The following is a 56419-nucleotide window of genomic DNA, read 5'->3' as shown; positions in this document are numbered from 1 at the left end:
GCACGGATCAGGCCGTATTCGCTGAAAATCGGGCGCAGGGCCTGGGTTTTGCCGGCGTAGCGGCCGTCAACAGGGGAAACCGCAGTGAGCGAAGAAAGCTGCATGGGGTGTTCTCGGACAGTCGGGCAACGAAATGGGGCGCGTATCATACATGAAAAAATCCGCTGGTCCGTTGCCAACTGACCAGCGTCTTACGCGTTACAAATTCACAAGGTGTTGCGGACGCGGTTCAGCTGCTGCGCATCAGCGGGTAAAGCTCTTTCAGCAACTTGCGGCGGCTGATCACCAGTTGCCAGCGATGGCCGCCCAGCTGCCGCCACAGGCGTGCCGAACGAATCCCGGCCAGCAGCAGGGCGCGGATTTTCGAAGCGTTGCTCGGTTGCTGCAGGTTGCGCATGTCGCCGTGGACCTGAATCCGCTGGCGCAGGGTGCTCAAGGTGTCCTGATACAGCGCGCCGCAGGCCGCGATCACGTTTTCGTGAGCCGCGCCGAAGTGTTCGACCTGGGACTGGATCTGCGGCAGGCGCTTGCCGATTTCGTCCAGCATGTCGCCGCGTTTGGCCAGCTGGCGCTCCAGGCCCAGCATGGCCAGCGCATACCGCAGCGGTTCGCGCTGAAGGGTGCTGGGGTCGCGCTCCAGGGCGCCAATCAGCGCGCGGTAGCCTTCGCGCAGATTGAGGTCGTCGCCGCCGTAGACTTCCAGGGTGTCCTTGGGGTCGCGAATCAGCAGGCTGCCGAGCATGCAGGTCAGGCCGGCTTCGGTGGTCTGGCCGGTCTTGGCGATCTTGTCGACCAGTACCGCGGCGAGAAACACCCCGCCAAGTGCCGTCAATTGCTCCTGGGTCGGGTTCATTGGGCGTGGCCCTTGCTGGTGTTCTTGCTGGTCCAGGGTTCGGCAATTTCGATCACGCCGCCGCCGAGGCAGATTTCACCGTCATAGAACACCACCGATTGGCCTGGGGTCACCGCGCGTTGCGGGTCGTCGAAGGTCGCGCGGTAGCCGCTGGCGGTTTTTTCCAGGGTGCAGGGCTGGTCGCTCTGGCGATAACGGACCTTGGCGGTCAGCTGGCGCGGCTCGCTCAGGTCGATCGGGTTGACCCAATAGATCTCCGAGGCGAGCAGGGCGCGGGAAAACAGGTACGGGTGGTCATTGCCCTGGCCAACGATCAGCTCGTTGTGCTCCAGGTCTTTGATCAGCACGTACCAGGGTTCGTCGCTGGCGTCTTTCAGTCCGCCGATGCCGAGACCCTGGCGTTGACCGATAGTGTGATACATCAAGCCGTGGTGACGGCCGATGACTTCACCTTCGGTGGTCTTGATCTCGCCTGGCTGGGCCGGAAGGTACTGCTTGAGGAAGTCGCTGAAGCGGCGCTCGCCGATAAAGCAGATCCCGGTGGAGTCCTTTTTCTTCGCGGTGGCCAGCTGATGTTTCTCGGCGATCGCGCGCACCTCGGGCTTTTCCAGTTCGCCGACCGGGAACAGGGTCTTGGCGATCTGTTCGCCGCCGACGGCATGCAGGAAGTAGCTCTGGTCCTTGTTCGGGTCCAGGCCCTTGAGCAGCTCGGTGCGACCATCGATATCGCGGCGACGCACGTAGTGGCCGGTGGCGATCAGGTCGGCACCCAGCATCATGGCGTAGTCGAGGAACGCCTTGAACTTGATCTCGCGGTTGCAGAGGATGTCCGGGTTCGGCGTGCGACCGGCCTTGTATTCGGCCAGGAAGTGCTCGAACACGTTGTCCCAGTACTCGGCGGCGAAGTTGGCGGTGTGCAGCTTGATGCCAATTCTGTCGCACACGGCCTGGGCGTCCGCCAGGTCATCCATGGCGGTGCAGTATTCCGTTCCATCGTCTTCTTCCCAGTTCTTCATGAACAGGCCTTCCACCTCATAACCCTGCTCGATCAGCAGGAGAGCGGAAACGGAAGAGTCCACGCCGCCGGACATGCCGACAATGACGCGCTTCTTTTGTGTGTCAGAAGGGGCTGGATCACGCATAGGGATTCAATGAGTGTCTTGAAAAAGGACGCGATTCTAGCAGGCCCAAGCCCGCAAGGCTAAAGAGAAGGACGGATCAGTTCGAGTCCGAAGTGTTTGCCGTCCAGATAATCATCGATACAACGGATGATCAGCTCACTGCGCCAGTTTGCGCGCTGTGCCAGCAATTCGTCACGCGTCAGCCACTTGGCGCCGACGATGCCGTCGTCCAGTTGGTAGTTTGGGCGATGTTTGAGCGGCTTGGCGCTGAAGCAGACCCGCTGGTAGGTCACGCCGTTGCTCGGGGCGGTGTAGAGGTAAATGCCCACCACGCCGGTCGGTTCGACGTCCCAGCCGGTTTCCTCGAGGGTTTCGCGTATGGCGGCGTCGATCAGGGTTTCGTCCGGGTCGAGATGGCCGGCGGGTTGGTTGAGTACCGTTCGTCCGTGCTGGGTTTCTTCAACCATCAGGAAACGGCCGTTGTCTTCGACGATGGTGGCGACGGTGATGTGGGGTTTCCAGTCCATAGAGCTTCCTCAAATTTTGAAGGGTGAAACACGGACCCCCTGTAGGAGCTGGCTTGCCAGCGAAAGCGGTGGGTCAGTCAATCAAAGTGTTGAATGATATACCGCCTTCGCTGGCAAGCCAGCTCCTACAGGGGATATGGTTCGGCAGATAGGTGTGTGTGATGCCCACAAACAGAAACCCCGGCACTGGGCCGGGGCTTCTTTGCATCCTTACAACCTTAAACCAACGCGGCGATCGCAGCGTTGAAAGTGTTGCTCGGGCGCATGGCCTTGCTGATCAGCTCGGCATTGGCGTGGTAGTAACCGCCGATGTCCACTGGCTTGCCCTGTACGGCGTTGAGCTCGGCAACGATGGTCGCCTCGTTCTCGGTCAGGGTCTTGGCCAACTCGCCAAACTGCGCTTGCAGTGCAGTGTCTTCGGTCTGGGCGGCCAGGGCTTGTGCCCAGTACAGCGCCAGGTAGAAGTGGCTGCCGCGGTTGTCGATGTTGCCGACTTTGCGCGATGGCGACTTGTTGTTGTCCAGGAACTGGCCGGTGGCCTGGTCCAGGGTCTTGGCCAATACCAGCGCCTTGGGGTTGTTGTAAGTCACACCCAGGTGCTCGAGGGACGCGGCCAGGGCCAGGAACTCGCCCAGGGAATCCCAGCGCAGGAAGTTTTCTTCCAGCAGCTGCTGCACGTGCTTCGGCGCCGAACCGCCGGCGCCGGTTTCGAACAGGCCGCCGCCGTTCATCAGCGGTACGATCGACAGCATCTTGGCGCTGGTGCCCAGTTCCATGATCGGGAACAGGTCAGTCAGGTAGTCGCGCAATACGTTGCCGGTCACCGAGATGGTGTCCTTGCCTTCGCGGGTGCGCTGCAGGGTGAACTTCATCGCGTCGACCGGCGCCTTGATCTGGATGTCCAGGCCGGCAGTGTCGTGATCCTTCAGGTAAGCCTGAACTTTCTCGATCACCACGCCGTCGTGGGCGCGCATCGGGTCCAGCCAGAAAATAGCCGGGGTGCTGCTTGCGCGAGCACGGTTGACGGCCAGTTTGACCCAATCCTGGATCGGCGCGTCTTTGGTCTGGCACATGCGGAAGATGTCGCCGGCTTCAACCGACTGTTCCAGCAGCAGGCCGCCTTTGCTGTCGGTCACGCGGACAACACCGTTGGTCTTGATCTGGAACGTCTTGTCGTGCGAACCGTACTCTTCGGCTTTTTTCGCCATCAGGCCAACGTTTGGCACGCTGCCCATGGTGGTCGGATCGAAAGCGCCATTGGCCTTGCAGTCTTCGATCACCGCCTGGTAGATGGTGGCGTAGCAGCGATCCGGGATCACCGCCTTGGTGTCGTGCAGCTGGCCGTCGGTGCCCCACATCTTGCCGGAGTCACGGATCATCGCCGGCATCGAGGCGTCGACGATGACGTCGCTCGGCACGTGCAGGTTGGTGATGCCTTTGTCGGAGTTGACCATGGCCAGCGACGGACGAACGGCGTAGACCGCCTGGATGTCCGCTTCGATCTGCGCTTGCTGATCGCTAGGCAGGGCCTTGATGCGAGCGTACAGGTCGCCGATGCCGTTGTTCAGGTTGAAGCCGATCTGTGCCAGCACGTCAGCGTGCTTGGCCAGTGCGTCTTTGTAGAACTCGGCAACGATCTGGCCGAACATGATCGGGTCGGAGACCTTCATCATGGTGGCTTTCAGGTGTACCGACAGCAGTACGCCCTTGGCTTTGGCGTCTTCGATCTCGGCTGCGATGAAGTTGCGCAGCGCTTTTTTGCTCATGACCGCGCAATCGAGGATCTCACCGGCTTGCACGGTGGTCTTTTCTTTCAGGACGGTGGTGGTGCCGTCTTGAGCGATCAGTTCGATTTTGACCGCATCGGCGGCATCGATCAGGGCGGCTTTTTCGCTGCCGTAGAAATCGCCGGTGCTCATGTGCGCCACGTGGGACTTGGAGTCCGCAGCCCAGGCGCCCATTTTGTGCGGGTGCTTGCGCGCATAGTTCTTGACCGACAACGGTGCACGACGATCGGAGTTGCCTTCGCGCAGGACCGGGTTCACGGCGCTGCCTTTGATCTTGTCGTAGCGCGACTTGGCGAGCTTGTCGGCGTCGCTGGTCACGGTTTCCGGGTAGTCTGGCAGTGCGAAGCCCTGGGCTTGCAGCTCTTTGATCGCGGCTTGCAGTTGCGGAACCGAGGCGCTGATGTTCGGCAGCTTGATGATGTTGGCTTCAGGCGTGACGGCCAGGTCGCCCAGTTCGGCGAGATGGTCGGCGACGGCTTTGTCACCCAGTTGCTCGGGGAAGCTGGCCAGGATGCGCCCTGCAAGAGAGATATCGCGGGTTTCCACGGCGATATCAGCGGAGGCGGTGAAAGCCTCTACGATAGGCAACAGTGAATAGGTGGCGAGGGCGGGAGCTTCGTCGGTGAAGGTATAGATGATCTTCGAGCGGGTGGGCATATTCGGATTAACTCTCTCTTCTTTGCTAAAGCATGCGCAGAAAAACTCGAGGGGCGCCGGGTAAGCGCGTTCGTTCAAAGTCATCCATGAGCCGAATGTCGAGATTTGTGCGCGGTGATGTTGGGTGCATCAGTCGAGCGTCAAGCGGGTGGACCGCGGTAACGGTCCTGCTTTTTCGGGTCCGAAGTCTCGGCTACATTCCAGTTGCAGAGAGGTCGGCCGTCGTGACTCTGTGGTCAGCGGGCGGCATTATACATAGGTAGCTGGCAATCTGCCGATGGTTCACACACATCGATTGACGTCCATTGGTCTAAAGGTCGCAGGGGAGTGCGGGGCGTAGAGTCTTGCACCGTGCTTGAGTTTGGCGTTTTTCCCTTTGCTTTCAGGCTTGTAGGCCCCGGACCGCACAGCTTTGCGGCAGATGGGTGGAACATAGGGTTTGCGCGCCGAATTAACTGGGTTACGCTCGAACCAAGCCAGATGTTCAATCCAATCAATGGAGTTCAGCATGGGTTACAAGAAGATTCAGGTTCCAGCCGTCGGCGACAAAATCACCGTCAATGCAGACCATTCTCTCAATGTTCCTAATAACCCGATCATCCCCTTCATCGAAGGCGACGGCATTGGGGTTGATATCAGCCCTGTCATGATCAAGGTTGTCGATGCTGCTGTTAAGAAGGCTTACGGCGGCGAGCGCAAAATTTCCTGGATGGAAGTCTACGCCGGGGAAAAAGCGACTCAGGTTTACGACCAGGACACCTGGCTGCCCCAGGAAACCCTGGACGCGGTCAAGGATTACGTGGTGTCCATAAAGGGCCCCCTGACCACCCCGGTCGGCGGCGGCATCCGTTCCCTGAACGTGGCCCTGCGCCAGCAACTCGACCTGTATGTCTGCCTGCGCCCGGTGCGCTGGTTCGAAGGCGTGCCTAGCCCGGTCAAGAAGCCAGGCGACGTCGACATGACCATCTTCCGCGAAAACTCGGAAGACATTTATGCCGGTATCGAATGGAAGGCCGGTTCGCCGGAAGCGACCAAGGTCATCAAGTTCCTGAAAGACGAAATGGGCGTGACCAAGATCCGTTTCGACGAAAATTGCGGTATCGGTATCAAGCCGGTTTCCCTGCAAGGCACCAAGCGTCTGGCGCGCAAGGCCCTGCAGTATGTGGTCGACAACGACCGCGACTCGCTGACCATCGTGCACAAAGGCAACATCATGAAGTTCACCGAAGGTGCCTTCAAGGAATGGGCCTACGAGGTGGCCGCTGAAGAATTCGGCGCGACCCTGCTCGACGGCGGGCCGTGGATGCAGTTCAAGAACCCGAAAACCGGCAAGAATGTCATCGTCAAGGACGCCATCGCCGACGCCATGCTCCAGCAGATCCTGCTGCGCCCGGCCGAATACGATGTCATCGCGACCCTGAACCTGAACGGCGACTACCTCTCCGACGCCCTGGCGGCGGAAGTGGGCGGTATCGGTATCGCGCCGGGTGCCAACCTGTCCGACACCATTGCAATGTTCGAAGCGACCCACGGTACTGCGCCGAAGTACGCTGGCAAGGACCAGGTCAACCCGGGTTCGCTGATCCTGTCCGCAGAGATGATGCTGCGTCACATGGGCTGGACCGAAGCGGCCGACCTGATCATCAAGGGCACCAACGGCGCGATTTCCGCCAAGACCGTGACCTATGACTTCCACCGTCTGATGGAAGGCGCGAAGCTGCTGTCTTCGTCTGCGTTTGGTGATGCGCTGATTTCGCACATGTAAGCGAATTAAGGTGTAACAAAAACCGCCCGGCTCAAGTGATTGAGTCGGGCGGTTTTTTTATGACTGGATGTTTGGTTGTGTCAGCCCGAGACCGTTTCTTTTTGCGTGGCGGGCAGCGCCTGTCCTGCCGAAGCCTCGGCGGCGGCGATATCGACGGCATGCAACCCCTTCGGACCCTGGATGATGTTGAAGGTCACGGGTTGCCCGGCTTTAAGGGTTTTGTAACCATCCATTTTGATCGCCGAGTAGTGGGCAAACAGATCATCATCCTTGCCGTCCTCGTTGATAAAACCGTAGCCCTTGGCGTTGTTGAACCATTTCACCTTGCCGACCGCCATACTCATATCCCTCTGCAACAGACTCCATCACTGGAGTATCATCCAGTACATCCGCAGTCATTTCTCAGAAATAAGGTTGACTCCGCGGACCTTTTTTACCCACTGTGGGCTCTATTGGTTGTAACACCGTTTTGCCGATAGTCAAGGTGACCAGGCAGTCGGAGTTGAAATCGGCGATGGTCGCCCCCACCACTGTATTCGCACAACTGACGAACCTTTCTTTCCATGCATGCAATCAGCCAGATTCGACTAACATTCAATCAGGATCGTCCGACTCTCCAAAAAGATCGCCCGGAGGAACACGACGACGATTCAGCGGGCATTGCTGTTCAGGAAGCAAAGCCTGCGTTACAGGCACCGCCGATGTACAAGGTGGTTTTGTTCAACGATGACTACACACCGATGGATTTCGTCGTCGAAGTGCTCGAGGTGTTTTTTAACCTGAATCGCGAGCTGGCGACCAAGGTCATGCTGGCCGTCCACACAGAAGGACGGGCAGTATGTGGAGTGTTTACCCGCGACATCGCCGAGACGAAGGCCATGCAGGTCAACCAGTACGCCAGGGAAAGCCAGCATCCGCTACTCTGTGAAATCGAGAAGGACGGTTAATCGCCGACCACTTGGGTATGAGGTGAAGCTATGTTAAACCGCGAGCTCGAAGTCACCCTCAATCTTGCCTTCAAGGAGGCCCGATCGAAGCGTCATGAGTTCATGACCGTCGAACACCTCCTGCTGGCCCTATTGGACAATGAGGCTGCCGCCACCGTTTTGCGTGCCTGCGGCGCAAACCTCGACAAACTCAAGCATGACCTGCAGGAGTTCATCGACTCGACCACGCCATTGATTCCCGTCCATGACGAGGATCGTGAAACCCAGCCAACCCTGGGCTTCCAGCGTGTTCTGCAGCGTGCTGTCTTTCATGTACAGAGCTCGGGCAAACGCGAAGTGACCGGCGCCAACGTGCTGGTTGCGATCTTCAGCGAACAAGAGAGTCAGGCGGTGTTCCTGCTGAAACAGCAGAGCGTCGCGCGGATCGATGTCGTCAACTACATCGCCCACGGCATTTCCAAAGTGCCCGGGCACGGCGATCACTCTGAAGGTGAGCAAGATATGCAGGACGACGAGGGCGGCGAGTCTTCTTCTTCAGGCAATCCCCTGGATGCTTATGCCAGCAACCTCAACGAACTCGCGCGCCAGGGTCGGATCGACCCGCTGGTAGGCCGTGAGCTGGAAGTCGAGCGTGTCGCGCAGATCCTGGCGCGGCGTCGCAAGAACAATCCGCTGCTGGTGGGCGAGGCGGGCGTGGGTAAAACCGCGATTGCCGAAGGCCTGGCCAAGCGCATTGTCGACAACCAGGTGCCGGACCTGCTGGCCAACAGCGTGGTGTATTCCCTCGATCTGGGGGCGCTGCTGGCCGGGACCAAATACCGTGGCGATTTCGAGAAGCGCTTCAAGGCGCTGCTCAACGAGCTGAAAAAACGTCCTCAGGCGATCCTGTTCATCGACGAGATCCACACCATCATCGGTGCGGGTGCCGCGTCCGGTGGCGTCATGGATGCCTCGAACCTGCTCAAGCCGCTGCTGTCGTCCGGTGATATCCGGTGCATCGGTTCGACCACCTTCCAGGAGTTTCGCGGGATCTTCGAGAAGGACCGTGCCCTGGCCCGGCGCTTCCAGAAGGTCGATGTGTCGGAGCCCTCGGTGGAAGACACCATCGGTATCCTGCGTGGCCTGAAAGGGCGTTTCGAAGCGCACCACAACATCGAATACAGCGATGAAGCCTTGCGTGCGGCGGCTGAACTGGCCTCGCGCTACATCAATGACCGGCACATGCCGGACAAGGCCATCGACGTCATCGACGAGGCGGGTGCCTACCAGCGCCTGCAGCCGATCGAGAAGCGCGTGAAACGCATCGAGGTGCCTCAGGTCGAGGACATCGTCGCGAAAATCGCGCGGATTCCGCCAAAACACGTCACCAGCTCCGACAAAGAGCTGCTGCGTAACCTTGAGCGTGACCTGAAGCTGACGGTATTTGGCCAGGATGCCGCGATCGACTCGCTGTCGACCGCGATCAAACTGTCCCGTGCCGGCCTCAAGTCGCCTGACAAGCCTGTCGGTTCGTTCCTGTTCGCAGGCCCGACCGGTGTCGGTAAAACCGAAGCGGCGCGTCAGTTGGCCAAGGCGTTGGGGATCGAGCTGGTTCGCTTCGACATGTCCGAGTACATGGAGCGCCACACCGTATCGCGTCTGATCGGTGCACCTCCAGGTTATGTCGGGTTCGACCAGGGCGGCCTGCTGACCGAAGCCATCACCAAGCAGCCTCACTGCGTGCTGTTGCTCGATGAGATCGAGAAGGCGCATCCGGAAGTCTTCAACCTGCTGCTGCAGGTAATGGACCACGGTACGCTGACCGATAACAACGGGCGCAAGGCGGACTTCCGTAACGTGATCGTCATCATGACGACCAACGCCGGTGCCGAAACCGCAGCCCGTGCTTCGATCGGTTTCACCCATCAGGACCACTCGTCCGATGCGATGGAGGTGATCAAGAAGAGCTTCACGCCGGAATTCCGCAACCGTCTGGACACCATTATCCAGTTTGGTCGCCTCAGCCATGAGGTCATCAAGAGCGTGGTGGACAAGTTCCTTACCGAGCTTCAGGCGCAGTTGGAAGACAAGCGTGTGCAGCTGGAAGTGACGGACGCGGCGCGCAGCTGGCTGGCAGCCGGTGGCTACGACTCGGCAATGGGTGCTCGACCCATGGCACGTCTGATCCAGGACAAGATCAAGCGTCCGCTGGCGGAAGAGATTCTCTTTGGCGAACTGGCCGACCATGGTGGCGTGGTGCACATCGATCTGAAGGACGGCGAGCTGACCTTCGAGTTCGAGACCACGGCTGAAATGGCCTGACGTTGACCGCAACACAGCAAAAGGCGCCGCGAGGCGCCTTTTTGCTGTCTGCCGGATGTTGATCATTCCCACGCTCCGCGTGGGAATGCAGCCCGGGACGCTCTGCGTCCCTTCCAGAGCCGAACGCGGAGCGTCCTTTGAGGCATTCCCACGCAGAGCGTGGGAACGATCCGCACACAAAAACGCCCGGCATAAACCGGGCGTCTTGTATTGACTTGATTAGCGAGCGCGGTAAGTGATGCGCCCTTTGCTCAAGTCATAGGGCGTCAGCTCGACGCGCACTTTGTCACCGGTAAGAATACGAATGTAGTTCTTGCGCATCTTGCCGGAGATATGCGCGGTTACGACGTGCCCATTTTCCAACTCCACGCGAAACATGGTGTTGGGCAGGGTGTCGACGACAGTGCCTTCCATTTCGAAGCTGTCTTCTTTCGACATGCAGTAAAGCCCTCGGTGTCCAATGAATGGCCCGGTGCAACTGCGCCAGGCAAAAGCGGCGTGCATTGTGCCCGAAAAATGGGGTTTAAGCCAAGGGGTTTAGGGCTTGCTCTAGTTCAGGATGACCCAGCGCTGATTAATCAGCAGTTCGATCGGGCGATATTGCGTCTTGTAGCTCATTTTTTTGCAGTTCTTGATCCAATAGCCGAGGTAGACCGCTTCCAGGCCCAGACGCCGGGCCTCGGTGATCTGCCAGAGGATCGCGTAGCGCCCCAGGCTGCGACGTTCTTCATCGGGCTCGTAGAAGGTGTAGACCGCCGACAGACCGTTGGGCAGCAGGTCTGTGACAGCCACTGCCACCAACCGGCCTTCGAGACGGAATTCATAGAACCTGGAAAACGGCAGGTCCCGTACCAGGAAGGTCGCAAACTGATCGCGGCTTGGCGGGTACATGTCGCCATCGGCATGCCGCTGCTCGATGTAGCGTTGATAGAGGTCGAAGTACTCCTCGCTGAACTTGGGCCTGGCCGGACGGACTTGCACATCGGCGTTGCGCTTGAAGATGCGCTTCTGCTGACGGTTGGGTGAAAACTGCGCAACAGGGATGCGCGCCGGTACGCACGCATTGCAATTCTGGCAATGGGGCCGGTACAGATGATCGCCGCTGCGACGAAAACCCATTTCCGACAGGTCTGCGTAGACATGCACATCCATGGGCTGGCTAGGGTCGAGGAACAAGGTCGTGGCCTGCTCCTCGGGCAGATAACTGCAAGAGTGGGGTTGAGTGGCATAAAACTTCAAGCGCGCCAACTCGGTCATGATCAACCCTCGGATAAGCTTTTGAATAAGTGTAAGCGCTTTTGAATAAGTGTATGACACATGGGCCAAAGTCGCTCAGCAAACCCAGGTGGCGCGGCTGGGCTGGTCCAGATGCCGCGCCAGGTAGCCGGCGAACTCGCGGCGGGGAATCGCCCGGGCGCCGAGACTGTGCAGATGGTCGGTCGGCATCTGGCAGTCGATCAGCACAAAGCCTGAGTCTTCCAGATGTCGCACCAGTGTGGCAAAGCCATATTTGGAGGCGTTGTCGGCACGGCTGAACATCGACTCGCCGAAAAACAGCTGCCCCATGGCCAGGCCATACAGCCCGCCGACGAGTTCGCCCTGGTCCCAGACTTCCACCGAATGCGCATAACCGCGCTTGTGCAGCTCGAGGTAGGCCGCCTGCATGGCGTCGGTGATCCAGGTGCCGTCGGCGTATTCCCGTGGCGCGGCGCACGCGCGGATCACCGCGGCAAAATCCCGATCGAAGGTCACTTGATAGCGTTGTTGGCGCAGCAACTTGTTCAGGCTGCGCGAGACATGCAGTTCGTCGGGGAACAGCACCGTGCGCGGGTCCGGTGACCACCAGAGGATTGGCTGGCCTTCCGAGAACCACGGAAAGCAGCCATGGCGATAGGCTTTGATCAGCCGATCGGCGGACAGGTCGCCGCCCGCCGCCAGCAGCCCGTTGGGGTCGCGCATGGCCTTGTCCAGCGGCGGGAAGGTCAGGGTGTTGCGTTGTAACCAAGTCAGCATGGCATCCGGGCTTTGCAGAAGGGGAGGGCGGTGGCGGGCTGTCGGGCCCGCCGTGAAGTGTGCCGTCAAACGGTGGGAATGTCGTCGAGGTATTTCTCCGCGTCCAGGGCGGCCATGCAGCCGGCCCCGGCGGAGGTGACGGCCTGACGATAAACGTGATCGGCCACGTCGCCGGCGGCGAATACGCCGGCGATCGCGGTGGCGGTAGCATCGCCTTCGCTGCCGCCCTTGACCAGCAAATAGCCGTCGCGCATTTCCAGCTGACCCTGGAACAGGTCGGTGTTGGGTTTGTGACCAATGGCGATGAAGACCCCGGTCAGCGGCAATTCGCGGGTTTCGCCGCTGTGACTGTCCCGCAGGCGGGCACCGGTCACGCCGCTGGCATCGCCCAGCACTTCATCCAGGTGCTGATTCCAGTGCAGGCGAATATTGCCGTTGGCGGCCTTTTCAAAGAGTTTGTCCTGCAGGATTTTCTCGGCGCGCAACTTGTCGCGGCGGTGAATCAGGTGGACTTCGCTGGCAATGTTCGACAAATACAGGGCTTCCTCGACCGCGGTGTTGCCGCCGCCGATCACCGCGACCACCTGTTTGCGGTAGAAAAAGCCGTCACACGTGGCGCAAGCCGATACCCCTTTGCCGGCAAAGGCTTCTTCCGAGGGCAGCCCCAGGTATTGCGCCGAGGCGCCGGTGGCGATAATCAGTGCATCGCAGGTGTACCGGCCGCTGTCGCCAATGAGCTCGAACGGGCGCTGTTGCAACTTGGCCGTGTGGATGTGGTCGTAAACAATCTCTGTGTCAAAGCGTTCGGCGTGTTTTTGCATGCGCTCCATCAGCACCGGGCCGGTGAGCCCTTCGACGTCGCCGGGCCAGTTGTCGACTTCGACGGTGGTGGTGAGCTGGCCACCTGCCTGTATGCCGGTAATGACCACGGGTTTGAGGTTGGCGCGGGCGGCATAAACGGCCGCGCTGTAACCGGCAGGGCCGGAACCCAGAATGATCAGGCGGGAATGCTTCGCTTCGCTCATAAAAACACCTCATAAGCCTTTGTCACGAAAGAGAATGCATGCTCAAATTGAACGGCATGCGAGTCCCGTTGACTATGCTACACCCGGGACCGCATGCATGGCATTGGACGAACAAACCCGTACAATGCCTGCTGTCGGCGTGCTTGTAACAAAATAAGCATTGCGAGCCGTGTTTATATAAACCGGGGCGCAGTGTTAAAAGTAGTCCCAGTTGCGCCTGTTAACTTTTTTACCTGCCTGGATCGGGCAGTTTTTTATAGTCATTCAACAGATGGACGCGCCATGGGCGCAGGAAAAGAAGCGTTTTGAAGAAATCCACCGCAGCACCTAAACCAGCCGTCGTTCCGCTCTGGCGCCAGCAATTGCACTACCGACTCAAGGAAGGTGCGTTGATCGCCGTCGGTGCCTTGTGCCTGTTCCTGATGATGGCCTTGCTGACCTATGGCAAGGACGATCCGGGCTGGAGCCACAACAGCAAGATCGAGGACGTGCAGAACTTCGGCGGCCCGGCCGGTTCCTACAGCGCCGACATCCTGTTCATGGTGCTGGGTTACTTCGCCTACATCTTCCCGCTGCTGCTGGCGATCAAGGCCTGGCAGATTTTCCGTCAGCGCCACCAACCCTGGGAATGGAGCGGCTGGCTGTTCTCCTGGCGCCTGATCGGCCTGGTGTTCCTCGTGCTGTCGGGCGCGGCCCTGGCGCATATCCATTTTCACGCGGCGACCGGTCTGCCGGCCGGCGCTGGCGGCGCGCTGGGTGAAAGCCTCGGCGACGTGGCCAGGAACGCATTGAATATCCAGGGCAGCACCTTGCTGCTCATCGCACTGTTCCTGTTCGGCCTGACGGTGTTCACCGACCTGTCGTGGTTCAAGGTGATGGACGTCACGGGCAAGATTACCCTCGACTTGTTCGAACTGTTCCAGAGCGCGGCCAATCGCTGGTGGGCCGCCCGTGTCGAGCGCAAGCAACTGGTAGCGCAACTGCGTGAAGTCGATGAGCGCGTGCATGACGTGGTGGCGCCGAGCGTCACCGACAAACGCGAGCAGGCCAAGGTCAAGGAGCGCCTGATCGAGCGCGAGCAAGCCCTCAGCAAACACATGTCGGACCGCGAGAAGCAGGTGCCGCCGGTTATCGCCCCAGCGCCGCCGAAGCCTGGAGCGCCGAGCAAACGCGTGGAAAAAGAGAAACAGGCGCCGCTGTTCGTCGACAGCGCCGTGGAAGGCACCTTGCCGCCGATCTCGATTCTTGACCCTGCGGAAAAGAAACAACTCAATTACTCGCCCGAGTCCCTGGCTGCAGTGGGCCACTTGCTGGAAATCAAGCTCAAGGAATTCGGCGTCGAAGTCTCGGTGGACTCGATTCACCCGGGCCCGGTGATTACCCGTTATGAAATCCAGCCCGCGGCAGGCGTCAAGGTCAGCCGCATCTCCAACCTGGCGAAAGACCTGGCCCGTTCCCTGGCCGTGACCAGCGTGCGGGTGGTGGAAGTGATCCCGGGCAAGACCACGGTCGGTATCGAGATTCCCAACGAAGACCGGCAGATCGTGCGCTTCTCCGAAGTGTTGTCGACCCCCGAGTACGATAACTTCAAGTCGCCGGTCACCCTGGCCCTGGGTCACGATATCGGCGGCAAGCCGGTCATCACCGACCTGGCGAAAATGCCGCACTTGCTGGTGGCCGGTACCACAGGTTCCGGTAAGTCGGTGGGGGTGAACGCGATGATCCTGTCGATCCTGTTCAAGTCCGGCCCGGAAGACGCCAAGCTGATCATGATCGACCCGAAAATGCTCGAACTGTCGATCTACGAAGGCATTCCGCACCTGCTGTGCCCGGTGGTGACCGACATGAAGGACGCGGCCAACGCCCTGCGCTGGAGCGTGGCGGAGATGGAGCGTCGCTACAAACTGATGGCGAAGATGGGCGTGCGCAACCTGTCGGGCTTCAATGCCAAGGTCAAGGAAGCCCAGGACGCCGGCGAGCCCCTGACCGATCCGTTGTACAAGCGCGAAAGCATCCACGACGAAGCGCCGCTGCTGGTCAAGCTGCCGACCATTGTCGTGGTGGTCGACGAATTCGCCGACATGATGATGATCGTCGGCAAGAAGGTTGAAGAACTGATCGCCCGTATCGCCCAGAAAGCCCGAGCGGCCGGCATCCACTTGATCCTCGCGACCCAGCGTCCGTCGGTCGACGTGATCACCGGCCTGATCAAGGCGAACATCCCGACACGCATGGCGTTCCAGGTGTCGAGCAAGATCGACTCGCGGACCATCATCGACCAGGGTGGTGCCGAACAACTGCTGGGTCACGGTGACATGCTGTACATGCCGCCCGGCACCAGCCTGCCGATCCGCGTCCACGGTGCCTTCGTCTCCGATGACGAGGTGCACCGGGTGGTTGAAGCCTGGAAACTGCGTGGTGCGCCGGAATACAACGACGAGATCCTCGCCGGCGTTGAAGAGCCGGGCAGCGGTTTCGACGGTGGCAGCAGCGGTGGCGACGATGATCCCGAAACCGATGCGCTTTATGACGAAGCCGTGCAATTCGTTCTGGAAAGCCGCCGCGCCTCCATCTCCGCGGTTCAGCGCAAGCTGAAAATCGGCTACAACCGCGCCGCGCGCATGATCGAAGCCATGGAAATGGCCGGGGTCGTGACGTCGATGAACACCAACGGTTCCCGTGAAGTCCTGGCGCCTGGCCCGGTACGCGACTGATTTGAATAAGAAGGTGGCGCCTGAAGGGCGCCCCCGCACTCCCACGAATATCAAGAGGACTCCCATGCGTCTTATCCGCATGCTGTTGCTGCCGGTTCTGGCTTTGACCACGCTCTCGGCCCACGCCGATGACAAGGACGTGGCGCGCCTGACCCAACTGCTGGAAAAATCCCAGACCCTGACCGCGCGTTTCTCCCAGCTGACCCTCGACGGCGGCGGCACCCAGCTGCAGGAAACCGCCGGTGAAATGTCGTTGCAGCGCCCGGGCCTGTTCTACTGGCACACCAACGCGCCGGCCGAACAAACGATGGTCTCCGACGGCAAGAAGGTGACATTGTGGGATCCGGACCTGGAGCAGGCCACTATCAAGACCCTCGACCAGCGCCTGACCCAGACTCCGGCGCTGTTGCTGTCCGGTGACGTGTCCAAGATCAGCCAGAGCTTCGACATCAGCGCCAAGGAAGCCGGCGGCGTGATCGACTTCACCTTGAAGCCGAAAACCAAGGACACCCTGTTCGACAGCCTGCGCCTGTCGTTTCGCAACGGCTTGGTCAATGACATGCAGATGATTGACAGCGTCGGTCAACGCACCAATATCCTGTTCACCGGCGTGAAGGCCAACGAGCCGATCCCGGCGTCGAGGTTCAAGTTCGACATCCCCAAGGGTGCCGACGTGATCCAGGAATAAACCGCAGATCATAGACCTGTGGGAGAACCAGTGGGAGCGAGCCTGCTCGCGAATGCGGTGGGTCAGACAACATTGATAGCGACTGACACACCGCATTCGCGAGCAGGCTCGCTCCCACAGGAACTGCGGTGTTCAATGCTTTGGCTGGTTGGCATCAGGAACCGATAAAGAGGTTTTAAACGTACGTGATGGACCTGTTTCGCAGCGCCCCGATTGCTCAACCCCTGGCTGCCCGTTTGCGCGCGGCCAATCTGGACGAGTACGTCGGTCAGGAACACCTGCTCGCCCGCGGCAAGCCATTGCGCGAAGCCCTGGAGCAGGGTGCCCTGCACTCGATGATTTTCTGGGGCCCGCCGGGTGTGGGCAAGACCACCCTGGCGCGGCTGCTGGCGGAAGTCTCGGATGCGCACTTCGAAACGGTCTCGGCGGTCCTGGCCGGGGTCAAGGAAATCCGCCAGGCGGTGGAAATCGCCAAGCAGCAGGCCGGGCAGTACGGCAAACGCACCATCCTGTTCGTCGACGAAGTGCACCGCTTCAACAAGTCCCAGCAGGATGCGTTCCTGCCGTATGTCGAAGACGGCACGCTGATTTTCATTGGCGCGACCACGGAAAACCCCTCGTTCGAACTCAATAACGCATTGCTGTCCCGAGCGCGGGTCTACGTGCTCAAAAGCCTCGACGAAGCGGCCCTGCGCAAACTGGTGCAGCGCGCGCTGACCGAAGAGCGTGGCCTGGGCAAACGCCAACTGACCCTCAGCGATGAAGGCTTCCAGATGCTGCTGTCGGCGGCCGACGGCGATGGCCGACGCCTGCTCAACCTGCTGGAAAACGCCTCGGACCTGGCCGAAGACCACAGCGAGATCGGTGTCGATCTGCTGCAAAGCCTGTTGGGCGATACCCGTCGGCGGTTCGACAAGGGCGGGGAGGCGTTCTATGACCAGATTTCCGCGTTGCATAAATCGGTGCGCGGCTCCAACCCCGACGGCGCGCTGTACTGGTTCGCGCGGATGATCGACGGCGGTTGCGATCCGCTGTACCTGGCCCGGCGCGTGGTGCGCATGGCCAGCGAAGACATCGGCAACGCCGACCCGCGCGCCCTGAGCCTGTGCCTGGCGGCGTGGGAAGTGCAGGAACGCCTCGGCAGCCCTGAAGGCGAATTGGCCGTGGCCCAGGCCATCACCTATCTGGCTTGCGCGCCGAAAAGCAACGCGGTGTACATGGGCTTCAAGGCCGCCCTGCGCAGCGCCACCGAACACGGTTCGTTGGAAGTGCCGCTGCACCTGCGCAACGCGCCGACCAAGTTGATGAAACAGCTGGGTTATGGCGACGAATACCGTTACGCCCACGACGAGCCGGATGCCTACGCCGCGGGCGAAGATTACTTCCCGGAAGAACTCGAGCCGCAGCCGTTCTATCAGCCGGTGCCGCGGGGCCTGGAGTTGAAGATCGGCGAAAAGCTCAACCACTTGGCGCAACTTGACCGTCTCAGCCCCCGGCAGCGGAGAAAATAGTGATTGCATTGGTCGTTGCGGTTTCCATTGGCGGCGTCGCCGGCACGCTGTTGCGCTTCGCTACCGGCAATTGGGTCAACGCTAATTGGCCGCGGCACTTCTATACCGCGACGCTGGCCGTTAATATCGTGGGCTGTCTGCTGATCGGCGTTCTATACGGTCTGTTTTTGATTCGCCCGGAGGTGCCTTTCGAGGTGCGCGCCGGGTTGATTGTCGGCTTCCTCGGGGGGCTGACGACTTTTTCATCCTTTTCACTGGATACGGTGCGCTTGCTGGAAAGCGGGCAAGTGCCGCTGGCCCTGGGCTATGCGGCGATCAGCGTATTCGGCGGGCTGCTTGCCACCTGGGCCGGCCTGTCCTTGACCAAACTTTGATAAACGAGAAACCGACATGCTCGATTCCAAACTGTTACGTAGCAACCTTCAGGACGTAGCGGACCGCCTGGCATCCCGTGGCTACAAGCTGGATGTTGCGCGCATCGAAGCGCTGGAAGAACAGCGCAAGACCGTCCAGACCCGCACCGAAGCACTGCAGGCTGAGCGTAATGCGCGTTCCAAATCCATCGGCCAGGCCAAGCAACGCGGTGAAGACATCGCGCCGCTGATGGCGGATGTCGAGCGCATGGCGAACGAATTGAGCGCCGGTAAAGTCGAGCTGGACGCGATCCAGACCGATCTGGACTCGATCCTGCTGGGCATCCCCAACCTGCCGCACGAATCGGTGCCGATCGGCGACGACGAAGAAGGCAACGTGGAAGTGCGCCGCTGGGGCACGCCGAAGGCGTTCGATTTCCCGGTTCAGGACCACGTAGCCCTGGGCGAGAAATTCGGCTGGCTGGATTTCGAAACCGCCGCCAAGCTGTCCGGCGCGCGTTTCGCCCTGCTGCGTGGCCCGATCGCCCGACTGCACCGCGCCCTGGCGCAGTTCATGATCAACCTGCACACCAGCGAACACGGCTACGAAGAGGCCTACACCCCTTACCTGGTCCAGGCGCCGGCGCTGCAAGGCACCGGTCAGCTGCCGAAGTTCGAAGAAGACCTGTTCAAGATCGCTCGCGAAGGCGAAGCCGACCTGTACCTGATCCCGACTGCCGAAGTGTCGCTGACCAACATCGTCGCTGGCGAAATCGTCGATTCGAAACTGCTGCCGATCAAGTTCGTCGCGCACACGCCGTGCTTCCGCAGCGAAGCCGGTGCCTCGGGGCGTGACACCCGCGGCATGATCCGCCAGCACCAGTTCGACAAGGTCGAGATGGTGCAGATCGTCGAGCCGTCGACCTCGATGGAAGCGCTGGAAGGCCTGACCGCCAACGCCGAGAAAGTCCTGCAACTGCTGGAACTGCCATACCGCACCCTGGCGCTGTGCACCGGCGACATGGGCTTCAGCGCGGTCAAGACCTACGACCTGGAAGTGTGGATCCCGAGCCAGGACAAGTACCGCGAAATTTCCTCGTGCTCCAACTGCGGCGACTTCCAGGCCCGTCGGATGCAAGCGCGTTTCCGCAACCCGGAAACCGGCAAGCCGGAGCTGGTTCACACCCTCAACGGTTCCGGCCTGGCGGTCGGGCGTACCCTGGTGGCGGTGCTGGAAAACTACCAGCAGGCCGACGGTTCGATCCGTGTGCCAGACGTGCTGAAACCGTACATGGGTGGCATCGAGGTCATCGGCTAAATGGACTATCTGCCGCTGTTCCATAACCTTCGCGGCAGTCGTGTATTGGTCGTCGGCGGCGGGGAAATAGCCTTGCGCAAATCCCGCCTGCTGGCCGAAGCCGGTGCACTGCTGCGGGTGGTCGCACCGGAAATCGAACCGCAACTGCGGGAACTGGTGACCGGCAGCGGTGGCGAGTGCCTGGTGCGCGGTTACGTCGAGGCCGATCTGGACGGTTGCGGGCTGATCATCGCCGCCACCGACGACGAACCGCTCAATGCACAAGTCTCCGCAGATGCCCATCGGCGTTGCGTGCCGGTCAACGTGGTGGATGCGCCAGCCCTGTGCAGCGTGATCTTCCCGGCGATCGTCGACCGTTCGCCGCTGATCATCGCGGTCTCCAGCGGCGGCGATGCGCCGGTGCTGGCACGGTTGATCCGCGCCAAACTGGAAACCTGGATTCCGTCCACCTACGGGCAACTGGCCGGTCTGGCGGCGCGTTTCCGCGGCCAGGTCAAACGCCTGTTCCCGGATGTGCAGCAGCGTCGGGCATTCTGGGAAGATGTGTTCCAGGGCCCGATTGCCGACCGGCAACTGGCCGGGCAGGGTGCCGAAGCCGAGCGCCTGATGCTGGCGAAAATTGCCGGTGAAGCACCGGATGCAACGGGCGAAGTCTATCTGGTCGGGGCCGGCCCGGGTGATCCCGACCTGCTGACCTTCCGCGCCTTGCGGCTGATGCAGCAAGCCGATGTGGTGCTGTATGACCGCCTGGTGGCGCCGGCGATTCTCGATTTGTGCCGTCGCGATGCCGAGCGGGTCTACGTCGGCAAACGCCGCGCCGAGCACGCCGTGCCCCAGGATCAGATCAACCAGCGTCTGGTGGATCTGGCCAAGGCCGGTAAGCGCGTGGTGCGCCTGAAGGGCGGCGATCCGTTTATCTTCGGCCGTGGCGGCGAAGAGATCGAAGAACTGGCGGCCCATGGCATCCCGTTCCAGGTTGTGCCGGGGATCACGGCCGCCAGTGGTTGCGCGGCCTATGCCGGGATTCCGCTGACGCATCGCGATTACGCGCAGTCGGTGCGGTTTGTCACCGGGCACCTCAAGGACGGCTCCACCGATCTGCCGTGGGCCGACCTGGTCGCGCCGGCGCAAACCCTGGTGTTTTACATGGGGTTGGTGGGATTGCCGATCATCTGTGAGCAGTTGATCAAGCACGGTCGCGCGGCGGATACCCCGGCGGCGTTGATCCAGCAGGGCACCACGGTCAATCAGCGGGTGTTTACCGGCACCTTGGCCGACCTTCCGCAGCTGGTGGCGGAGCATGAAGTGCATGCACCGACATTGGTGATTGTTGGGGAGGTGGTGCAATTGCGCGAGAAACTGGCGTGGTTTGAGGGAGCTCAGGCGCAGGTTTAGAAACCGAGTCGCTTCCTTCGCGAGCAAGCCCGCTCCCACATTGGATTTGCGTCGTCCACAAATTGATCGTTCCCACGCTCTGCGTGGGAATGCCGCCACGGACGCTCCGCGTTCCGCTTCGGATGTGACGCAGAGCGTCACGGGGTCCGTTCCCACGCGGAGCGTGGGAACGATCATTTGTCAGGCCCTGCGCCAAACCCCTTTCCCGCTCAACCGCCCCCGATCATGCGCCGCCGTGAAATCCTGCACCGGCCCCTTCGGCACTATCCCCGTCGGATTGATGGTCTTGTGACTGCCGTAGTAGTGGTTCTTGATATGCTCGAAACTCACCGTTTCAGCAATCCCCGGCCACTGATACATCTCCCGCAGCCAGTTCGACAGATTCGGATAATCGGCAATCCGCCGCAGGTTGCACTTGAAGTGCCCGTAATACACCGCGTCGAAGCGAATCATCGTGGTAAACAGTCGAATGTCGGCTTCAGTCAGGTACTCGCCGGTCAGATAACGATTGGCGCCCAGTAACTGCTCCAACCGATCCAGCTCGGCAAACAACTCGTCGAACGCCTCTTCATAAGCCTTCTGCGAGGTGGCGAATCCGGCGCGATAGACACCATTGTTCACTGCCGGATAAATCCGCTCGTTCAATGCATCGATCTCGCTGCGCAACGGCGCCGGATAAAGATCCAGATCATTGCCGGTCAAGTCATCAAAAGCGCTGTTGAACATGCGGATGATCTCCGCCGACTCATTGTTGACGATGCGCTTCTGTTGTTTGTCCCAGAGCACCGGCACGGTGACGCGGCCGGTGTAGTCGGCGGTATCGGCGGTGTAGCGCTGGTGCATGAACTGGAAGTGATCGAGCTTGTCGCCCGTCGAGCCCAGGTGCTGATCGAAGGTCCAGCCGTTTTCCAGCATCAGCCAACTGACCACGGACACATCGATCAGGCTTTCCAGACCTTTCAGTTTGCGCAGGATCAGCGTGCGATGGGCCCATGGACAGGCGAGGGACACATAGAGATGATAGCGCCCGGCCTCGGCCGCAAAGCCACCGACACCGCTCGGGCCTGGCGTGCCGTCGGCGGTCACCCAGTTGCGACGCTGCGCCTGTTCGCGCTGGAACGCGCCGTCCTTGCTGCTTTCGTACCACTGGTCGTGCCAGCGGCCTTCGACTAATAAACCCATTTTCAGACTCCTCGACCAATAAGCGTTGGAGAGGAGTCTATTCGCATAGGTTCGAACAAATAGCGCAAAGGTTGGGCAGTTATGATCGGTTAAATCGATCTGTCCCGCGCGTCCCAATACTGCTGGGCGGTGTCGAAGGCTTGTTCGCGGCTCTGGCCGAGGCCGCGCAGAGCCAGGGCCATGGTCGAAATCAGCGCCATCTGCGGATAACTGTCGACCACGTCGCCGCGCCAGACGGCTTTCAAATGCTGGGGATCGAGGCTGGCCGGTTTGACGTGACGCTGGGCTGACCGTTGCGGCCATTCCTCGTCCCAGCTTTCGCCACCGGTGGTGCCGTACAAGTGGCTGTCGGCGTCCGGGTTGATCTCGATCTCGCCGCCGTCGCCTTTGACCACGATTGCGGTATCGCCGAGCAAGCCGCTGGCGTCCCGATGCACGGCCTGGTAGCCAGGGTGAAAAATGCTCTGCAGGCCACAGCGAGCGCCCAATGGATTGAGGATCCGTGCCAGGGAATGGATAGGCGAACGCAGGCCCAGGGTGTTGCGCAGGTCGATCATCCGCTGCAATTGCGGCGCCCAATCCATCAGCGGCATGAACGCCAGGCCGCCCTGATCCAGCGCCGCGCCGACCTGCTGCCAGTTGCGGCACAAAGGAATATTCAACTCATCGAGCAGTTGCTCGCTGTACAGCCGACCCGCCGTGTGCGCGCCGCCACCGTGCATGAAGATCCGCACGCCGTTCTGCGCCAGGCACTTGGCCGCCAGCAGGTACCACGGCAGATGACGCTTCTTGCCGGCATAGGTCGGCCAGTCCAGATCGACATTCAACGCCGGTGCCTGCAAGCGTTCACGCAAGGCTTCGGTGAACCCCGCCATCTCTTCGGCGCTTTCTTCCTTGTGCCGCAGCAGCATCAGGAACGCGCCGAGCTGGGTATCCTCGACCTTGTCGTCGAGCACCATGCCCATGGCTTCACGCGCTTCGACCCGAGTCAGGTCGCGGGCGCCGCGTTTGCCTTTGCCGAGGATGCGCACGAACTGGGCGAAGGGGTGTTCGGCGGGCGTTTCGAGGGTCAGCGCTGGGTAGTCGGTCATAAGCAATTCGTCGGTTTGGGCAGGCCCGCCAGTTTCGCGGCGAGTTTGGCAGGGGTGCCTTTGAACAGTCGGTTCAGGTGCAGGCTGTTGCCTTTGTCCGGCCCGAGTTTCAATGCGGTGTACTTGATCAGCGGGCGCGTGGCGGGGGACAGCTGGAATTCGCTGTAGAAACTGCGCAGCAATTCGAGGATCTCCCAGTGTTCGGGGCTCAACTCGATGTCTTCGGCGGCGGCGAGGGCGCTGGCGACCTCAGAGGACCAGTCGCTCAGTTCGAGCAGAAAACCGTCCTTGTCCAGCTCGATGGCGCGGGCGCCCACGGTCAGGACTTTCATAGCCAACTGTTGACCTTGTCGTAGCGGATCGACAGCTCGACGAAGGCCGGGTAGTCGATGGCCTTCGCCCAGTCCGGCGTTTGCAGGTCGCGGGCCTGGGCGTCTTCAGCCAACACAAACAACTTCAGGCCGCGGGTGCCCAGGGTATTGAACGGGGCGGTACCTGGTTGCAAGGCATAGGCCGCGTCGCCAGACAGCAGCAGCGCATCCTCGGCGCCGATCACGCGCAGGCAGCTGGTCAGGCGATCGTCGCCGAAAGGGGAATGGGACAACACATGCAAAGTCGACATCAGAGGGTGATCACCTGGTGGTAACGGTCAATGAGGGCGGTGATTTCGCCGACGGTCAGCACCTGGGCCTCTTCGAGCGATAACGCCTTGGGATCCAGGCCGCGTTCGGCCGCGCTGTCGCCGCAGACGAACAGGTCTTCGACGCCGAACATCGGCAGCGCCTGCAGGTTGGCGCTCAGGTCTTTTTGCTGCAAAGCCCTGGCGTCCTGGTTTGCGGCGAGCTGAAATACGCCATCATCGAGAAACAGCAGGCCGATCGGCAAATCGAAAGCGCCGCCGGCCAGTACGATGTCCAGCGCTTCCCGTGCGCCCGGCCCGGACCAGGGAGACTGACGGCTGATAATCAGCAAGGATCTGGGCATTTCATGCGCCTCCGAAACAGATCAGGCGGTCAGCGTCCTGCACCGCGTCGTGCAACTGGCCCAGCCCGGACAATTCCCATGGCGCGGCCACGGCAACCGCTTCGCGCTGATAGCGCCCGGCTTCTTCTTCGTTCAACACGCCACGGCGCAGAGCGGCGGCGATACAGACGACGCCGTCCAGTTGATGTTCGGTGACGAAGGTGCGCCATTGCCTGGGCAAATCCAGCTCATCCTGGGGGGTGACCACGCTACCGGAGGCGTTATGAACGCCGTCCTGATAGAAAAACAGCCGGACAATCTCATGCCCGCCGGCCAGCGCGGCCTGGGCAAACAGCAAGGCGCGGCGCGAGGAGGGCGCATGGGCGGCGGAAAACAGCGCGATGGCGAACTTCATGACGGACTCGATCAGCGGAACTGCGGTCATGATAAAGCTTTATCGGTGGGGCGGCTAAGTGCGTTTGCTTTGAGACCGAGTTGCCCCCTTCGCGAGCAAGCCCGCTCCCACAGGGTTCTGTGGTGGATTTCACTGATCGTTCCCACGCTCCCGCGTGGGAATGCCTCGATGGACGCTCTGCGTCCGCTTCGGCAGGGACGCAGAGCGTCCCGGGCTGCATTCCCACGCAGAGCGTGGGAACGATCCCAGCAAAGGCTTCAACGCGGCATATACCCCAACTGCCACCGCCGCGGAATCTTCAACGACAGCACCCCGATCCCACCCGCCAACAACCCGCTGACAAACAGCGCCCTGAGCCCAAGATGATGCTCCAGCACCGCCCCCAGCACCGCGCCGGCAAACATCCCGGCCCAGGGGATCAACTGTACCCGCCAGCCATTGCGCCGTTCGCCGAGCATCCAGCGCCCCAGGCCGCGACCGAAGCGCGACAGGGCGCCGGTGACATAGGTCAGGCCGACCGGCAGGCCGTTCACTTCCTCCACCGCGGCATTGAGCATGCCCATGGCGATGATCGCCGCCAGCAACGCCGGCAGCTGTTCTTCATAAGGCCAGGCAGCAGCACCGCACAGCAGGGTGGCGATGCACAGCAGCAAGGGCAGCGCCCGCCGGCCGCCGAGACGGCTGACGACGATGCCCAGGGCGTTGCCGATGACGAACGTGGCCACGAGGATCGTCAGGCGCAAAGTCAGACCCATGTCGCCGTCGCTGATGGCCACGGCGAGACGGGTGGTGTTGCCGCTCATGAAGGAAACGAAGTCGCCGCTGGCCATGAAGCCGATGGCATCGGTCATCCCGGCCAGAACCGAGAGTGCGGCCACCAGCGACAGGCCGATGCGCCCGCGCCATTTCTGGATATGCAGATGGCCCGGACTGGCGTGGGTACTGGAGGACGAAGGCAGCATCGTTGGATACATCCTTGAGCGGGGAGGGTTACTGGCTTAATCCATATAACTCGCAATACTCCAGCCAGTCCATACCGGCCATTTCGGCCACTTCCTTGTGGACTTCCATGCGCTGGGCCTGATAGTCCTCCGGCGTTGCGGCGGTCAACTGCAGGGTCAGTTCCCAGGCAAACAGCCCGAGACGCTCGGCTTCCGCCTCGAAGGCTTCATGCAGGCGTTCATCGCGGTACTGCGCCGCAGATTCACCCTTGGCCTGGGCCAGCAGCGGGTTGAGGTTGTCGAGTTCGGCGCTCAGTTCGGGGCGCTCATCGAGAAATCTCTTCAGCGCCTGCTCGTGTTGCTGTTCGCTTGCCGCCATGGTCGCTCCTTGAAAATGGATTACGCAGACTGCTTCTTGCTGGCTTTAGCCGCAGCGGCCAGGCACTCGAGGGCAAACTGCTCGGGGTAGGTCATCTGGATCGGCGTGGTTTCACCTTTGACGGTGCGTTCGCCGTCGAGGATGTAGCGAATCCGCTTGTCCGTGACGCCAATTCGCTTGGCGATCCAGGAAGGCGTCTGGCCGATCTGGCTGATCAGCTTGTCGGCGTATTCAGCGGTCGGTTTGTAGTATTCGGCATTGGGTGTCATGGGTCGTTCCAGAAAAAGGCGCGATGCAGCGTTAATGGCGCGACAGGGTGCGCGAATCGGCACCCGGTGTCGCGGTATAAATGAAGTAAAGCAGAACGAAACACAGTGCCGCGGTGATACAGTCCGCTTTTTCCTGATGAGCGAACGCAATGCGAATTCTGATGGTGGCGCTGGCCGTAACCTTGCTGGCCGGCTGTGCAGGCTCGACGATGAACGATGCCCGCACGGGAACCCCGTACAAGACCATGACCTCGAACAAGCCGGAAAAAGTCGTCGCCCAGTGCGTGCAGTTTTCCTGGCAGGACGAGGCGGTGTTCGGGGTCGATGCCAGTGCGTATCTGCAGCCGGGCAAGAAGGGCGGGTCCACCGTTTACACGCGCTCGGCGGAAGCCTTTGTCGACGTGACCACCGATGCCTCCGGAACGCTGTTGAACTACTACGCGCAGAAGGATGACTTTGTCGCCAAGCGCCGGTTGGCGGCGCTGGCGACCTGCCTCTGACCCGACGGGCACCACACATCCCCTGTAGGAGCTGGCTTGCCAGCGAAGAGGCCCTCACTGGCGAGATCAACGTCGCCTGACACACCGCCTTCGCCGGCAAGCCGGCTCCTACAAGGTCTACGCGAGGCGCTTCTGGAAGAAAAAGCGCGTGTGCCCCGGCGGATAGTCAGCAATCTGCCCCAACTCGCTGTAACCCAGCTTCCTGTAGAACGCCGGCGCCTGGAAGTCGAAGGTGTCGAGCCAGACCCCGATGCAGCCCTTCTCCCGCGCCAGGTCTTCGGCCATCTGCATCAGCGTCGAACCGATGCCCTGTCTCCGGGCCTGTTCCGGCACCGACAGCAGGTCGATGTACAACCATCGGTAAAACACTCGACCGTGAAGCCCTCCAAGAATCTCGCCGCTTTCATCGCGCACCAGCAAGGCAATGGGCTCCGGCGTCGAGACCCCGGCTTTTTGCGCGTTATAGGCGCGCAACGGCAGCAGGATGGCCTGACGCTCTTCATCCGTGGGATTTTGCGACTGTTCGATTCGCAATTTCATGAGCTATTTCCTTATGGCTGGGGCGGACAACATTCCCAAGCCTATCGCGGCGCGAGGGCGTTGTTCCAGTCCTAAGGTGGAACCCTCGTTCGCAAGCAGATGTCTAGCCTAGACAGCGTCATCCAGAGCGCAGCCCATGAGGACAACCCGTGAATATTTTTGAAGCCTTGCGTGAAAGCCACGACCGCCAACGCAACTACGCCGACGCGCTGATAGAGACCAGCGGCGACACCCCGGAGCGCGTCGAGGCCTACAAGCAGCTCAAGTCCGAACTCCAGGCTCACGAAACCGCGGAAGAGCGGCATTTCTACATCCCGCTGATGGAATTCGACAACGGTGTCGACCTCAGCCGCCATGCGATCGCCGAACATCACGAGATGGATGAAATGATGGAGACGCTCGACGAGACCGAGATGTCCAGCCCGGCCTGGCTGGCGACCGCGAAAAAGCTCGCGGATAAGGTCCATCACCACCTGAAGGAAGAAGAGCAGAAGTTCTTCCAACAGGCCGGCAAGCTGCTCGACGACCAGCAGAAAGAAACCTTGGCGGGGCAATACCTGAAGGAGTTCAAGGCCCAGCTGTCTTGAAGGCGTTTTCGTCTGACAGGGGCGCATTCTGACGGAAGAGAACGGGTGTACACGATCCCCTGTAGGAGCTGGCTTGCCAGCGAAGGCGGCCTCAAGCCTTGTATCACCCGTGAAAATGCCTTCGCTGGCAAGCCAGCTCCTACATAATCAACAGTCTCAAGTCTTGAATCGGCCATGAAATCGCCTTCGCTGGCAAGCCAGCTCCTACATAATCGGCGGCCTCAAGCCTTGTATCGCCCGTGAAAATGCCTTCGCTGCGGTGCGGCGATCCGACAAGCCGGCTCCTACAGGAAATCAGAAGCCTTCCAGTCGGCCAGTGCTGCCCCATTGCCCGCCCTCAAGCGTCAACAACCACTCCTTGGCCTCGAGCCCACCGGCAAACCCGGTGAGTTTCCCCGACGCACCAATCACCCGATGACAGGGCGCCACAATCGATATCGGATTCTTGCCATTCGCCGCACCCACGGCCCGGACCGCACTTGGATTGCCGATCTGCTCGGCAATCTGGCTATAGCTGCGCGTCTCGCCGAACGGAATGGTCAGCAGCGCCGCCCAGACCTTCTTTTGAAACTCGGTCCCGACAAAATCCAGCTCCAGCCCGAAACGGTGGCGTGTGCCGGCGAAGTATTCCTTCAGCTGTTGTGCGGTGCGCACGAGGATCGGGTTGTCCGGATCTTCGCTCATCGGCCCCAGCAGCACCCGGTTCGGCCTGTCGTTTTCCCAGAGGATGGCCGCCAGTCGCGCGCCGTTCGCCACCAGCTTCAGCTCGCCAACCGGCGACGCCATGGTCGTGCAGGTGTATGTCATGCAGGCAGACCCCACAGAAGTGCCAATAAGGAGCCAAGCATACTGCCTCGACGGGGAGGCGCAATACGCAATCCCAGCCATACTTGCCTACTGTTCTTGAACCGTTTCCTCTGTTTTTTTTACAGAGCCAAAAAAACAAAAAGAGACCGACTCATGAAGTTCGAACCTTTTGCCAAATCGCTCATTGCGTCCTCGTTGGCGCTGAGCTGCCTGATGGCTCACGCCGCCTCCGTGGCCCCGGTCGCGGCCGAAAACGGCATGGTGGTCACCGCGCAGCATCTGGCCAGCCATGTGGGCGTCGATGTGCTCAAGAACGGTGGCAACGCCGTCGATGCCGCGGTCGCGGTGGGGTATGCGCTGGCGGTGGTGTATCCCGCGGCGGGCAACCTGGGCGGCGGTGGTTTCATGACCATTCAACTGGCGGACGGGCGCAAGACCTTCCTCGATTTCCGCGAAAAGGCGCCGCTGGCGGCCACCGCCGATATGTACCTCGACAAGGAAGGCAACGTCGTCCCTGAACTGAGTACCCGTGGCCACCTGGCCGTCGGCGTGCCGGGCACCGTGTCCGGCATGGAACTGGCCTTGCAAAAGTACGGCACCAAACCGCGCAAGGAAGTGATCGCCCCGGCGATCAAACTCGCCGAAGACGGGTTTGTGCTGGAACAGGGTGATGTCGAATTGCTGGAATACGCAACCGACGTGTTCAAGAAAGACATGAAGGATTCCGGCTCGATCTTCCTCAGCAATGGCGAGCCGATGCAGGTCGGGCAGAAACTGGTGCAGAAGGACTTGGGCAAGACCCTGCGGGAAATCTCCGAGAAGGGCGCCGACGGTTTCTATAAGGGTTGGGTCGCCGACGCCATCGTCACCTCCAGCCAGGCCAACAAGGGCATCATCGCCCAGGCCGACCTCGACAAGTACAAGACCCGGGAGCTGGCGCCGATCGAATGCGATTACCGCGGCTACCACGTGGTGTCGGCGCCACCGCCAAGCTCAGGCGGGGTGGTGATCTGCGAGATCATGAACATTCTCGAAGGCTACCCGATGAAAGACCTGGGCTACCACTCGGCCCAGGGCATGCACTACCAGATCGAAGCGATGCGTCACGCCTACGTGGATCGCAATAGTTACCTCGGCGACCCGGACTTCGTGAAAAACCCGATCGCCCACCTGCTGGATAAAAACTACGCGACCAAAATCCGCGCCGCCATCAATCCGCAAAAGGCCGGCGTATCCCGCGAGCTAAAACCCGGGGTAGCGCCCCACGAAGGCAGCAACACCACCCATTACTCCATCGTCGACAAATGGGGCAACGCGGTGTCGGTCACCTACACCCTCAACGACTGGTTCGGTGCCGGCGTCATGGCCAGCAAGACCGGGGTCATCCTCAACGACGAAATGGACGACTTCACCTCGAAGATCGGCGTGCCGAACATGTACGGCCTGGTGCAAGGGGAGGCCAACGCCATTGCGCCCGGCAAGGCACCGCTGTCGTCCATGAGCCCGACCATCGTCACCAAGGACGGCAAAGTGGTGATGGTCGTCGGCACTCCCGGCGGCAGCCGCATCATCACCGCGACCCTGCTGACCATGCTTAACGTGATCGACTACGGCATGAACATCCAGGAAGCGGTCGACGCTCCCCGTTTCCACCAGCAGTGGCTGCCGGAAGAGACCAACCTGGAAACCTTCACCACCAGCCCGGATACCGTGAAGATGCTCGAAAGTTGGGGCCACAAGTTTGCCGGTCCCCAGGACGCCAACCACCTGGCGGCGATCCTGGTCGGCGCGCCTTCGCTGGAGGGCAAGCCGGTAGGCAAGAACCGCTTCTACGGGGCGAACGATCCGCGGCGTAACACCGGGTTGTCGCTCGGTTACTGAGGGGCTTTTTCAAAGGGGACGGATCTGTTTTTCCGTCCCCTGAGCCCATGACATTTCAAGGGAGGAACCATGACCACTGCACTGCTGATCATCGACGTCCAACGTTTGCTGTGCGTCGGCGAGTACGAATGCTTCGAGATCAAGCGTGTCATCGATCTCATCAACGGCCTGAGCGCCAGGGCACGCGTAGCAGGCATCCCGGTCATCCTGATTCAACATGAGGAAAGGGACAGCCTGCTACAGCAGGGGAGCGAAGGCTGGCAGTTGGCCGAAAGCCTGGAAACATCAACCCATGACCTGCGTGTACGAAAAACCAGCCAGGATTCTTTTTACCAAACCCCTCTGCTGCAAATGCTGCAACGGCGGGATGTCGAGCGCCTGATCATCTGCGGCCTGCAAACCGACTATTGCGTCAATGCCACCGTGCGCCAGGCCCTGAAACTGGGCTATGACGTGGTGCTCGCCGCCGACGCCCATTCCACAGTCGACACCGACAACATGGCCGCCGATGACATCATTGCCGAGCACAATACCCGCCTCGCACGCCTGAGCAGTCCGGTGTCCCGGATCGATGTCATTGCGACCAGCGAAATACGCATCAAGAACCGAAAATTTCGATCAACCCGGTCAGGAATGCGCTGACCAGATCCCGCTGACGGTTGAGTCGTTCGGTCGGGTAACGGGTAAAGAGGGGGTAGGAGCCTGGCGCGGGACTACACTGAAAGCTTGCCTGTCGAACCCTCTTTGTTGCGCAATGCCCTTCCTTCGACGGAGGCCGGCTTTCGTGGATGTCCTGGTGCTTCTCCATGACTACCTGATCAAGTGGGTGATCGAGCCTGTCGCCGATCAGTTCCTGGGCATTTTCGATCTCAACGGCCGCTTCGGTCTGGTCTTTCTGTTCACCGCTTACAGCGTCGCCTACGGCCTGTTCCGGTTGAGGAAATACCGTGGGCTGACCGACGCGCACTCTTTCTGGCAGTTCATCGGCGGCAGCCGGGTGTATTTTCATCGCTCGGCGTTGCTCGATTACCGCTACTACCTGGTGCGGGGCATTCTCAAAGTCGCGCTGGTGCTGCCCATCGTTGGCCTGGTGGACCCGTACATCCTGCGCTCCGGGGACTACATCGCCTTTTTCACCCACCTCTGGGGCGCGCGGGTGCAAGTACAAGAGCACTTCGCGCTTTCCCTGCTCTACGGACTGGGCGTGTTCGTGCTCAAGGACTTCGTCAATTACTGGAGCCATCGGGCCTTTCATACGCGCTGGCTGTGGGCGTTCCACAAGGTCCATCACTCGGCGCCGGTGCTGGTCCCGGCGACGGCCAGCCGGGTGCATTTCGTGGAAAAAATTATTGAAAAAATGGCCATCACCTTCTGCCTCGGCGCCTATGCCGGGGTTTTCTGGTACGCCTGTGGCGGACAGATCGGCGCCTATACCTTGTTCGGCGTGACCTATCTGGTGTTCATCCTCAATGGACTGGCGGGCAACCTGCGCCACAGCCATGTCTGGTTGTCCTTCGGGCCCAGGGTCGAACATGTGCTGAACAGCCCGGCCCAGCATCAGGTCCACCACAGTGACGCGCCCCGGCACCTGAACAAGAACTTCGGGGTTAACCTGTCCATCTGGGACTGGATGTTCGGCACGCTCTATGTCACCACCTCGAAGCCCGAGCCCGTTCGATTTGGCACGGGCGAGCAGGATCACCAGCGCTACCTGACAATCTACAGCCTGATCGTCACCCCCTTCGTCGAAACCGCGCGCAATATCCGCCCGACCAAACGCCCGCAGAACGGCGGTGGCGGCTGGACGCGATGGGTGCGCCATGGCATGGTCGCATTCCAGGCCATTCAGCAGACGGGAACAGAGCGATGGAGGCGGGTGATGAGGTCGGCGGCGGGACGTCGATGGCAACGCTGAACGCGTTCAATCAGTGTGTGCTGCACCTGGGGCGCCTTGCCCGGGATCGCGGGGCCTCCCAATTCATTGCCGATGGTTTGCAGGCATTTGCCCGGTTGGTGCCCTTCGCGTCGGCATGGTGGGGCGAGATGTCGACGTCCGACGACAGTGCGCCCCCGCAAAGCTGGATGCACGGGCGAATCAATCTGCCCGAGTCGTTTGCCATCGAATGGCACAAGGTAGCGGTCAATGACAGGTTTTCCCAGGCCACGCTGAGCCAGCCCGGCGAGGTCGTGCGCGACAGCGGGTTCACCGACCCCTGCGAGGCCGTGAACGACTTCGCCCGGCGCCATGACCTCTACCACTTGATGTGCATCACGTTCGAGTTGCCCGAGAGCGGCTTGATGTTTTTCGTCTGCCTCTACCGTGGCCTTCAGGCTCCGGCGTTCAACGACAGCGAAGCCGGCTTGTTCTCGGCCTTCTGCGATCACTTGCTCCAGCTGTGGCGGTTTCAGGTCCAGGACATGATCCGGTTCGACACCGGCAACGGTGCAACCGACTTCGGCGTTGCGCGCATGGATGGCAGCCTGCTCTACGTGGGGGCCAGGCTGTGCGCCGCCATTGAACATGAGTTGCCCGGCTGGAGCGGCTCGATGCTGCCTTCCCAGGTGATCGCGCAATTGCCCAAGGCACCCTGCGTGATGCGCCTGGGCCGCTGCGCACTGACACTGAGTCCCAATGCCGAGCATGTGATTCTGTCGCTGGAGACGCTGTCCCGCGGGGCGGTGCTTGCACCCCGGGAACGGACCGCCGCCATGCTGTTCGCCGCCGGTCACTCCTACAAGGAAATTGCCAGGATCCTGGCATTGAGCCCTGCCACCGTGCGCACTTATCTGCGCAACTGCTACCTGCAGCTCGGCGTCAAAAGCAAGGTGGAACTCGGTTCTGCCTTGCGCTCGCCCAGCCCGCCCGCGCAGACCCCGCGTCGGGCCTAGCCCCGGCGCCGCCGATCTTTCACCGGAAAACCGCCTGACCCCTCCTCATTTGTGGAGGTCCGGATTTGTGCTGCCCTCTATAAGGTATGCCTTGCATTCAGGGGTTGCACGGCAGCGTGTTCGGGCCACTTCAAAACTATAAGAACAGAGGTGAGGCAGTTGAAATTTTCCAGGTTATTTATCGCCGTTGCCGCGACCACGGCCGTTTCCGGCCTGGCGCTGGTGGGGTGTCAGACCCAGGGTTCGACCGGCGCCGACATGGTGCTGCGCAACGGTTATGTCTACACCGTCGATGGCCACAATTCCGTGCAGCAGGCGATCGCCGTAGCCAACGGCAAGATCGTCTATGTCGGTAGCGATGACGGGGTCAGCCCGTACATCGGCCAGCAGACACAGCTGATCGATCTGGCGGGGCGCATGTTGATGCCGGGCTTCATCGATGCGCACATGCATCCGGGGGATGGCGGCAGGGCCATGACCTTGTGCGACCTGAAATACCAGACGATGACCCGCAAGGTCTTTCAGGAAACCATTCAGGCGTGCCTGGATGCCGACAAGGACAAGGGGCCCGACGTCTGGCTCGAGGTGGGCAGTTGGGATCGCATGGGCATGACCGGGCTCGATGGCGACCCGGACAAGTCGACGCTGGATGCGCTCAAGACCGATCGCCCGATTCAGGTCCGCTCCACCGATTTCCATACCGTGCTGACCAACTCTCGCGGCCTGGAAGTGGCTGGCATCAACAGGCACACGGCCAATCCCGGTGACGGCAAGTACGTGCGCGACAGCGCCGGCAACCCGACCGGCATCTGCGAAGACGGCGCTGCCGATGCCATGGCCGCCGTGGTGCCGCCCGCCACCGATGCCGAGAAGCTCAACCAGACCCGCGCCGCGCTGGACGCCATGCGCCAGCAAGGCATCACCACGTTCTTCGATGCCTTGTCCGGGCCGGAAAATGGCAAGGCGTTCACGGCGCTGCAGCGGTCGGGCGAATTGACTGCCCGGGCCTTGCTGGCGATCAAGCTGGACCCTGCCGCCGCCGCTGCCGACCCGGTGAAAACCATCGCCGAGGCCAAGGCATTGGCCGACACCTACGATCAGGGTGAAGCCAAGGCCGCGCCCGGTGTGAACATGCGCCACGTCAAATTGTTCATGGACGGCATTATCAATGCGCCGGCCGACACCGGTGCAATGTTGGCGCCATACCTGCGCAATGCCGGCACCGACACGACGCCGAAGTGGACCCCCGGCAAGAACACCGGTGAGCTTTACTTCCCGCCGCAAGTGCTCAATCCGCTGCTGCTGCAAGCGGTGCAGGCCGGGCTCGATCCGCACCTTCACGCCACCGGAGACCGGGCGGTGCGAGATTCGCTGGATGGCATTGAATACGTGCGCCGGCAATTGCCTGGCAATGGCTTCCGCCCGGCGATCACTCATGCCGAATCGGTAGACCCCGCCGACTATCCACGCTTCAAGGCGCTCGACGTGACCGCCAACATGTCCTTCCAGTGGGCCCAGCAGGCGCCCTCTACGGTCGACGGCACCAACGAGCACCTGGGAACTGCGCGGTTTGCCCGCATGGAACCCTCCGGCAGCATCGCCCGTGCCGGCGGCCGTGTGGCGTATGGCAGCGACTGGCCGGTCGACCCTCTCGACGAACTCCTGGCGCTGAAGATCGGTGTCACCCGCTCAGGCGATCCGCTGAACCCGCACAGCTACGGCCCCCAGTATGCAGGCCGGCTGAATGCCGACCCGGCCCTGTCCCGAGCCGAAGTGCTGCGCAGCATCACCCTGAACGCTGCCGAGCAGTTGAAACTGGACGCCGTCGCCGGCTCGGTCGAAGTCGGCAAGTTCGCCGACCTGATCGTCCTGGACCAGAACTTCATGCAGGTTCCCGAAGAGGCGTTGGCGCGAAACGAAGTGCTGCTGACGATCGTGGGCGGCAAGGTCGTGTGGGCCAAGGCGCCGTTCGTTGGCCTGGCTCCGCAGGTGTTGTCCCAGGCCTCAGCCTCCCGTTCAGCCCAATAAAAACAAGAGAGTGTTCCGATGCAACGATTCATTCCCAACCTGTTGGCCGCAGCCCTGGCTTTTTCCGCGGTGCCGGCCATGGCCGCCGCTGACCTGGTGTTGTTCAACGGCAAGGTATTCACCGCCGAACCTGGTCAGGGGCTGGTGCAGGCGGTAGCCGTGCAAGACGGCAAGATTCTCAAGGCGGGCAGCAATGCCCAGATCAACGCCCTGGCCGATGCCCGCACGCAACGTATCGACCTGGCGGGCAAGGTGCTGATGCCGGGCATGATCGATACCCACAGTCACCCGGTGGTGGCGGCCTTCGACAGCATGAGGGCCAACCTGCTGGATGAAGTCAAACCGTTGCCCGAGCTTGAACAGTGGATCATCGAGCAGGATCAGGCGGGCGTTGCCCGTGCCGGTGATGTGATCAGCATTGCCGGGGTGAGTTCGGCCTATTGGGACAAAAGCCGTGAGCTTGGCCAGCGTTTCAATCAAGGGCGCTGGTTGGAGCAACCGCTGGTCCTCAGCGGGATCGACGGGCATACCGGATGGGCCAACGACGCCATGCTCAAGCGCCTGAAGATCGACGCGGCATTGGTGAAAGGCCTGTCGGAACAGGATCGCAGCTTTGTGGGGCACGATGCGGATTTCACCCCTAACGGCTATTTTGCCGAGTCGCGCTGGGACCAGGTCCGCAGCCAGATCCCGGCGCCCAGCGCCGAGATCATGTTGAAAGCCGCCCGCGAGGCGGTGAAGGTCAACAATCAATATGGCGTCACCGCCTGGATGGACGCGGCGGCCAATGCCGGCAGCGGCGATTCGCTGTTCGATTTCCAGGCCACCGAGCAGAGCTACGGGGTGCTGCCGCTGTACCGCGAACTGGCGCAAAAGGGTGAGCTCAACGCCCACGTAGCCGCGCTGTTGCTGGCCAACCCGAAAAGCCGACCGGCCGACCTGGAAGTGCTGGCCAAGGTGATGAAAAAATTCGAGGGCGTACCCAACCTGAGCTTTCCCGGAATCAAGGTCTTCGCCGACGGCGTTCTCGAGTTTCCAGGGCAGACGGCAGCGGTCATCGTGCCCTTCAACAACAGTCAGAAAGACGGTCAACTCTTGATCGACCCCGCGCACTTCGGTGAATTGGTGGTGGCGGCGGAGAAGCGCGACTGGATCGTGCACACCCATGCGGTCGGCGACCGCGCGGTTCGCGAGTCACTCGATGGTATTGCCTACGCACGCACACTCAACCCGACCCCGGTGGCCCATAGCATCAGCCACTTGCAACTGGTCAATCCCAAAGAGTTTGCGCGCTTCAAGCAACTGGGCGTGATCGCCTCCATGCAGCTGCTGTGGGCCACCGGCGAGAGTTACACCGTCGAACTGGTCAAACCCTACATCAGCGCGTTTGCCTACGGTTACCAATACCCCGCCAGGTCCCTGCACAACGCCGGCGCCGTGATCGCCGGCGGCAGTGACTGGCCGGTGTCCAGCCCCAACCCGTGGAATGCCATCGCCCAGGCCAGCACGCGCAAAGGGCCGCTGGGTGTGCTCAATGCCAAGGAAAGCCTCGATCGCCAGAGCATGTTCTACGCCTACACCTTGAATGCCGCCAAAGCCCTGCGCCTGGAGCGGCAGATCGGCTCGCTGGCACCTGGCAAGCAGGCTGACCTGATCATTCTCGACCGCGATGTGTTCAAGGTCAGCGATGACGAACTGTTCGACACCAAAGTCCTGAAGACCTTTTTCGCCGGCAAAGAGGTTTACGCGCCCGCGTCCTGACGCATTCCCCTGCCGCAGCACCCGAAAAAATGACCGGCTCCTCCTACCGCGAGGGGCTCGGCCTCGCCATGCCCGACATTCCCCGCACCCTCCATAACAATAAGAGATTCGTATGAACGCATGCTCAGTCTTCGCCCTGGCCAGCCTGGTATTGGCCCCCTTGACCACCCACGCACTGACCCTCAATGACGACTTCAACCTGGACATGAGCCTGGGGGTATTCAGCGACTACCGCACCCGTGGCATTTCGCAGACCCTGGGTGATCCGGCGGCACAGGCCAGCGCCACGCTGGTGCACAGCAGCGGCCTGTACATGGGCGCCTGGACGTCGAACGTCGATTTCGGCGGCGAGTTCAAGACCCGGCAGGAACTCGAGTACTACGCCGGTTACTACTGGCAGGCGAGCGAGGCCATCAGTCTCGACCTGGGCTACATCAAGTACGACTATCCCAAGGAAGGCCAATTCAACCTGAGCGAGGTCTACGCCATTCTTGATGTGTATGGCGTAAAGCTCGGCGCCAACTACTCGAACGATACGCCGAACGTCTTCGGTGAAGACCAGGACACCCTTTACACCTACCTCAGCTACCAGTTCACCTTGCCGGCCGAGCTGGGCCTGAACGTGCGCGTGGGGCGCGGCGATGTCAAAGACCCGGCCTACTGGACCACCAACGGTGATAGCCGCGAGGCTTATTACGAGTGGGAAGCCAAACTGAGCCGTGATTTCGTGGGCGTGACCTGGGGGCTGAGCTACATCGATACCGACCTGTCGAAAAGCGAATGCGCGGGTTGGTATGGCTACGACGATCTGTGCACGGCGACGGTGGTCGCCAGTGCCAGCAAGACGTTCTAAACGTTAAACATCAATTCAGGGTCGAGCGATCAAATTGTGGCGAGGGAACTTGCTCCCGCTCGACTGCGCAGCAATCGCAAAAAACGGCACTGCTGTCAGAATTTGGGGGCCGCTACGCAGGCCGGCTTCGGAACGCCGCCCGGAGCAAGCTCGCTCCCACAAGGTTCTGAGGTTTGCCCTGGATTATGCTAACAACCAAGATCCCTGTGGGAGCGAGCCTGCTCGCGATGGACTTCAACGATTACGCATTCGCCCTGAATGAACGCGTCGCTCTCCAGACCATCGCGAGCAGGCTCGCTCCCACAAGGTTCTACGGTTTACCCTGGATTATGCTAACAACCAAGATCCCTGTGGGAGCGAGCCTGCTCGCGATGGACTTCAACGATAACGCGTTCGCCCTGAATGAACGCATCGCTCTCCGGACCATCGTCGGAACGCCGCGCGGAGCAAGCTTGCTCCTACGAGCTCCCGCACGCTGTGATTTTTTGATCTACATTTCCCTTTCCCGCTGATCAATCAATCCGTTCGGAGACGATCAACATGCCACTCCAGGCCCAGCGCGCCGACCCCTCCCACCTCGACAAAATCGCCAGCCTCTTCGACGCCTATCGCGGCTTCTACGGCCAGCCATCCAACCTCACACAGTCGCGCAACTTCATCGACGAGCGCATCGCCCGGGACGAATCGGCGATTTTCTTCGTCGAGGACGACACGGGTGAGGCGCTGGGGTTTGTCCAGTTGTACCCGACGTTTTCCTCGATCGACGCGCACCGCACCTGGCTGCTCAGCGACCTGTTCACCACCCCGGCGGCCCGTGGTCGCGGGGTAGGGACCTTGCTGATGAGCACCGCCCGAACCTTTGCGTTGCTCACCGGCGCCAAAGGCCTGGTGCTGGAGACGGCCACGGACAATCTCGGGGCGCAACGCCTGTATGAGTCGTTGGGGTATGTGCGCGATACGGGTTACTACACCTATTGCCTGGATTTGAAACAGGGCTGAATCAAGCGTCGCTGTCGAGCACGGCAGTGCTGTCGCGCAGGGTCAATTCGAATGGCAGCACCACATGTCGCTGCGGGATAGGTTTTTTCTCGATGAGGGCGATCAGCATCTCGACCGCCTTCTGCCCAAAGACCTCGGCGGGTTGGGCAATGGTGGTCAACGGCGGGTCGCAGTAGGCGGCGAAGGGAATGTCATCGAACCCCACCAGGGAAATATCCTCGGGCACCCGCAGCCCCTGTTGCTTGATGCGCTTCAACGCGCCGATCGCCATTTCATCGTTTTCGCAAAACAGCGCAGTAGGGCGCTCGGCCAGCTGCAGCAACGCGCCCGCCCCCTCGAAACCGGCGGTCAAGGTGAAGTCGCCGTGGCAGACCAGCGCCGGGTCGCAGGCAATCCCGGCCTGGCTCAGCGCATCGTGATAGCCGGCCACCCGGTCGCGGGTCAGCGGGCTGCTTTTCGGTCCCTTGACCAACCCGATCCGGCGGTGGCCCAGCCCGATCAGGTGTTCGGTCATGGCCTTGGCGGCTGCTCGGTTATCCAGGCTGATGGTGGGGTGGCGCCCGCCCTGAATCACTTCGCAGGCGTTGACCAAGGGCGGTGACTCGCCGTTGGGCGAGGGCGATTCGAAAGGGTCGTAGGCGCGCAACTGGATCACGCCGTCGGCCTGATGGGCGTGCACCAGGGCGGCGAATTCCCGTTCGACGTCCTCGCGGCCCTGGGTGTCGCACAGCAGCAGGCGGTACCCGGCCGCCTGGGCAGCCTGCTGGGCACCGCTGATGACCCGGGCGAAAAAGGTGTTGGCGATGGCCGGGACCAGAATCACCAGGTTGCCGGTCCGGCGCGAACGAAATTGCACGGCCATCAGGTTCGGCCGGTAGCCGGCCTGTTCCACCGCCGCATTGACCTTGTCCCGGGTTTCGGGGAGCACGCGTTCGGGCGATTTCAGTGTCCTGGACACGGTCGCCACCGAGACGCCGGCCAGGCGGGCAACTTCACGGATATTGGACAAGACAACCTCGTTAGGAAACGGCAAATGTCAGCGCGGCCGGCGAGCTTACCGCAGGCAGGCCATGGGTTGAAATGATCTTCATGGCTAATCCGGGTTTGACACCTCAAGCAACAGGGCCTAAATTTCCGGCATGATGTAACCGGTTACATCATAGTCAATCCTGAGTCTGAATCTCCCCCGGACAAGAGAAATTCGCGATGAACGTTGTAATCCCAAAAATACGCATGGGCTTCGTCGGGGGCGGCGAGGGCGCCTTCATCGGCAAGGCCCACCGCCAGGCTGCCGGCCTCGATGGACACTTTGAGCTGGTGTGCGGCGCCTTCAGTCGCGACGCGCGCAACAATCAAGACAGCGGTGCAGCCTTGGGCTTGCCCGCCTCACGCTGCTACAACGACTGGCAGCACATGCTGGCAGCCGAACGCGCGCTGCCCGCGGACCAGCGCATGGAGCTGCTGGTCATCGTCACCCCCAATCACCTGCACGCACCCATCGCCAGCCAAGCGCTGAGCGCGGGTTTTCATGTGTTCAGCGAGAAACCCGCGGCGCTCAACCTGGCCGAGCTGCTGGCGCTCAAGGCCGTGCTGAACAGCAGCGATCGCCTGTATGGACTGGCGCACACCTACCTGGGTTATCCGATGGTCTGGCAGGCCCGCAAGATGGTGCGCACCGGCGTGATAGGCGCCGTGCGCAAAGTCATGGTCGAGTACCCCCAGGGCTGGTTGAGCCGGGATGTGGCGGGGCAGGGCAACAAGCAGGCCGGCTGGCGCGATCAGCCCGAACAGTCAGGGCTGGGCGGCTGCATCGGCGATATCGGCACCCATGCCTTTTCCCTGGCCGAATTCGTCGCCGACCAACCCATCGAGCAGATCTGCGCGACCCTGGGCGTGCACATCGCCGGGCGGCAATTGGACGATGACGCAGCGATGCTGTTCAAGATGGCGGCCGGCGCCACCGGCGTCTTGATCGCCAGCCAGGTCTGCGCCGGTGAGGAGAACCCGCTGAAGATCCGCATCTACGGCGACAAGGGCGGGCTGGAATGGCGCCAGGAAGAACCGTCGAGCCTGATCCATCGTTCCCTCGATCAACCGATGCGCATCCTGCGCTCCGGTGTCGGCCAGCCCTGGTTGTGCGAGGCCGCGACCAGGCGCATGCGGCTGCCCGCCGGGCACCCCGAAGGTTATCTGGAAGCCATGGCCAACCTCTACGGCGACTTCGCCAGCGCGATCCGCAACCAGGTCGAAGGCCACGACGCCCCCGGCGTGCCGGGCATCGACGTCGGGCTGCGCGGCATGGCCTTCATCGAAGCGGCGATCGCCAACCATCGCGGCGACGCGAAGTGGACCGCCCTGGTCTGCCATCCATGAACCCGGAGAACCCACCCGTGAACCCTACCTCCCAAGCACCGACCGGCCTGCGCGGCCCGGGGATTTTCCTCGCGCAATTCATGTCCGCCGACGCGCCCTTCGATACCCTGGCCAACATTGCCCGCTGGGCGGCGTCCCAGGGCTACAAGGCCATTCAGCTACCCACCCTGGGCACGCAATACATCGACCTGGCCCGTGCCGCGGAAAGTCAAAGTTACTGCGACGAGTTGAAAGCCGTCTGCGCTGAGGCAGGCGTCGAAATCAGTGAGTTGTCGACTCACCTGCAAGGCCAACTGGTGGCCGTGCATCCGGCGTTCGATGCCTTGTTCGACGACTTCGCCCCCGCGCATCTGCGCGGCCAGCCCCAGGCGCGGACTGACTGGGCCATCGACCAATTGAAACTGGCGGCCCGCGCCAGCCAGCGCCTGGGGCTGAAAGCCCACGCGACCTTCTCCGGTGCGCTGCTCTGGCCCTACATCTACCCATGGCCACAACGGCCGAGCGGTCTGGTCGAGCAGGGGTTTGCCGAACTGGGCCGGCGCTGGCGGCCGATCCTCGATTGCTTCGAAGAGGCCGGCGTCGACCTCTGCTATGAAATCCACCCGGGTGAAGACCTGCACGACGGCGCCTCGTTCGAGCGTTTCCTGGAGGCCGTCGATCACCACCCGCGCGCCACGATCCTCTACGACCCGAGTCACCTGCTGTTGCAGCAAATGGACTACCTGGGGTTCATCGACCGCTATCACGAGCGCATCCGCATGTTTCACGTCAAGGACGCCGAGTTTCGCCCCGATGCCCGTTCCGGCGTTTACGGCGGCTACCAGGGTTGGGTGGATCGCCCGGGCCGGTTCCGTTCGTTGGGGGATGGGCAGATCGATTTCAAATCGATTTTCAGCAAGCTGACCCAGTACGACTTTGCCGGTTGGGCGGTGCTGGAGTGGGAGTGTTGCCTGAAAGACGCGGAGCAGGGCGCCGCAGAAGGGGCGGCGTTTATCCGCGAGCACATGATCAGCAAGACCCGAAAGGCCTTTGACGACTTCGCCAGCGTGACGTCCGACGAGGGTTTCAATCGACGGCTGCTGGGGTTGCCCGACGCCTGAAACTGCCGATTCTTTCCAGACAATAAAAACAACAAGGTGACAGTTCATGACCACGATGAGTGCGCGATTGAGCGCGATGATGTTCCTGCAGTTTTTTATCTGGGGTGGATGGTTCGTCACCCTAGGCACCTTCCTCTCCAGCAACCTGGGGGCCAGTGGCGGGCAGATCGGCATGGCGTTCTCCACGCAATCCTGGGGCGCGATCATCGCGCCTTTCGTCATCGGGCTGATTGCCGACCGCTACTTCAATGCCGAGCGCATCCTCGCGGTGCTGCATCTGGTCGGCGCGGTGTTGCTGTTCCAGCTCTATCGCGCCGCCGATTTCAGCACTTTTTACCCGTACGTGCTGGCCTACATGATGATCTATATGCCGACCCTGGCCCTGGTCAACTCGGTGGCCTTCCGGCAGATGCGCGACCCGGCGCTGGAGTTCTCGCGCATCCGGGTGTGGGGCACAATCGGCTGGATCGTCGCGGGCGTGGTGATCAGCTTCGTGTTTGCCTGGGACTCGCAACAGGCGATCTCGTCCGGCGGCTTGCGAAACACCTTCCTGATGTCCGCCATCGCGTCCCTCGCGCTGGGCCTCTACAGCTTCACCTTGCCCCGTACCGCACCGCTGCCGCGGGAACCGGGCAGCGGCGGCCTCAAGCAAATGCTCGGCCTGGACGCCTTGGGCTTGCTCAAGGATCGCAGCTACCTGGTGTTCTTCATCGCCTCGATCCTGATCTGCATTCCCCTGGCGTTCTATTACCAGAATGCCAACCCGTTCCTGGCGGAAATCGGCGTCACCAATCCCACGGCGAAGATGGCCATCGGGCAGGTGTCCGAAGTGCTGTTCATGCTGCTTCTGCCGCTGTTCATCCAGCGCTTCGGGATCAAGCTTGCGTTGCTGGTGGGGATGCTGGCCTGGGCCTTGCGTTACCTGTTGTTCGCCTACGGCAATAACGGCGACCTGGCGTTCATGCTATTCACCGGCATCGCCCTGCATGGCATCTGTTATGACTTCTTTTTTGTCTCGGGGCAGATCTACACCGACGCCAAGGCCTCGGAGCGCTTCAGAAGCTCGGCGCAAGGGCTGATCACCCTGGCGACCTATGGCCTGGGGATGCTCATTGGATTCTGGGTGGCGGGGCAGGTGACCGATCACTATGCGTCGGCGGATAGCCACGAGTGGAAGAGTATCTGGCTGTTCCCGGCGGGGTTTGCGTTGGCGATCTTTTTCTGTTTTTCGTTGGCGTTCAACGGGCGTCACGCCCAAGCCGTGCAATCGAATGGCTGAAGACAGAACGGGCGCGCGAAAGGCGCCCGTTTCCATGCCGCTGTCTGCTACGCCTGTTTGCCAAACACCGGCCGGAAAAAGGACCGCTCATAGCTGAGGATGCATTTTGTGTCCTCCGCATACTTGAACGCCGCGATGCAATCCGGATCGTTCATGGAGTCTTGCCGGTACTGCTCATACGCCGAAAGGCTTGGAAAGCTGAACATCGCCAAGGCGATATTATTGGCGCCCTCGGACGGCAGGAAGTAGCCGTGGTGCTGGCCTCCGAATTTTTCAACCAGTGGAATCCATAGCGTCGCGTAGTGTTCGAATGCTTTGATCTGGTAGGGATCCAGCACGTATCTGAGATAACAAGTGACCATTTTTTTCTCCTTCTTGGTTGGGTGGTGCTGATTTCGGCCCGATGCGACAGCCTTGCTGTCCTATCTGAATGAACCGCGTAGCAGATCGATGACTTGATCGGTTGAAGGCCCTTGAATGGGCGGTGGCTCAGGGCTTTCCCCGAACTCGCGCCAGATGAACAGCGTCAGTTCCGCGCCGTCAGTGAGCGACGTTGCGTTTTCGTTGGTCGCGAAGGTCTCCAGCAGCCTGTATTTCGTATCCTTCCAGATCTTCGATCCAGTGGTACACCGGAATGAAGTGGAAATGGATAGGGTAGCCGGGGTCATGGCCGAATCGACTGATGTAGAGCCACTTCGGTTTCAACTGCGATTCAATGGTTTTCTGAACCTTGGCGAGCAGGCCACCCAGTTCTGCCAGCGCATCATCGGGTAGTTCAGCCAGCGAGTTGACGTGAGTCCGTGAGCCGAGCATCAGATAGCCGGGAAGCGCGGACGACATGTGGTGGTTGAGAATCCAATGGGCGGTTTCATGAATGATGAACCGGGGGGCTACTTCCATGTGTGGGTGTCCATGGTGGATCGGTTTCTTACGAAGCGGTTAGGAAAGTCTTGGCAATTTAGCTGACTTCGTCTTCCAGATTCTTAGGGCTTTTTCCAGCCACTCAACCCGCATTCCTGCTCCAGCGGCGGGCGCGCATCGCCGCAACCTGGTCGTCGGTGGCGAATTTACCTTGATTGGCTTCCTTTACCGCCAATTCGATTTGTGCGGTCAGCGTCCTCTCATGCTCGATGTAGTCGCGAAGAACGTCCATCACCAGGTCGCTCACACTTTGGTCATTCGTCTTGGCCAGATTGGCGAGAGCGTTCGAAAGGTCTTCCGGCAGGTGCAGGGATATCCCCGTCATGACAGCCTCGATGGTGAGCGTTTGTTGGGCATATTACACCGTCAAGCGCTCACGTGAATTAGCAGGCCGGAGCGTGGGAACGATCAGGTTGAAATGACGGCTGTAGGAACTTTCTGAGTTGTAGGCAGGAGGCTACATCGTCTTGCGTAGATGCCTACGCCTAAGACAGAATCCGCCGACTTGTGCGCCTTGGGGCTGGCTTTTATCGTCTGCGGGTCGCTGAAAATCAGCGATCGGGTTTAGCAGCTCGGCTCCACTCTAGGCACACAGCGTCCATTTCATGCTCAGGTTTTTTACCTGCAGGTTCCTGTTATGGCGGCTTTGCGTGGGGCACTTCGGTGCGCCGGGTTCTAGAGTCCTGGTCTGCTAACCCGCGTACGGCCGCCACCTCTATTCGTTTAGCAGCGACTGTGGCGGCTCCATCACTCTAGGAGTTTCACCATGATCAGATCGACACCCAGCCCTCCGGAATCAGAAACCGCAACGCAATCCACGCCCCAAACTGGCGACCATCACCATAATCCCCAGACCCTCAAAAACGCCATCCCACCGCACAAACCCAGCACGATGTTCGTCATCGCCCCCGGCATTAACCCCGAAACCCTGTTGGCCCACGCCTGTGAGTCCCTGGCCTCCGCGAGTGTCATGGCCAGTGACTTTGCGGCGTTTCTGGAAGGATCACAGCGCAATACGATGCTGGGTATTCAGCAGGTCATCATGCTGGCCGATTTGGCGGTGAATCGAGCACTGGATAACGTCGATCCGCAAGATTGACCTATCTGATCATTCCCATGTCGAACCGTCGGCGTGGGAATGCAGACCGGGACGCTCAGCATCCCATGCGGATGCAGAGCTTCGGTGAGACATTCCCGACGGAAATGAAATGAGCTGATCAGCGTATCCCGAGATCTTTTATGCGTTTACGATTGGATGATCACAAGTAGCGAGGGAACGCAAAATGGATTGTCAGGTTCGTCTCGCAACAACCGACGACGCAGCAGCGATCAGTCACGTTGTGATCAGCGCGCTGCGCGAGTCCAATGCTCAGGACTATTCACCCGATGTCATCGCGCGAGTGGAGCAGGGCTTTTCTGCGCAGGGGATCGCTCAGTTCATGACGCAGCGCCGTGTTTATGTGGCGTCCATCGCTCAACGTGTCGTCGCGACGGCGAGCCTGGATGGGGATGTTGTCAGAAGTGTCTTTGTCGACCCACAGCACCAGGGTGCCGGAATCGGTCAGCAGCTCATGGCTGTCATTCATTCGGCCGCCCTTGAATTGGGCCTTGATGTTCTGCACGTACCGTCCTCCATCACCGCAGAGGGTTTTTATGCCGCGCTGGGGTTTCGAAAAGTGCGGGATGAATTCCACGGAGCAGAGCGCACCATCGTTATGCAGTGCGTGTTAAGGCAAAGCGGATTTTGATCCGAATCCGCCTGGGCTCTGTGCTCGAATACGGCGGTGATTCCCGTGAGAGCGGCGGTGTACAAAAATCCCGAGTCCGGCAAAGATCCAATGTGGGAGCTGGCTTGCCAGCGAAAGCGGTCTCACATCCGGCATCAATGTCGGCTGACCCGCCGCCTTCGCCGGCAAGCCGGCTCCTACAGGTGATCGGGGCGTACACAAATCCTGTGACCGGCATAGATCTCAATGTAGGAGCTGGCTTGCCAGCGAAAGCGGTCTCACATCCGGCATCGATGTCGGCTGACCCGCCGCCTTCGCCGGCAAGCCGGCTCCTACAGGTGATCGGGGTGTGCACAAATCCTGTGACCGGCACAGATCTCAATGTAGGAGCTGGCTTGCCAGCGAAAGCGGTCCTCACATCCGGCATCGATATCGGCTGACCCGCCGCCTTCGCTGGCAAGCCAGCTCCTACAGGTGATCGGGGTGTGCACAAATCCTGTGACCGGCATAGATCTCAATGTAGGAGCTGGCTTGCCAGCGAAAGCGGTCTCACATCCGGCATCGATGTCGGCTGACCCGCCGCATTCGCCGGCAAGCCGGCTCCTACAGGTGATCGGGGTGTGCACAAATCCTGTGACCGGCACAGATCTCAATGTAGGAGCTGGCTTGCCAGCGAAAGCGGTCTCACATCCGGCATCGATATCGGCTGACCCGCCGCCTTCGCTGGCAAGCCAGCTCCTACAGTTAATCGGTGGTGTACACAAACTCTGAGTCCGGCATTAATCCGCTCTTGTGGATTTTAACAGCTGGAAGTTGTCGATTGTTGTATTGGTGTGATTGGTTAGTGTCGGAAATTAGAAAAGACAATATTTAAATCCAGTCATTGTCTGCATCGAGCTGCAAGTTGTAACTTTAACTTAGTGTGCATTTTGTGGGTGAAAGTTCATGCGTGAGCAATTGCTACTCCTTGCCCGCAAAAAATCACAATCGCAATAACGTTATTTAAACAATTTGCTTAGACTGAAAAGCGATATACCTTATGCTAAAGTCGCAACGAGGTCTGATCCTTCGGTCAACGATGCCTGCTTATACTTCTCTTGCCCTCACAGGATAACCAGCCCAGACGCAAGTTTACGCCGGTCAACCCCGGGCGTCGTCGCTCCTCTCAATCAACATTGAACCATTACCGTTTTACAAGAATGAACGCGTTTCATCATGATCGATGGAATAGTTTGCTATGTCTGTATTTAAGGAGGATTGTTGATGGCATAAATCCAATAAAGAGGCGTTTGAGCATAATAGTTTCATGCTGGTCATTCAGTGTGGGTCAAAGGCTCAACGAACCGATGATTATTCTTGCGTTCAAAGAAAACCGCCCCCTGCGCCTATTTAAATATGGGCTGATACTTGTGTTGGCCATGGTGTTCTGTGGAATCCTTGAATCACAGGCGAAGGAATACGGCGGGCTTGAGCAGCAGCGTATAGCAACGATTTTCCCTGACAGTGACAGCCTTTCCGAGCCGACCGGCGAGTTCAAGGTCCGCACCGTCAGCGCCGGAAAAACCCTGCTCGGTTATGTGTTCCAGAGTCAGGACGTGGTGGACATCCCGGCCTATTCGGGCAAACCGGTCAACATGCAGGTCATCCTCGATCCCCAGGGTGTCATCCAGGACGCCTACGTACTGGAACACCATGAGCCGATCCTGCTCATCGGCATTCCCGTGGAAAAGCTGCATGCCTTCGATGCCAAGTACAAAGGGATCAAGGCCGACCGAAGAGTGGTGGTCGGTCACTCCAGTGATCCAGAGGCGGTGTCGGTCGACGGGATCTCCGGCGCGACGGTGACCGTCATGGTGGTCAACGAGATCATCATGCGCGCGGCGCAAAAGGTGGCCGTTTCGCTGAAACTGGTTGAGGACAAGTCCGGGCAGACGCAGAAGCCCGCCACCGTGCGCCAGGACTTTTACGAACCCGCGACCTGGGAACAACTGACCGGCAACGGCGCGATCCGCCAGTTGAACCTGACCCGTGGCCAGGTCGACGCCGCCTTCAAGGGCACCGAAGCCGAAGGCATCGACAGCGCCAGTGCCGAGCAAGTCGATGAACCCTTTATCGAACTCTACGTCGCCGACCTGAATCCGCCAACCATTGGTCGCAACCTGCTGGGCGACAATCAGTACCGTTTCCTCATGCAGGACCTCAAGCCGGGCGAGCAGGCCATCGCCGTGCTGGGTCGCGGCCTGTATTCCTATAAAGGCTCGGGTTATGTGCGCGGCGGGATTTTCGACCGGGTGCAATTGCGCCAGTTCGGCCACGTCATCAGTTTCCGCGACATGGACCATCAGCGGCTCTCCGACGTGTTTGCCAAGGGCATGCCGGAATTCAACGAGATGTCGATTTTCATTGTGCGCGAACCGGCCCGGTTCGATCCCGGATCGCCCTGGTCCCTGGAATTGCTGGTGCGCCGTCAGACCGGCGCGGTCGCCGGTGTGTTCAGCAGTTTCGAGCTGTCTTACCAACTGCCCGAGCCCTACCTCCTGCGCCCACCGCCCAGCGCCGAAGAACTGGCCGCGATCGAAGTTGCCAACCGGCCGACGTGGGTCAATATCTGGTACCAGAAAGCCTTTCAGATCGGGATCCTTTGCACGGCGCTGGCGGTGTTGATGGTGATTCTGTTCCTGCAGGACACCTTCACCAAGTACCCGCGTTTCCTCCACTGGCTGCGTCGCGTCTATTTGATCTTCACCGTGGTGTTCATCGGCTGGTACGCCCTGGGCCAGATTTCAGTGGTCAATGTCCTGACGTTCGCCCATGCCCTGGTCGAGAACTTCCGCTGGGAACTGTTTCTCACCGACCCGATTGTGTTCATCCTCTGGACCTTTACCGCCGCCAGCATTCTGCTGTGGGGGCGAGGGGTGTTCTGTGGCTGGTTGTGCCCCTTCGGCGCCTTGCAGGAATTGATCAACGAAGCCGCGCGCAAAATCAAGATCCCGCAGTATGAACTGCCCTTCGCGTTGCACGAGCGCCTGTGGGCCGTGAAGTACATCATTCTGCTGGTGCTGTTCGGCATCTCGCTGGAGTCGATGACCACCGCCGAGCGATTTGCCGAGGTGGAACCGTTCAAGACCGCCATCACCCTCAAGTTCGATCGCCAGTGGTGGTTCGTCGCCTACGCGGTAGCGCTGCTGGTCATCAACATCTTCACGCGCAAAGTCTATTGCCGCTACGTCTGCCCGTTGGGCGCGGCGCTGGCCATTCCCAGCAAGCTGCGCCTGTTCGACTGGCTCAAACGCCGCAAGGAATGCGGCACCCCCTGCCAGCTGTGCGCCAAGGAATGCGAGATCCAGGCCATTCACCCGGACGGCCACATCAACGCCAACGAGTGCCATTACTGCCTCGATTGCCAGATGACCTACCACAACGAAAACAAATGCCCGCCACTGGTGCTCAAGAACAAGCGCAAGACACGGGACAAGCCAGCGCCAGTCACTCAGAGCGCCGAGCTGATTCCGGTGGTGCAAGTGTTTGAGCCCTGACCCCTTGCGGCATTTTCAGGGAACAGGAATCGATTGACCGAGCTTTCTCATATCTGCCCCGATGGAGCAAAACCCATGAGCGATAAAAAGTCGAAAAAAGATCATGACGCAGTCGATGGCCCCGGCCTGAACCGTCGCCTGTTTCTGGGCGCCTCAGCCCTGACCGGCGTTGCGCTGGCGGGTGGCACGGCCTTGGGTAGCGCGGTATTCAGTCGCGAGACCTTTGCCGCGGCGGCCAAGGACGCGCAATCGAAAATTCATGTGGGGCCAGGCGACCTGGACCAGTATTACGGTTTCTGGAGCGGCGGCCATCAGGGTGAAGTGCGAATCATGGGCATTCCCTCGATGCGTGAGTTGTTACGCGTCCCGGTGTTCAACGTCGATTCCGCCACGGGCTGGGGACTGACCAACGAAAGCAAGCGGATCATGGGCGACAGCGCCCACTTCCAGAATGGCGACTGCCACCACCCGCACTTGTCGATGACCGACGGCAAGTACGACGGCAAGTACCTGTTCATCAACGACAAGGCTAACAGCCGCGTTGCGCGTATCCGCCTGGACATCATGAAGTGCGACAAGATGCTCACCGTGCCGAACGTGCAGACTATTCACGGCTTACGTCTACAGAAAATGCCCCACACCCAATACGTGTTCGCCAATTCCGAATTCGTGATTCCGCACCCCAATGACGGCAGCACCTTCGACCTGCAGGACAAGAACAGCTACACGATGTTCAACGTCATCGATGCCGAGAAAATGGAGATGGCCTTTCAGGTGATAGTCGAAGGCAACCTGGATAACACCGACGCCGACTACACCGGCAAGTATGCGGCCTCGACCTGTTACAACTCGGAGAAGGCCTACGATCTGGGCGGCATGATGCGCAACGAGCGTGACTGGGTGGTGGTGTTCAACATCCCGCGCATCGAAGCGGCGATCAAGGCCGGCAAGTTCATCACCTTGGGTGACGCCAAGTCACCGGTCATCGATGGGCGTAGAACCGAGGGCAAGGACAGCGAGTTCACCCGTTATATCCCGGTTCCGAAGAACCCGCATGGCATCAACATGACGCCCGATGGCAAGTATTTCATCGCCGCCGGCAAGCTTTCGCCGACCTGCACCATCATCGCCACCGCCAAGCTCGATGATCTGTTCGACGACAAATTCAAGGACCCGCGCGAGGTGGTGGTCGGCGAACCCGAACTGGGTCTTGGCCCGCTGCATACCACCTACGATGGCCGCGGCAACGCCTACACCACCCTGTTCATCGACAGCCAGGTGGTGAAGTGGAACATCGATGAAGCCGTTCGCGCCTACGGCGGCGAGAAGGTCAACTGCATCAAGCAGAAGCTCGATGTGCAGTACCAGCCGGGGCACAACCATGCCTCGCTGACCGAAACCAGCGAGGCCGACGGCCAGTGGCTGGTGGTGCTGAGCAAGTTTTCCAAGGACCGTTTTCTCTCGACCGGTCCGCTGCACCCGGAGAACGATCAGTTGATCGATATCTCCGGCGACGAGATGAAGCTGGTGCACGACGGCCCGGCGTTCGCCGAACCCCACGATTGCGTCATGGCCCGCCGCGACCAGATCCGGACCAAGAAAATCTGGGACCGCAACGATCCGTTTTTCGCCGAAACCGTAGCCATCGCCGCCAAGGACGGGATCAAGCTGGAGACCGACAACAAGGTCATCCATGACGGCAAGAAAGTCCGGGTCTACATGACCTCGATGGCGCCGGTCTACGGCGTCACTGAGTTCACCGTCAAGCAGGGTGACGAGGTCACGGTGACCATCACCAACATCGATCAGGTGGAAGACGTGAGCCACGGTTTTGTCATGACCAACCACGGCGTGAGCATGGAGATCAGCCCGCAGCAGACGTCCTCCATCACCTTCATCGCCGACAAGCCGGGGTTGCACTGGTACTACTGCAGCTGGTTCTGTCATGCGCTGCACATGGAAATGGTCGGTCGAATGCTCGTCGAGAAGGCTTGAGCGGCGGGTCGTATCAGGGCCGTAAAAAGGTGAACGCAGTGTTCAGATCCCGGGGCAGTGACGGGTTACGCGGCATGGCACTTCTGGTGTGGGTGCTTGTATCGGCAGTCGCCCAGGCGTCGCCAAGGCCCATCACCGAACTGCCCCTGCAACCTGCTGGCGATCACCACTGGACGCTGCCTGCCGGAAACTACCAAGGGCAGTTCAGGATCGATCAGCCGATGCGGATCGATTGTGAAAAAGGTGCAGTCATCGATGCACAGGGGCAGGGCAACGCGCTGTTCATCAGTGCTCCCGACGTGCGGGTCGAAGGGTGCACATTGCTCGACTGGGGGCGCGACATGACGGCCATGAACTCGGCGATTTTCATCGGTCCCAAGGCCCTGCGTGCGGTAATAGGCCACAACCGCATGAAAGGACCGGGCTTCGGCATCTGGGTGGATGGCACCCGCGACGTCAGCCTGATTGGCAACGATATCGAAGGTGACCCGGGCATCCGCTCCCAGGATCGCGGCAACGGCATTCATCTGTATGCCGTGCACGGCGCCAGGGTGATCGGTAATCACGTGCGGCTGACCCGCGACGGCATCTACATCGACACCTCGAACGGCAACCTGCTGCAGGGCAATACCCTGGAAGACCTGCGCTACGGCGTGCACTACATGTACGCCAACGATAACCAGTTGCTCGGCAACACCACCCGCCGCACCCGCACCGGCTACGCCTTGATGCAGAGCCGCAAGCTGACGGTGATTGGCAACCGCTCCGAGCAGGACGAGAACTATGGCATCCTGATGAACTACATCACGTATTCCGAGCTGCGCGACAACTTCGTCAGCGACGTGCGCAGCGGCGCCGCCGAGGGCGGTATGGTCAGCGGCGCCGAGGGCAAGGCGCTGTTCATCTACAACTCGCTGTTCAATGTCATCGAACACAACCACTTCGAACGCAGCGCCGTGGGTATTCACCTCACCGCCGGTTCCGAAGACAACCGCATCGCCGACAACGCCTTCGTCGACAATCAGCAGCAGGTCAAATACGTCGCGACCCGCTTGCAGGAATGGTCGGCCCAGGGCCGCGGCAATTACTGGAGCGATTACCTGGGTTGGGATCGCAACAACGATGCGGTAGGCGATGTGATCTACGAGCCCAACGACAACGTCGACCGTCTGCTGTGGCTGTATCCACAGGTGCGGCTGTTGATGAACAGCCCGAGCATTGAAGTGCTGCGTTGGGTTCAGCGCAGCTTCCCGGTGACGAAATCGCCTGGGGTCAAGGACAGTTTTCCGTTGATGGACCTTCCGACGCTGCCTCAGGCACAGGGGCCGATCCTATGAACCCGGTCGAGATCGAAGGCGTCAGCCAGCGTTATGGCAGCATGACCGTGTTGCACGAGCTGACCATGAATCTGGGTGAAGGCGAGGTGCTGGGCTTGTTCGGGCACAACGGCGCGGGCAAGACCACGGTGATGAAACTGATCCTTGGCCTGCTCAAGACCAGCGCCGGTCAAGTGCGCGTACTCGGTTGCCGGCCCGCACAAACCGAGGTGCGTCGCCAACTCGGTTATCTGCCGGAAAACGTGACCTTCTACCCGCAACTCAGTGGCCGCGAAACCCTGCGCTATTTCGCCCGCCTCAAGGGTACGCCCCTGACGCAAGTTGACGAATTGCTCGACCAGGTCGGGCTATCGGCGGCGGCGGACCGTCGGGTGAAGACCTATTCCAAGGGCATGCGCCAGCGTCTGGGCCTGGCTCAGGCGGTGCTTGGGCAGCCGCGCCTGCTGTTGCTGGACGAACCCACGGTGGGGCTGGACCCGATTGCCACCCAGGATTTGTACGGGTTGATCGACCGTCTGCGCCAACAGGGTACGAGCATCATCCTTTGCTCCCATGTGCTGGCAGGGGTCGAAGCGCATATCAATCGCGCGGCCATCCTGGCCAATGGTCGCCTGCAGGCGATCGGCAGCCTGTCCCGCCTGCGTGAAGACGCCGACTTGCCGGCGCGTATCCGTGCCAATGGCCTGGCTCGGCGCGAGCAGTGGCTGCAGCGCTGGAATGCGGCCGGACACACCGCCACCGCCATGGGCGGCAACGGGGTCGAGGTGATGGCGGTCAACGGCCACAAAGTCGACCTGCTGCGCCAATTGTTTCACGAGGATCAACCCCAGGACATCGAGATCCTGCAACCGTCCCTCGAGGACCTCTACGGTTATTACATGAGTCGTGCGCCCGGCGGCACAGAAGGCATTCATCCATGAAACAGATCTGGAGTATCGCCGCCAAGGAGTTCAGTGACGGGCTGCGCAATCGCTGGCTGCTGGCAATCAGTCTGTTGTTCGCCATTCTGGCCGTGGGCATCGCCTGGCTCGGCGCGGCCGCATCCGGGCAAGTGGGTTTCACCTCCATCCCGGCAACCATCGCCAGCCTGGCCAGCCTCGCGACCTTCCTGATGCCGCTGATCGCGCTGTTGCTGGCCTACGATGCCATCGTCGGTGAGGACGAGGGCGGCACGCTGATGCTGTTACTCACCTATCCGCTGGGCCGTGGGCAAATCCTGTTGGGCAAGTTTGTCGGTCACGGCTTGATCCTGGCCCTGGCTACGCTGATCGGATTTGGCTGCGCAGCCGTGGCGATCGCCTTGCTGGTCGATGATGTCGAACTGGGATTGCTGCTGTGGGCGTTCGGCCGTTTCATGGTGTCTTCCACGCTACTGGGCTGGGTGTTCCTGGCGCTGGCCTACGTGTTGAGCAGCAAGGCCAGTGAAAAATCCAGCGCGGCCGGAATGGCCCTGGGCGTGTGGTTTCTGTTTGTGCTGGTATTCGATCTGGCACTGCTGGCGTTGCTGGTGCTCAGCAAAGGCCGGTTCAACCCCGACCTGTTGCCCTGGTTACTGTTGCTCAATCCGACCGACGTTTATCGCCTGATCAATCTCTCCGGTTTCGAAGGCAGCGGTAATGCCGTCGGCCTGATGGCATTGAGCAGTGATCTACCCGTTCCGCCTTCATTGCTCTGGCTTTGCCTGTTGCTTTGGGTCGGGGTTTCGCTGCTGTTGGCGCACTGGATGTTTCGCCGTCGACTCACTTGATTGTTTTACCCTGGAGACCGTTGAGATGAACACTCTATACCTGGCCGGGGCCCGTGCCCTGGTGGTCGTCATGACCTGCCTGGGGCTGGCGGCCTGCAATGATCGCGCAGAGCAAAAGCAAGCAGTGGCGCCTGTGGCTTTCCATCAGAGTGATGAGTGTCATGTCTGCGGGATGGTCATCGCCGACTTTCCGGGACCCAAAGGCGAGGTCGTGGAAAAAGGCACGGTCAAGAAGTTCTGCTCCACCGCAGAAATGCTCGGTTGGTGGCTCCAACCGGAGAATCACCGCACATCGGCCAATTTGTATGTGCATGACATGGGAAAAAGTACCTGGGAAAAACCCGACGACCAATATTTGATCGATGCCGCCCAGGCTTACTATGTCATCGGAACTCAATTGAAAGGTTCCATGGGCGTTGTCCTGGCCTCATTTTCCGATGAAGCGGCTGCCCGCAAACTGGCCAGCGAGCAGGGTGGCAGAGTCCTTCGGTTCGAAGAAATCGATCTGGCACTTTTGCAGCAAGCCCCCGCGATGTAACCGACTTGCCTGAACCGGGCATGTCTGCCTGTAGAAATGAGCGACCTGCTTCGCAGAAGAGAGTTGGCTCTTCTGCGGTTGATGTGCTGTTCACGAATTTACAGCGGTTAATGCTGCTGCTTTGTCAGTTCGGATGATCTTACTTCAGCGTCAGAATCCAGTCCGCCAAGGTCTTCGCTTCCTCGTCGGTCACTTGGTTGGCCGGCATTGCAATGGGGCCCCATTTACCCGTGCTGCCTTCTTTGATGCTCTTGACCAAGGTAGCCGAAGCGTCGGCCTGGCCGGCGTATTTGGCGGCCACTTCCTTGTAACCGGGACCGACCATCTTGGCATCGACCATGTGGCAGGCCACGCAGGTTTTACTCTTGAACAGCGTCTCGCCATCAACGGCTTGAGCGGTCTGCAGGGTCAGCGCAGCACCCAGGGCCAGCAGGGAAATAAACATACTTTTCATCAGTGTCTCCTCAGACAACAAAGCAGGCTTGAAACGACCCGCTCCAGGCTCATTCAACATGCAGTGGGTTGAATGTTATGAAGTTAAATCTTATCGGTCCGGCAAACTCGTCTTTGCTGGGGACGCTTGTTATGGTTGACTCAACGACTTTGCGTGGAAGATAGTCTTGTTGCATGCATTAGATAGTATGTTTTCAATAAATGTTCATTTTATTAGAGTTATTAAGTTGCTGTTTATAATTGCGCGAGCTTGAATTTTTAGGGTTTTTTGTTGATTGGGTCGCATTCATGTTCTATGTTATTCAGTTTTTTCGGTGTAGTGGCATATCCAATTGATTTGTATAGATTATATT

56 protein-coding genes and 1 pseudogene (1 of these 57 cut by a window edge) are annotated in these 56419 nt (G+C 60.4%); 31 read left to right on the top strand and 26 right to left on the bottom strand.

Annotation, left to right across the window (positions count from 1 at the left end; all coding sequences use genetic code 11):
• The 5 genes from purB to F8N96_RS33125 all read right to left on the bottom strand — a co-directional run.
• Window positions 1–104, bottom strand: the 5' portion of a protein-coding gene (gene purB, locus F8N96_RS33145; protein ID WP_150801362.1) for an adenylosuccinate lyase. It extends 1267 nt beyond the left edge of the window; the window shows 104 of its 1371 coding nt (coding positions 1–104); the start codon lies at window positions 102–104; its stop codon lies off the left edge, out of view.
• Window positions 105–229: 125 nt separating this feature from the next.
• Window positions 230–853 (bottom strand): high frequency lysogenization protein HflD, encoded by a 624-nt coding sequence (gene hflD / locus F8N96_RS33140; RefSeq protein WP_064678738.1) that lies wholly within the window; start codon window positions 851–853, stop codon window positions 230–232.
• Window positions 850–1995 carry a tRNA 2-thiouridine(34) synthase MnmA gene (gene mnmA, locus F8N96_RS33135; RefSeq protein WP_150801361.1) on the bottom strand — a complete coding sequence of 382 codons (1146 nt, stop codon included), beginning with the start codon at window positions 1993–1995 and terminating at the stop codon, window positions 850–852. The genes hflD and mnmA overlap by 4 nt, the downstream gene beginning before the upstream one ends.
• Before the next feature lie 59 nt (window positions 1996–2054).
• Window positions 2055–2501, bottom strand: a complete 447-nt coding sequence (locus F8N96_RS33130) for an NUDIX hydrolase (protein WP_150801360.1) — start codon at window positions 2499–2501, stop codon at window positions 2055–2057.
• 218 nt (window positions 2502–2719) lie between these two features.
• The gene (locus F8N96_RS33125) at window positions 2720–4945 is read right to left on the bottom strand and encodes an NADP-dependent isocitrate dehydrogenase (RefSeq protein WP_150801359.1); all 2226 of its coding nucleotides are present in this window, start codon (window positions 4943–4945) and stop codon (window positions 2720–2722) included.
• Between the two features lie 508 nt (window positions 4946–5453).
• Here F8N96_RS33125 and icd point away from each other — a divergent pair.
• A complete protein-coding gene (icd, locus tag F8N96_RS33115; RefSeq protein WP_010458895.1) occupies window positions 5454–6710 on the top strand; it encodes an NADP-dependent isocitrate dehydrogenase in 1257 nt (418 codons plus the stop codon).
• A gap of 80 nt (window positions 6711–6790) precedes the next feature.
• Here icd and cspD read toward each other — a convergent pair whose 3' ends face one another.
• Window positions 6791–7048: a cold shock domain-containing protein CspD gene (cspD, locus tag F8N96_RS33110; protein WP_150801357.1), complete on the bottom strand. Its 258-nt coding sequence runs from the start codon at window positions 7046–7048 to the stop codon at window positions 6791–6793.
• Between the two features lie 225 nt (window positions 7049–7273).
• Between cspD and clpS the strand changes: the two genes are divergently transcribed.
• Both clpS and clpA read left to right on the top strand, forming a co-directional pair.
• Entirely contained in the window at window positions 7274–7657 is a 384-nt protein-coding gene (clpS, locus tag F8N96_RS33105; protein ID WP_020799529.1) for an ATP-dependent Clp protease adapter ClpS, read from the top strand.
• Between the two features lie 30 nt (window positions 7658–7687).
• Window positions 7688–9958, top strand: a complete 2271-nt coding sequence (clpA, locus tag F8N96_RS33100; RefSeq protein WP_007946437.1) for an ATP-dependent Clp protease ATP-binding subunit ClpA — start codon at window positions 7688–7690, stop codon at window positions 9956–9958.
• A gap of 219 nt (window positions 9959–10177) precedes the next feature.
• Here clpA and infA read toward each other — a convergent pair whose 3' ends face one another.
• The 4 genes from infA to trxB all read right to left on the bottom strand — a co-directional run bounded on the left by infA (window position 10178) and on the right by trxB (window position 12996).
• Window positions 10178–10396: a translation initiation factor IF-1 gene (gene infA / locus F8N96_RS33095; protein ID WP_002553999.1), complete on the bottom strand. Its 219-nt coding sequence runs from the start codon at window positions 10394–10396 to the stop codon at window positions 10178–10180.
• A gap of 111 nt (window positions 10397–10507) precedes the next feature.
• The gene (locus F8N96_RS33090) at window positions 10508–11215 is read right to left on the bottom strand and encodes an arginyltransferase (protein WP_150766771.1); all 708 of its coding nucleotides are present in this window, start codon (window positions 11213–11215) and stop codon (window positions 10508–10510) included.
• Window positions 11216–11290: 75 nt separating this feature from the next.
• The gene (aat, locus tag F8N96_RS33085; protein WP_150766772.1) at window positions 11291–11971 is read right to left on the bottom strand and encodes a leucyl/phenylalanyl-tRNA--protein transferase; all 681 of its coding nucleotides are present in this window, start codon (window positions 11969–11971) and stop codon (window positions 11291–11293) included.
• 65 nt (window positions 11972–12036) lie between these two features.
• A complete protein-coding gene (gene trxB, locus F8N96_RS33080) occupies window positions 12037–12996 on the bottom strand; it encodes a thioredoxin-disulfide reductase (RefSeq protein WP_150801356.1) in 960 nt (319 codons plus the stop codon).
• Between the two features lie 305 nt (window positions 12997–13301).
• Between trxB and ftsK the strand changes: the two genes are divergently transcribed.
• The 6 genes from ftsK (at window position 13302) to cysG (ending at window position 20975) form a co-directional block, all read left to right on the top strand.
• Entirely contained in the window at window positions 13302–15710 is a 2409-nt protein-coding gene (gene ftsK, locus F8N96_RS33075) for a DNA translocase FtsK (RefSeq protein WP_150801355.1), read from the top strand.
• Window positions 15711–15774: 64 nt separating this feature from the next.
• The gene (lolA, locus tag F8N96_RS33070; protein ID WP_150766775.1) at window positions 15775–16398 is read left to right on the top strand and encodes an outer membrane lipoprotein chaperone LolA; all 624 of its coding nucleotides are present in this window, start codon (window positions 15775–15777) and stop codon (window positions 16396–16398) included.
• Between the two features lie 188 nt (window positions 16399–16586).
• On the top strand, window positions 16587–17909 hold the full coding sequence (locus F8N96_RS33065) for a replication-associated recombination protein A (RefSeq protein ID WP_150786752.1): 1323 nt from the start codon (window positions 16587–16589) through the stop codon (window positions 17907–17909).
• Window positions 17909–18283 carry a fluoride efflux transporter CrcB gene (gene crcB / locus F8N96_RS33060; protein ID WP_150801354.1) on the top strand — a complete coding sequence of 125 codons (375 nt, stop codon included), beginning with the start codon at window positions 17909–17911 and terminating at the stop codon, window positions 18281–18283. The genes F8N96_RS33065 and crcB overlap by 1 nt, the downstream gene beginning before the upstream one ends.
• A 16-nt stretch (window positions 18284–18299) precedes the next feature.
• On the top strand, window positions 18300–19580 hold the full coding sequence (serS, locus tag F8N96_RS33055) for a serine--tRNA ligase (protein ID WP_150801353.1): 1281 nt from the start codon (window positions 18300–18302) through the stop codon (window positions 19578–19580).
• Entirely contained in the window at window positions 19581–20975 is a 1395-nt protein-coding gene (gene cysG, locus F8N96_RS33050; RefSeq protein WP_150801352.1) for a siroheme synthase CysG, read from the top strand.
• Window positions 20976–21155: 180 nt separating this feature from the next.
• Here cysG and F8N96_RS33045 read toward each other — a convergent pair whose 3' ends face one another.
• The 9 genes from F8N96_RS33045 to F8N96_RS33000 all read right to left on the bottom strand — a co-directional run bounded on the left by F8N96_RS33045 (window position 21156) and on the right by F8N96_RS33000 (window position 26215).
• Entirely contained in the window at window positions 21156–22157 is a 1002-nt protein-coding gene (locus F8N96_RS33045) for a glutathione S-transferase family protein (RefSeq protein ID WP_150801351.1), read from the bottom strand.
• An 89-nt stretch (window positions 22158–22246) separates the two neighbouring features.
• A complete protein-coding gene (locus F8N96_RS33040) occupies window positions 22247–23248 on the bottom strand; it encodes a glycosyl transferase family protein (RefSeq protein ID WP_150801350.1) in 1002 nt (333 codons plus the stop codon).
• Window positions 23245–23580 (bottom strand): TusE/DsrC/DsvC family sulfur relay protein, encoded by a 336-nt coding sequence (locus F8N96_RS33035; protein ID WP_150801349.1) that lies wholly within the window; start codon window positions 23578–23580, stop codon window positions 23245–23247. Before F8N96_RS33035 ends, F8N96_RS33040 begins: the two co-directional genes overlap by 4 nt.
• Window positions 23577–23870 (bottom strand): sulfurtransferase complex subunit TusB, encoded by a 294-nt coding sequence (gene tusB, locus F8N96_RS33030; RefSeq protein ID WP_064678720.1) that lies wholly within the window; start codon window positions 23868–23870, stop codon window positions 23577–23579. Before tusB ends, F8N96_RS33035 begins: the two co-directional genes overlap by 4 nt.
• Window positions 23870–24232 (bottom strand): sulfurtransferase complex subunit TusC, encoded by a 363-nt coding sequence (gene tusC, locus F8N96_RS33025; protein WP_150801348.1) that lies wholly within the window; start codon window positions 24230–24232, stop codon window positions 23870–23872. The genes tusB and tusC overlap by 1 nt, the downstream gene beginning before the upstream one ends.
• Window position 24233: 1 nt before the next feature.
• The gene (gene tusD / locus F8N96_RS33020) at window positions 24234–24626 is read right to left on the bottom strand and encodes a sulfurtransferase complex subunit TusD (protein WP_150801347.1); all 393 of its coding nucleotides are present in this window, start codon (window positions 24624–24626) and stop codon (window positions 24234–24236) included.
• A 257-nt stretch (window positions 24627–24883) separates the two neighbouring features.
• Complete coding sequence (locus F8N96_RS33010; RefSeq protein ID WP_150766784.1) at window positions 24884–25588, bottom strand: YoaK family protein; 705 nt, start codon at window positions 25586–25588, stop codon at window positions 24884–24886.
• A 28-nt stretch (window positions 25589–25616) separates the two neighbouring features.
• On the bottom strand, window positions 25617–25946 hold the full coding sequence (locus tag F8N96_RS33005) for a DUF6388 family protein (RefSeq protein ID WP_150801345.1): 330 nt from the start codon (window positions 25944–25946) through the stop codon (window positions 25617–25619).
• 20 nt (window positions 25947–25966) lie between these two features.
• Complete coding sequence (locus F8N96_RS33000) at window positions 25967–26215, bottom strand: hypothetical protein (protein ID WP_064678716.1); 249 nt, start codon at window positions 26213–26215, stop codon at window positions 25967–25969.
• A 149-nt stretch (window positions 26216–26364) separates the two neighbouring features.
• Between F8N96_RS33000 and F8N96_RS32990 the strand changes: the two genes are divergently transcribed.
• Complete coding sequence (locus F8N96_RS32990; protein WP_150801343.1) at window positions 26365–26715, top strand: hypothetical protein; 351 nt, start codon at window positions 26365–26367, stop codon at window positions 26713–26715.
• 117 nt (window positions 26716–26832) lie between these two features.
• On the opposite strand, the gene F8N96_RS32985 is transcribed toward F8N96_RS32990, so the two are convergent.
• Entirely contained in the window at window positions 26833–27255 is a 423-nt protein-coding gene (locus tag F8N96_RS32985) for a GNAT family N-acetyltransferase (protein ID WP_150801342.1), read from the bottom strand.
• Window positions 27256–27404: 149 nt separating this feature from the next.
• Here F8N96_RS32985 and F8N96_RS32980 point away from each other — a divergent pair, with 149 nt between their 5' ends.
• Window positions 27405–27842 (top strand): hemerythrin domain-containing protein, encoded by a 438-nt coding sequence (locus F8N96_RS32980; protein ID WP_150801341.1) that lies wholly within the window; start codon window positions 27405–27407, stop codon window positions 27840–27842.
• A gap of 294 nt (window positions 27843–28136) precedes the next feature.
• On the opposite strand, the gene F8N96_RS32975 is transcribed toward F8N96_RS32980, so the two are convergent.
• A complete protein-coding gene (locus tag F8N96_RS32975) occupies window positions 28137–28649 on the bottom strand; it encodes a methylated-DNA--[protein]-cysteine S-methyltransferase (protein WP_150801340.1) in 513 nt (170 codons plus the stop codon).
• A gap of 153 nt (window positions 28650–28802) precedes the next feature.
• Here F8N96_RS32975 and ggt point away from each other — a divergent pair, with 153 nt between their 5' ends.
• From ggt to F8N96_RS32930, 9 genes are all read left to right on the top strand, one after another.
• Entirely contained in the window at window positions 28803–30530 is a 1728-nt protein-coding gene (ggt, locus tag F8N96_RS32970; protein WP_150801339.1) for a gamma-glutamyltransferase, read from the top strand.
• Window positions 30531–30599: 69 nt separating this feature from the next.
• Window positions 30600–31172 (top strand): cysteine hydrolase family protein, encoded by a 573-nt coding sequence (locus F8N96_RS32965; protein WP_150801338.1) that lies wholly within the window; start codon window positions 30600–30602, stop codon window positions 31170–31172.
• Window positions 31173–31314: 142 nt separating this feature from the next.
• Window positions 31315–32445 (top strand): sterol desaturase family protein, encoded by a 1131-nt coding sequence (locus tag F8N96_RS32960; RefSeq protein ID WP_150801337.1) that lies wholly within the window; start codon window positions 31315–31317, stop codon window positions 32443–32445.
• Entirely contained in the window at window positions 32397–33419 is a 1023-nt protein-coding gene (locus tag F8N96_RS32955) for a helix-turn-helix transcriptional regulator (protein ID WP_150801336.1), read from the top strand. Before F8N96_RS32960 ends, F8N96_RS32955 begins: the two co-directional genes overlap by 49 nt.
• Window positions 33420–33578: 159 nt before the next feature.
• A complete protein-coding gene (locus F8N96_RS32950) occupies window positions 33579–35447 on the top strand; it encodes an amidohydrolase (RefSeq protein ID WP_150801335.1) in 1869 nt (622 codons plus the stop codon).
• Window positions 35448–35465: 18 nt separating this feature from the next.
• A complete protein-coding gene (locus tag F8N96_RS32945; protein WP_150801334.1) occupies window positions 35466–37208 on the top strand; it encodes an amidohydrolase in 1743 nt (580 codons plus the stop codon).
• 112 nt (window positions 37209–37320) lie between these two features.
• Entirely contained in the window at window positions 37321–38061 is a 741-nt protein-coding gene (locus F8N96_RS32940) for a TorF family putative porin (RefSeq protein WP_150801333.1), read from the top strand.
• 227 nt (window positions 38062–38288) lie between these two features.
• Entirely contained in the window at window positions 38289–38573 is a 285-nt protein-coding gene (locus F8N96_RS32935; RefSeq protein ID WP_191635406.1) for a hypothetical protein, read from the top strand.
• Between the two features lie 28 nt (window positions 38574–38601).
• Window positions 38602–39060, top strand: a complete 459-nt coding sequence (locus F8N96_RS32930) for a GNAT family N-acetyltransferase (RefSeq protein WP_150801331.1) — start codon at window positions 38602–38604, stop codon at window positions 39058–39060.
• A 1-nt stretch (window position 39061) separates the two neighbouring features.
• On the opposite strand, the gene F8N96_RS32925 is transcribed toward F8N96_RS32930, so the two are convergent.
• Window positions 39062–40069 (bottom strand): LacI family DNA-binding transcriptional regulator, encoded by a 1008-nt coding sequence (locus F8N96_RS32925; RefSeq protein WP_150801330.1) that lies wholly within the window; start codon window positions 40067–40069, stop codon window positions 39062–39064.
• Between the two features lie 197 nt (window positions 40070–40266).
• Between F8N96_RS32925 and F8N96_RS32920 the strand changes: the two genes are divergently transcribed.
• Genes F8N96_RS32920 through F8N96_RS32910 form a run of 3 tightly spaced genes read left to right on the top strand, consistent with a single transcriptional unit; the run spans window position 40267 to window position 43812 of the window.
• Window positions 40267–41433: a Gfo/Idh/MocA family protein gene (locus tag F8N96_RS32920; RefSeq protein ID WP_150801329.1), complete on the top strand. Its 1167-nt coding sequence runs from the start codon at window positions 40267–40269 to the stop codon at window positions 41431–41433.
• The gene (locus F8N96_RS32915; protein ID WP_150801328.1) at window positions 41430–42533 is read left to right on the top strand and encodes a sugar phosphate isomerase/epimerase family protein; all 1104 of its coding nucleotides are present in this window, start codon (window positions 41430–41432) and stop codon (window positions 42531–42533) included. Before F8N96_RS32920 ends, F8N96_RS32915 begins: the two co-directional genes overlap by 4 nt.
• 46 nt (window positions 42534–42579) lie before the next feature.
• Window positions 42580–43812 carry a nucleoside permease gene (locus F8N96_RS32910; protein ID WP_150801327.1) on the top strand — a complete coding sequence of 411 codons (1233 nt, stop codon included), beginning with the start codon at window positions 42580–42582 and terminating at the stop codon, window positions 43810–43812.
• A 47-nt stretch (window positions 43813–43859) separates the two neighbouring features.
• Here the strand turns inward: F8N96_RS32910 and F8N96_RS32905 are convergent, their stop codons facing one another.
• The 3 genes and pseudogenes from F8N96_RS32905 to F8N96_RS32895 form a co-directional block, all read right to left on the bottom strand.
• Window positions 43860–44174, bottom strand: a complete 315-nt coding sequence (locus F8N96_RS32905) for an NIPSNAP family protein (protein WP_128869709.1) — start codon at window positions 44172–44174, stop codon at window positions 43860–43862.
• 60 nt (window positions 44175–44234) lie between these two features.
• Window positions 44235–44712: pseudogene (locus tag F8N96_RS32900) on the bottom strand (HIT family protein).
• Window positions 44713–44815: 103 nt separating this feature from the next.
• Window positions 44816–45058, bottom strand: a complete 243-nt coding sequence (locus tag F8N96_RS32895; RefSeq protein ID WP_150801326.1) for a CopG family ribbon-helix-helix protein — start codon at window positions 45056–45058, stop codon at window positions 44816–44818.
• 441 nt (window positions 45059–45499) lie between these two features.
• Here F8N96_RS32895 and F8N96_RS32890 point away from each other — a divergent pair, with 441 nt between their 5' ends.
• The 8 genes from F8N96_RS32890 to F8N96_RS32855 all read left to right on the top strand — a co-directional run bounded on the left by F8N96_RS32890 (window position 45500) and on the right by F8N96_RS32855 (window position 55613).
• Entirely contained in the window at window positions 45500–45832 is a 333-nt protein-coding gene (locus F8N96_RS32890; RefSeq protein WP_150801325.1) for a DUF6124 family protein, read from the top strand.
• Between the two features lie 184 nt (window positions 45833–46016).
• On the top strand, window positions 46017–46481 hold the full coding sequence (locus tag F8N96_RS32885; protein WP_150801324.1) for a GNAT family N-acetyltransferase: 465 nt from the start codon (window positions 46017–46019) through the stop codon (window positions 46479–46481).
• A 1397-nt stretch (window positions 46482–47878) separates the two neighbouring features.
• On the top strand, window positions 47879–49996 hold the full coding sequence (nosR, locus tag F8N96_RS32880) for a transcriptional regulator NosR (protein WP_224794164.1): 2118 nt from the start codon (window positions 47879–47881) through the stop codon (window positions 49994–49996).
• Window positions 49997–50071: 75 nt separating this feature from the next.
• The gene (nosZ, locus tag F8N96_RS32875; protein ID WP_150801322.1) at window positions 50072–51991 is read left to right on the top strand and encodes a TAT-dependent nitrous-oxide reductase; all 1920 of its coding nucleotides are present in this window, start codon (window positions 50072–50074) and stop codon (window positions 51989–51991) included.
• 74 nt (window positions 51992–52065) lie between these two features.
• A complete protein-coding gene (locus F8N96_RS32870; RefSeq protein WP_150801367.1) occupies window positions 52066–53328 on the top strand; it encodes a nitrous oxide reductase family maturation protein NosD in 1263 nt (420 codons plus the stop codon).
• On the top strand, window positions 53325–54248 hold the full coding sequence (locus F8N96_RS32865; RefSeq protein WP_150801321.1) for an ABC transporter ATP-binding protein: 924 nt from the start codon (window positions 53325–53327) through the stop codon (window positions 54246–54248). The genes F8N96_RS32870 and F8N96_RS32865 overlap by 4 nt, the downstream gene beginning before the upstream one ends.
• A complete protein-coding gene (locus F8N96_RS32860) occupies window positions 54245–55075 on the top strand; it encodes an ABC transporter permease (RefSeq protein ID WP_150767455.1) in 831 nt (276 codons plus the stop codon). The genes F8N96_RS32865 and F8N96_RS32860 overlap by 4 nt, the downstream gene beginning before the upstream one ends.
• A gap of 25 nt (window positions 55076–55100) precedes the next feature.
• Window positions 55101–55613 carry a nitrous oxide reductase accessory protein NosL gene (locus tag F8N96_RS32855; protein WP_150801320.1) on the top strand — a complete coding sequence of 171 codons (513 nt, stop codon included), beginning with the start codon at window positions 55101–55103 and terminating at the stop codon, window positions 55611–55613.
• Window positions 55614–55752: 139 nt separating this feature from the next.
• On the opposite strand, the gene F8N96_RS32850 is transcribed toward F8N96_RS32855, so the two are convergent.
• Window positions 55753–56067 (bottom strand): c-type cytochrome, encoded by a 315-nt coding sequence (locus F8N96_RS32850; protein ID WP_150801319.1) that lies wholly within the window; start codon window positions 56065–56067, stop codon window positions 55753–55755.
• Window positions 56068–56419: the final 352 nt, after the last annotated feature.

This window comes from Pseudomonas fluorescens, assembly GCF_902497855.1.
Lineage (GTDB): Bacteria > Pseudomonadota > Gammaproteobacteria > Pseudomonadales > Pseudomonadaceae > Aquipseudomonas > Aquipseudomonas fluorescens_BI.
The sequence above is the reverse complement of the archived record's forward strand: the minus strand, read 5'-3'. Positions and strand labels throughout refer to the sequence as shown.

Excerpts from the sequence above, each read along its gene's own strand:
- F8N96_RS32930 (WP_150801331.1), top strand. The coding sequence starts at position 38,602 with ATGCCACTCCAGGCCCAGCGCGCCGACCCCTCCCACCTCGACAAAATC.
- F8N96_RS33040 (WP_150801350.1), bottom strand. The coding sequence starts at position 23,248 with ATGACCGACTACCCAGCGCTGACCCTCGAAACGCCCGCCGAACACCCC.
- F8N96_RS33090 (WP_150766771.1), bottom strand. The coding sequence starts at position 11,215 with ATGACCGAGTTGGCGCGCTTGAAGTTTTATGCCACTCAACCCCACTCT.
- F8N96_RS32870 (WP_150801367.1), top strand. The coding sequence starts at position 52,066 with ATGGCACTTCTGGTGTGGGTGCTTGTATCGGCAGTCGCCCAGGCGTCG.
- F8N96_RS32985 (WP_150801342.1), bottom strand. The coding sequence starts at position 27,255 with ATGAAATTGCGAATCGAACAGTCGCAAAATCCCACGGATGAAGAGCGT.
- F8N96_RS32955 (WP_150801336.1), top strand. The coding sequence starts at position 32,397 with ATGGAGGCGGGTGATGAGGTCGGCGGCGGGACGTCGATGGCAACGCTG.
- icd (WP_010458895.1), top strand. The coding sequence starts at position 5,454 with ATGGGTTACAAGAAGATTCAGGTTCCAGCCGTCGGCGACAAAATCACC.
- F8N96_RS32965 (WP_150801338.1), top strand. The coding sequence starts at position 30,600 with ATGACCACTGCACTGCTGATCATCGACGTCCAACGTTTGCTGTGCGTC.
- F8N96_RS33035 (WP_150801349.1), bottom strand. The coding sequence starts at position 23,580 with ATGAAAGTCCTGACCGTGGGCGCCCGCGCCATCGAGCTGGACAAGGAC.
- F8N96_RS33130 (WP_150801360.1), bottom strand. The coding sequence starts at position 2,501 with ATGGACTGGAAACCCCACATCACCGTCGCCACCATCGTCGAAGACAAC.
- cysG (WP_150801352.1), top strand. The coding sequence starts at position 19,581 with ATGGACTATCTGCCGCTGTTCCATAACCTTCGCGGCAGTCGTGTATTG.
- F8N96_RS32990 (WP_150801343.1), top strand. The coding sequence starts at position 26,365 with ATGCGAATTCTGATGGTGGCGCTGGCCGTAACCTTGCTGGCCGGCTGT.
- nosR (WP_224794164.1), top strand. The coding sequence starts at position 47,879 with ATGGTGTTCTGTGGAATCCTTGAATCACAGGCGAAGGAATACGGCGGG.
- F8N96_RS33045 (WP_150801351.1), bottom strand. The coding sequence starts at position 22,157 with ATGGGTTTATTAGTCGAAGGCCGCTGGCACGACCAGTGGTACGAAAGC.
- F8N96_RS32945 (WP_150801334.1), top strand. The coding sequence starts at position 35,466 with ATGCAACGATTCATTCCCAACCTGTTGGCCGCAGCCCTGGCTTTTTCC.
- F8N96_RS32860 (WP_150767455.1), top strand. The coding sequence starts at position 54,245 with ATGAAACAGATCTGGAGTATCGCCGCCAAGGAGTTCAGTGACGGGCTG.
- mnmA (WP_150801361.1), bottom strand. The coding sequence starts at position 1,995 with ATGCGTGATCCAGCCCCTTCTGACACACAAAAGAAGCGCGTCATTGTC.
- F8N96_RS32935 (WP_191635406.1), top strand. The coding sequence starts at position 38,289 with ATGGACTTCAACGATTACGCATTCGCCCTGAATGAACGCGTCGCTCTC.
- F8N96_RS32915 (WP_150801328.1), top strand. The coding sequence starts at position 41,430 with ATGAACCCGGAGAACCCACCCGTGAACCCTACCTCCCAAGCACCGACC.
- ggt (WP_150801339.1), top strand. The coding sequence starts at position 28,803 with ATGAAGTTCGAACCTTTTGCCAAATCGCTCATTGCGTCCTCGTTGGCG.
- tusB (WP_064678720.1), bottom strand. The coding sequence starts at position 23,870 with ATGTCGACTTTGCATGTGTTGTCCCATTCCCCTTTCGGCGACGATCGC.
- F8N96_RS32975 (WP_150801340.1), bottom strand. The coding sequence starts at position 28,649 with ATGACATACACCTGCACGACCATGGCGTCGCCGGTTGGCGAGCTGAAG.
- F8N96_RS32890 (WP_150801325.1), top strand. The coding sequence starts at position 45,500 with ATGATCAGATCGACACCCAGCCCTCCGGAATCAGAAACCGCAACGCAA.
- F8N96_RS33010 (WP_150766784.1), bottom strand. The coding sequence starts at position 25,588 with ATGCTGCCTTCGTCCTCCAGTACCCACGCCAGTCCGGGCCATCTGCAT.
- F8N96_RS32940 (WP_150801333.1), top strand. The coding sequence starts at position 37,321 with ATGAACGCATGCTCAGTCTTCGCCCTGGCCAGCCTGGTATTGGCCCCC.
- clpA (WP_007946437.1), top strand. The coding sequence starts at position 7,688 with ATGTTAAACCGCGAGCTCGAAGTCACCCTCAATCTTGCCTTCAAGGAG.
- aat (WP_150766772.1), bottom strand. The coding sequence starts at position 11,971 with ATGCTGACTTGGTTACAACGCAACACCCTGACCTTCCCGCCGCTGGAC.
- hflD (WP_064678738.1), bottom strand. The coding sequence starts at position 853 with ATGAACCCGACCCAGGAGCAATTGACGGCACTTGGCGGGGTGTTTCTC.
- F8N96_RS32895 (WP_150801326.1), bottom strand. The coding sequence starts at position 45,058 with ATGACGGGGATATCCCTGCACCTGCCGGAAGACCTTTCGAACGCTCTC.
- F8N96_RS32910 (WP_150801327.1), top strand. The coding sequence starts at position 42,580 with ATGACCACGATGAGTGCGCGATTGAGCGCGATGATGTTCCTGCAGTTT.
- trxB (WP_150801356.1), bottom strand. The coding sequence starts at position 12,996 with ATGAGCGAAGCGAAGCATTCCCGCCTGATCATTCTGGGTTCCGGCCCT.
- tusC (WP_150801348.1), bottom strand. The coding sequence starts at position 24,232 with ATGCCCAGATCCTTGCTGATTATCAGCCGTCAGTCTCCCTGGTCCGGG.
- F8N96_RS32920 (WP_150801329.1), top strand. The coding sequence starts at position 40,267 with ATGAACGTTGTAATCCCAAAAATACGCATGGGCTTCGTCGGGGGCGGC.
- F8N96_RS32865 (WP_150801321.1), top strand. The coding sequence starts at position 53,325 with ATGAACCCGGTCGAGATCGAAGGCGTCAGCCAGCGTTATGGCAGCATG.
- F8N96_RS32850 (WP_150801319.1), bottom strand. The coding sequence starts at position 56,067 with ATGAAAAGTATGTTTATTTCCCTGCTGGCCCTGGGTGCTGCGCTGACC.
- F8N96_RS32885 (WP_150801324.1), top strand. The coding sequence starts at position 46,017 with ATGGATTGTCAGGTTCGTCTCGCAACAACCGACGACGCAGCAGCGATC.
- F8N96_RS32905 (WP_128869709.1), bottom strand. The coding sequence starts at position 44,174 with ATGGTCACTTGTTATCTCAGATACGTGCTGGATCCCTACCAGATCAAA.
- nosZ (WP_150801322.1), top strand. The coding sequence starts at position 50,072 with ATGAGCGATAAAAAGTCGAAAAAAGATCATGACGCAGTCGATGGCCCC.
- F8N96_RS33005 (WP_150801345.1), bottom strand. The coding sequence starts at position 25,946 with ATGGCGGCAAGCGAACAGCAACACGAGCAGGCGCTGAAGAGATTTCTC.
- serS (WP_150801353.1), top strand. The coding sequence starts at position 18,300 with ATGCTCGATTCCAAACTGTTACGTAGCAACCTTCAGGACGTAGCGGAC.
- clpS (WP_020799529.1), top strand. The coding sequence starts at position 7,274 with ATGCATGCAATCAGCCAGATTCGACTAACATTCAATCAGGATCGTCCG.
- tusD (WP_150801347.1), bottom strand. The coding sequence starts at position 24,626 with ATGAAGTTCGCCATCGCGCTGTTTTCCGCCGCCCATGCGCCCTCCTCG.
- infA (WP_002553999.1), bottom strand. The coding sequence starts at position 10,396 with ATGTCGAAAGAAGACAGCTTCGAAATGGAAGGCACTGTCGTCGACACC.
- cspD (WP_150801357.1), bottom strand. The coding sequence starts at position 7,048 with ATGGCGGTCGGCAAGGTGAAATGGTTCAACAACGCCAAGGGCTACGGT.
- F8N96_RS33125 (WP_150801359.1), bottom strand. The coding sequence starts at position 4,945 with ATGCCCACCCGCTCGAAGATCATCTATACCTTCACCGACGAAGCTCCC.
- F8N96_RS32855 (WP_150801320.1), top strand. The coding sequence starts at position 55,101 with ATGAACACTCTATACCTGGCCGGGGCCCGTGCCCTGGTGGTCGTCATG.
- lolA (WP_150766775.1), top strand. The coding sequence starts at position 15,775 with ATGCGTCTTATCCGCATGCTGTTGCTGCCGGTTCTGGCTTTGACCACG.
- F8N96_RS33065 (WP_150786752.1), top strand. The coding sequence starts at position 16,587 with ATGGACCTGTTTCGCAGCGCCCCGATTGCTCAACCCCTGGCTGCCCGT.
- F8N96_RS33000 (WP_064678716.1), bottom strand. The coding sequence starts at position 26,215 with ATGACACCCAATGCCGAATACTACAAACCGACCGCTGAATACGCCGAC.